We start from the raw sequence: 56,767 nt of genomic DNA, 5'->3' as shown, positions 1-56,767 counted from the left end.
CCCCGCCGGCCTTCCCGGGGCCGTTCAGGGCGAACCGGTGGTAGACGATGTACCAGTCGTCGGTGCCGGGGACGTTCACCACGGAGTGGTGTCCGGTGCCCTTGATGCCGTACTCCGGGCGCTTGGACAGGATCGTGCCCCGCTTGGTCCACGGACCGAGCGGGGACGGTCCGGTCGCGTAGGCGACGTGGTAGTTCTCGCTGCGGGTGTCGTCCTCGGACCACATGAAGTAGTACGTGCCCCGCCGCTTGACGACGAAGGATCCCTCACGGAAGTCGGGCTGCGTGATGTCCCGCACCTGCGAGGCGTCGAACGACACCATGTCGGCGTTCAGCGGCACCACGTATCCGTGGCCGTTGCCCCAGTACAGATACGACTGACCGTCGTCGTCCGTGAACACCGCCGGGTCGATCATCTGGCCCGTCAACAGGCCCTTGGCCACCAGGGGCTTGCCCAGCGCGTCCTTGAAGGGACCGGCCGGGGAGTCGGCCACCGCCACGCCGATCTGTTGCTCCGCACAGAAGTAGAAGTAGTACTTGCCATCGCGTTCGGCGATCGCCGGGGCCCAGGCGTTCTTGTCCGCCCAGGACACATCGGGTCCCAGGTCCAGGATCACACCGTGGTCCTTCCAGTGGACCAGGTCCTTCGAGGAGTACGCCTTGAAGCTCGTCCCGCTCCAGCCCGCGTAGCCGTCCGTCGTCGGATAGATCCAGTACTGGCCGTTCAGGTAATGGACGTCCGGGTCGGCGTTGAGGCCGGGCAGGACCGGGCTGCGGGTGGGTACCGCCTCCACCGTCCAGGTCCGGATCGTCCCGTCCGGGGCCGTCACGGTGTACGTGCGCGGGGTGCGGAAGTCCCGGTGTGTGCCCGAGGCCGGGCTGACCTTCGCGCCCGCGCCGACCGTGAGGGTGGGGGCCAGGTGCCTGAGGTCCGCGTCCGGCTTCATCGGCAGGACGACCTTCGAGGCCGACTCGGTGACGATCGCATACCCCTTCTGGCCCTTCGCGGTCGCGTCCACGACCGAGGTGCCGGTCACCGGGTAGGCGGCCAGCAGGCGGTCGTACTCCGCCTGGGTCACGGGCATCACCGTGCCGTGCCGGGGGCTCGCGGGCAGCTGGTAGTTCGTCGACATGGTCCACTTGCCCGAGTCGAGGTCGGTCGTCTCGAAGGGGACGTAACCGCGGCTGCCGTACTCGTCGATGAACAGGTACCACTTGTTCTCGGTGTTGGACTTGAAGACCGTCGGGCCCTCGCCGCGGTCGATCGAGCCGCTGCCGATGCAGTCGGAGACGAAGTCGTACTTGGTGTTCGTCAGGGAGGTCGACTTCTCGCCGGTGATGAACTTCGAGCAGGGGCTGGAGGAGCTGGGATCGCGCTCGTCCTTGGTGTAACGGTAGTAGCTGCCCTTGTTCTTGATGACCGTCGAGTCGATCACCGAGTAGCCCGGGTCGTCCCAGACCTTCGGCTCGCTGAAGGTGCGGAAGTCCTTCGTGGTGGCGTACAGCATCTTGTTGTACGTCGATCCGGTGTGGTCCGGGTCGTCGTCGGCGTACAGCTTGGACGCCCAGAAGACGACGTACTCACCGAGCGAGTCGTCCCAGTAGGCCTCCGGCGCCCAGGTGTTGCCCGCGTTGTCGGGGGCCACCTTCACCAGGCGCTGGTCGGTCCAGTGCACCAGGTCGGTGGACTCCCAGATCATGATGGACCTGCTGCCGTGCCGCTGCACGTAGTCCCAGCTGCCGCTGGAGTTCTGGTACATCTTCAGGTCGGTGGCGATGAGGAAGAACTTGTCACCCTTGGGGGAGCGGATCACGAAGGGATCGCGCAGCCCCTTCTCGCCGACGGTGGAGGTCAGAACGGGATTGCCCGCGTTCAACTCCCGCCAGTGCAGCGGGTCGTTACCGCGGCTCAGGGCGTAGCGGATCTGCTCGCCGTCGGCCGTGCCCTCGCCGGTGAAGTAGGCGAAGAGATAGCCGGCGTACTTCGGTTCGTTCACGTGCGATGCTCCCGATGGTGACGGTGACGCGGGGCTCGGTGGGGCGGCCAGCAGGCCCAGGAGGAGCGCGAGGACGGGGATCAGGAGCGCGCGGGCGGTGCGGCGTCGCATGACACATCCTGTCGGAGTCTGGTGGATTCTGTTGGGGAGGCGCTCTCGGAGTGTTGCCAGTGGGGGACAGCGCGTCAATTGATGAAGGCGGCATGACGGCCGGCGAAAGTTTCGACCTTTTTCGTGAGCCCCCGGCAACGTTTCCCGCCACCGCGGCGACCAGGGAGCAGAAGCGGGCCGGGGCGGCCCCTCCGGCCCGCTTCGTCTCCCGTCCCTTGAGGAAAGGAACGCCCCCGTGCTTCTGAGCACCGGACGCCACCGCAGGACCCGTACGCTCTCGATCGCCGCGGCGGTGGCCGTCGCCGCGGGGGCGGGTGGCGTCTACCTCGGCCTCGCGAGCAACGGCTCGGCGCAGGCCGCCGCCACCACGGTCACCGTCTCCACCACCGCGCAGCTCGAGACGGCCGTCGCCCAGGCCGCCGCGGGCACGACCATCCAGGTGCGCGGCGGCACGTACTACCCGACAGCCACGCTGAAGTCGACGGCGAACGGCACCGGTTCCACGCGGATCACGCTCACCGCGTACGGCAGCGAGAAGGTGAAGATCGACGGTTCCAAGCTGGCCGCCGGTTCCTGGCTGGCGGGGATCTACGGCGACTACTGGACCGTCCAGAACATCACCTGGCAGAACTCGCCCGCCCAGGGCTTGGTCGCCACCTCCTCCGTCGGCGGCGTCTTCAAGAACCTCGTCACCGCGAACAACGGAGACTCGGGCTTCACGCTGCGCGGCGACGGCACGACCGACAACCTCGTGCAGAACCTGGACAGTTACGGCAACTACGACGCCGCGAACCACGGCCAGAACGCCGACGGCATCGCCATCAAGTTCGGCTCCGGCACCGGCAACAAGGTCACCGGCGCGCGCCTCTACAACAACGCGGACGACGGCCTCGACCTCTGGCAGTTCTCCTCGCCGATCACCATCGAGCACTCGTGGTCGTACGGGAACGGCAAGAACCGCTGGAACGACTCCGCCTTCGAGGGCAACGGCAACGGCTTCAAGCTCGGCGGCGGCGGGGCCTCGGTCGCCCATGTCGTGAACAACGACGCCGCCTGGGACAACGCGGGCAACGGCTTCACCGAGAACTCCAACACAGGGGCCATCGTGCTCAACCGCAACACCGCCTACGCCAACACCGACGCGGGCTTCTACTTCGCGACGGGCAAGGCGCGGCTCGCCAGGAACCTCGCGGTGAGCAACAAGGGCGGCCTGGACAAGCTCGGTTCCGCCACGGTCTCCGCGGCCAACAACTGGGACAGCGGCACCTCGACGCCGTCCTTCAGGTCGACGGACGCGACCACGGCGTACGGTGCCCGCTCGTCGAGCGGTTCGCTGCCGACGACCACGTTCCTGACGACGGGCTCGACGACCATCGGCTCGACCATGAACTGACGTACTCGCGTACTGACGTACGAGGGAAAGAGAACGCCCCCGCCGGTCGTCACCGGCGGGGGCGTTCCTCTGACTGGCTCCGAGGGGGGCTCAGGCCAGCAGATCCCTTACTTGTACGTGATGTCAGATGACGAGAACTTGCAGAAGGTTCCGTCCGCGCCGGTGCCGAGCTCGGTGGGCTCCTTGCCGCTGCTGTTGCCCTTGAAGCGCACGCAGGTCTTGAGCTTCTTCTTGGTGTCGCCGGTGACACGGATCTTCGACAGCGTCGCCGTGTCGCCGAAGTTGGAGTTGATACCGACCAGCGCCTTGCCCGGGGCGGTCGCGTCGATGTCGCTGAGCACGATCGTGCGCTTGACTTGCGTCTTGCAGTTGCCGCAGGAGCGCGCCAGCTTGCCGAAGTTCTCCACGTGGAAGCCGGTGACGGAGAGCGTGCCGGCGCCGTTGAACTGGAACACCTTGTCGGAGGCCTTCTGCGCGCCACCGCCGACCACGTTGTACTTCGCGGACGATGCCTTGCCCTTGAAGGTGGCCGCGTCCTCGCCGACATCCAGCCACCACACGTTCTGCAACGTGCAGCTGCCCAGGCAGTGCACGCCGTCGGCGGCCGGGGTGCCGATGATGACGTTCTTGAGGACCGCGCCGTCCTTGAGCTCGAAGATCGGGCCCTGGTTCTCCGACTGGTCGGAGGTGCCGAGGGAACCGCTGCCGAAGAACTTCGTCAGCTTGCCGTCGTAGGTGCCCGAGACCGGGATCGTCTTCGAGACGGCCTTGCTGCCCTTGGCCGTCGGCCAGACGGAGCTCGCCCCCGCGGTGCTCAGCATCGACGTCGTGACGAGCGCGGCCCCGGTGATGCCGAGTGCGATGACCCCACCGATCACGGACCGCCGCCCGGTGAGACGGCGACGGTGCCGGACGCGCTGTTCAACTCGTGCAGTCATGAGGCGGATTTCCTTGCGGGGAGGGGACGTGTTCGTCTCCTGGTCGCCGCAGGTGAGGAAAGGGTTGCCGCCGTCCGCAGGTTTTTTCGAGGCGATTTTCTACGAGTCGCCGTCGGTGCCGCTCGCGGCGGCGAAGTCACCCGCCACCGAGAGCGTCCCGTCCGCGCTCCTCGCGACCGCCGAGTAGCGGTCGTCCTTGGCGTCCCGGCCGCCGCGGGTGTGGTTGTACTGGCCCGCGAACACCCACTGGCCGGCCGCGAGGGTGTGGCCGTCCTTGAGCACCCAGGTGTAGACGAGGAAGCCGTTCTTCTCGGTGACCGTCGTCGTGAAGTCGCTCTCGGGTGCCGAGCGCCAGGAGCCCGCGTCGCTGACCCCGCCGGTCTGCCTGATCTTCAACTCGACGGTGAGCGAGGTGAGTTCGCCGGCGTTCTTCAGGGTCACATCGCTCTGCGCCCAGAAGTCGTTGCTGTGCGGATCGACCGAGCCGTCGAACCACAGCGAGCCGTCCTGGTTGCCTGTGGCGGGCGCCTTGGGAGCGGCGGGCGAGGAGTGCGCGGCCGAGGGGGTGCCCGAGGGAGAGGCGCTCGCCTTCCCGGACGGCTTCGAGGCACCCGAGGTGTGCGAGGGGTGCGGCACGACGGGTGCGCGGCTCGTCGCGTCCGGGGAGACGACCGGGCTCGGCGAGACCGCGACCGTCTGCTGCGGCGGGTTGTTCTCCTGCACCGCCGCGGCCACCCAGTAACCGCCGACCGCGAGGACGCCCGCCACCGCGGCCGTGGCGCCGACGATCCGTCCCCAGCCGAGCACCGGCGGACGCGCCGCGCGCCGGGGACGACGCTCGGCGGCGCCGGACATCCCGCGCTCGACCCGGGCCAGGATGCGCGCGCGGTCGGGCTCGTGCGCCTCGGCCGCCTCGTGCAGCCCGGCGCGCAGCTCGTCGTGCACGTCCTGCGCCTTCCTCATCGGTCCCTTCCTCCGGCTCCACCCGTGGGCAGCACACTCGCGTGCACCCGCATCGGGGCCTCTTCGGTGCCGAGGAGCCGCTTCAGTTCGGCCATGCCCTTCGACGTCTGGGACTTAACCGTACCCACGGAAACACCGAGGGCGAGCGCCGTGTCCTTTTCCGAGAGGTCGAAAGCGTGCCGAAGCACGACACATGCGCGCTTACGGAACGGCAGCCGGCGCAGCGCCTCCTGGACGTCGATCTTCCCCGCTATGTCGGGGTTCTCGGTCTTGTCCTCGCGCTGCGACCAGAACAGTGTGATCCGTCTGCGCTCGCGCACCGCGCTGCGGATCCGGGTGCGGGCCAGGTTCGCGACGACACCGCGGGCGTACGCCACCGGGTGGTCGGCCGCGCGCACCCGGTCCCAGCGGTGCCACAGCGCGAGCAGCGCGTCGGCCGCCAGATCGTCGGCGGCGTCCGCCTCTCCGGTCAACAGATGGGCGAAGCGGGCGAGTTCGGCGTGGTGCCGCTCGAAGAAGGCGTGGAACTCCACGGAGGCTGCGTCGTCGACGACAGTGCCCACGGCTACCTCTCCTTGCTGCGGCTTGTGAGCAACCGGTGCGGGTGCGTGCGTATACGGCCCCCGTGCGCCACCCGTGAAGGAATGGTGCCCCTGTGGGGCGAGATGCGTGAGCGTACCAGCGATGCGTACAGGGCTTCGAACAGCGTATGGCTGGCCGAACTCGATTCCGTAACACGGCGAAAACCTGAAAGCGGTTCAACGCGGGAACAATCCAGCCAGCATCCGCACACCCAGCACGCAGGCCACAAGGAGTAGCAGTCATGTCCGAAACCCAGAAGGTGGCCGACCGGCCAAGTGCCGTGCCACCAGCGGCGAACAGCGTCGACCGGTTCTTCAGGATCTCCGAACGGGGCTCCACCTTCGGCCGGGAGATACGCGGCGGATTCGCCACGTTCTTCACCATGGCCTACATCCTTGTCCTGAACCCGATCATCCTCGGCAGCGCCAAGGACAAGTTCGGCCACCAGCTCGACAGCGGCCAACTCGTCACGGCCACCGCCCTGGTGGCCGCGGTGATGACCGTCATCATGGGTGTGGGTGGCAATCTGCCCCTCGCGATCGCCGCGGGCCTCGGTCTGAACGCCGTCGTCGCCTTCCAGATCGCCCCGTTGATGAGCTGGCCCGACGCGATGGGCCTGGTGGTCATCGAAGGCGTGATCATCTGCGTACTGGTCCTCACCGGACTGCGCGAAGCCGTCATGAACGCCATCCCGCAACCGCTGAAGCACGCCATCGGTGTGGGCATCGGACTCTTCATCGCCTTCATCGGCTTCGTGGACGCCGGTTTCGTCAGCCGCATCCCGGACGTCGCGAACACCACCGTGCCGGTGCAGTTGGGCGCGACCGGTTCGCTGACCGGCTGGCCCGTGCTGGTCTTCTGTCTCGGTGTGCTGCTCACCATCGGACTGATGGCACGCAAGGTCAAGGGCGCCATCCTGATCAGCATCGTGACGATGACCGTGATCGCCGTGATCATCAACTCGGCCGCCGACATCAAGAGTTGGGGCCTGACCACGCCGAAGATCCCCTCCGACGTGGTGGCCACCCCGGACTTCGGTCTCGTCGGACACTTCAGTCTGTTCGGTGGCTTCGGCGAGACCGGCGCCCTGACCGTCGTCCTGCTGATCTTCACCCTGATCCTGTCGGACTTCTTCGACGCCATGGGCACGATCGTCGGCATCAGCGCCGAGGCCGGACTGCTCGACGAGGAGGGCAAGGTGCCCGGCATCGGCCGGGTGCTGTTCATCGACGGCGCCGCGGCCGTCGCGGGCGGCGCGGCCTCCGCCTCCTCCAACACCGCCTACATCGAGTCCGCGGCCGGCGTCGGCGAGGGCTCGCGCACCGGCTTCTCGAACCTGATCACCGGCGGCATGTTCGCCCTCGCCCTGTTCCTGACCCCGCTGCTCACCATCGTCCCGCTCCAGGCGGCGGCCCCCGCTCTGGTCGCGGTCGGCTTCCTGATGATGACGCAGGTCAAGCACATCGAATGGGACAGCTACGAGATCGCGATCCCCGCGTTCCTGACCATCGCGGCGATGCCGTTCACCTACTCGATCACCAACGGCATCGGGGCCGGCTTCGTCGCCTACGTCGTGATCAAGGCGGTGCTCGGCAAGATCCGTGAGGTCCACTGGCTGCTGTGGGCCGTGTCGGCGCTGTTCCTGGTGTACTTCGCGATCGATCCGGTGAGGCAGCTGTTCGGCGTGAAGTGACCGTACGGCAGTGAAGCGACCGCACGAAGGAAGGGCCGCCCCCAGGGGTGCGGGGCGGCCCTCCGTCGTGCGCGGTACGTCAGTTCTTCAGCGCCGCCCGCATCATGGCCTTGGCCACGGGCGCCGCCAGGCCGTTGCCGCTGACCTCGGACCTCGCCGCGTCGGACTGCTCGACGATGACCGCCACGGCGACCTCCTTGCCGTTCGAGTCGGACTTCGCGTACGACGTGAACCAGGCGTACGGCGTCTTGCTGTTCTTCTCGCCGTGCTGGGCTGTACCCGTCTTGCCGCCCACGGTCGCGCCGGAGATCTTCGCGTTCGTGCCCGTGCCCTCGGTGACGACCGTCTGCATCGCGGACTGGAGCTGCTCCGCGGTGGTGGAGCTGACAATCTCCTTGGTCTGGGTACTGTCGTCGTAGCCCTTCACCACATTGCCGCTCGCGTCACTGGTCTGCGACACCATGTGCGGTGAGACCAGCTTGCCGCCGTTGGCGATGGCGGCCGACACCATGGCCATCTGCAGCGGGGTCGCCGTGACGTCGTACTGGCCGATGCCGGTCAGCGCGGTGGACGACTTGTCCATGTTCGAGGGGTAGACGCTCGAGTACGCCCGCACCGGCACGTCCTGCGCGCTGTCGTTGAAGCCGAACTTCTCCGCCATCGCCTTGACCTTGTCCTGCCCGAGGTCGACGGCCATCTTCGCGAAGACGTTGTTGCACGAGTACTGCAGCGCCACCCGGATCGGGGCGTTCTTGCAGGGCGCGGAGGCGCTCTCGTTCGACAGGTCGGTCCTCGTGTTCGGCAGTGTGTACGGGTTCGGGCTGTCCGTGCCGGCGTCCACGTTCTTGTACAGCCCGTCCTCCAGCGCCGCCGCCGCGACCACCAGTTTGAACGTCGATCCCGGGGGCAGCGGCTGGCGCAGCGCCCGGTTGGTCATCGGCTTGTCCGCGTCCTTCGTCAGCTTCGTCCAGGCGGCGGAGTCACCGGTGCTGAGCTGTGTGGGGTCGTACGACGGAGTGGAGACCACCGCGAGGATCTTGCCGTTCGTCGGGTCGATCGCGACGGCCCCGCCCTTCTTGCTGCCGAGCGCCGCGTACGCCGCCTTCTGCACGTCCGGGTCGATGGTCGTGACCACGTCACCAGGGCTGGCGCGCTTGTTGGTGACCGTGTCGAGGGGGTTCTTCAGCTGGTTGTCCGTACCGTCGAGCAGGCCCTGGTAGACGCCCTCCAGCTGGGTCGCCCCGAACACCTGGGAGCTGTAGCCCGTGACCGCCGCGTACAGGCTGCCGTCCGTGTACGTCCGCTTGTACTTGAGGTCGCTGCCCTTCGTCTGCGCGGAGCCGGTGATCGCCCGGCCGGCCACGATGATGTTCCCGAGCGGGTTCGCGTACTGCTCGATCGCGTTCCGTCGGTTGTTCTTGTTCTCCGCGAGTGCCTTGCCGTCGTAGAACTGCACCCAGGTCGCCCTGACCAGCAGGGAGAGCACGAGCAGCAGAGTGAAGACGGCGGCACGCCTGATCGTCTTGTTCATCCCGCTCAGAAGGACGAGCGGAAGGGAGCGAATCGTTCCCTTCCGCCCGCACTTCTCATGCGCCGTTCATGAAGTCCGGCTCAGATGAAGTCCGGCTCGGATGAAGTCCGGCTCAGCCCTCCAGGGTGAGCACGACCTCGTCCGTGTCCTCGCCGCGCGCGTGCGCGTACCCCCGGTCGCTCGCGGTGACCCGGAACCCGCACTTCTCCAGAACCCGCCGCGACCCCGCGTTGTCGGTCGCCGCCCGCGCGTGCATCGGGCGTTCGGGCACCTCGGCCAGCAGGTCCCGCAGCGCGGCCGTCGCGATGCCCCGGCCCCAGTACGCCCGGTCGATCCAGTAGGTGACCTCGCGCTCACCGGGCTCCCCGTACACCGCGGCGCTGCCCACGACATCGCCGTCCGCGAGGATCGTGCGCAGCACGGCGGACGAGGCGCGGATACGCTTCCAGTGGGCGTCGAAGGCGTCACGGTCGGCCGGATCCCTGGGAGTGAACGCGGCCATCCGGAGGGACTCGGGGTCGTTCATCTGCCGGTAGAAGACCGGCAGATCGCTGTCGTGGACCGGGCGGAGCGCGACTTCCATGGTTCAGAGCCTCCGGGTGGCGAGCGTCAGCCGGTCGCGGGCGTCGAACAGGGCGTCCTTGACCATCTGTTCGTGGGCGGGGGTGAGCCGGGCCACCGGGACCGAGCAACTGATCGCGTCCCGGGCGGGAGTGCGGTAGGGGATCGCGACGCCGAAACAGCGCAGCCCCAGCGTGTTCTCCTCACGGTCCACGGCGAAGCCCTGATCCCGGACCTGGTGCAGCTCCTCGATGAGCTTCTCCCGGTCGGTGATCGTGTGCTCGGTCAGAGCGGGGAGCGTCTCGGGCAGCATCTTGCGGACCTGCTCGTCGGTGTGGGTGGCGAGCAGCGCCTTGCCTAGCGAGGTCGAGTGCGCGGGGAGCCGTCGGCCCACCCGGGTGAAGGGGCGCAGGTAGTGCTGCGACTGGCGGGTGGCCAGATACACGACGTTCGTGCCGTCCAGACGCGCCAGGTGGATGGTCTCCGTGGTGTCGTCGGAGAGCCGGTCCAGGGTCGGGCGGGCCGCGGCGACCACCTCGTCGCCGTCGATGTACGAGGTGCCGACCAGCAGCGCCCGTACGCCGATGCCGTAGCGCGTGCCCGTCGCGTCCGTCTCGACCCAGCCGAGCTCCACGAGGGTGCGCAGCAGCATGTAGAGGCTGGATTTCGGATAACCGACGGCCTCCTGGACCGAGGCCAGGGAGTGCATACCGGGCCGGCCCGCGAAGTACTCGAGCAATTCCACGGTCCGTACCGCGGACTTGACCTGCGCTCCGCCGCCTGTCTCGCCTGCCGACATCGCCCTTGACCCCCTCGTTCGACGGGAAATAGTCTCCGCATCATATTCACCATCAGAGACAGCGTTCAGTATATCGAACACCGCTGGTGGGTGAGACAAGAACTGCGGCATTACATCTGGAGGGACCCGCGGTGGCAGCAGCACCAGTCTGGAGTGTCGACCCCCGTACCGGGAAGCAGCGCGAGCAGGTTGCGGTGGAGGCCACGGCCCAGGAGGTCGACGAGGCCGTCCGCGCCGCGCACGCCGCCCGGGGAGCCCTCGTCGACCGCACCGTGCGCGCGGCCTTCCTGAGGACCGCCGCGGACCTGCTCGAAGCGGCCAAGGAGCAGCTCGTCGAGGCCGCCGACGCGGAGACCGCGCTCGGCCCGGTACGGCTCACCGGCGAACTCGCCCGCACCTGCTACCAGCTGCGGGCCTTCGGCGGCATCGTCGACGAGGGCGCGTTCCTCGACATCGTCATCAACCACCCCGACGACACGGCGACCCCGCCGATCCCGGACCTGCGCCGCTACAAGGTGCCGCTGGGTGTCGTCGCCGTCTACTCCGCCTCCAACTTCCCCTTCGCCTTCTCCGTCGCGGGCGGTGACACCGCGAGCGCGCTGGCCGCCGGCTGCCCGGTCGTGGTCAAGGCCCACCCCGACCACCCGGCGCTCTCCGAGCTGGTCGCGGCCGTACTGCGCCGGGCCGCCGCCCGGCACGACATCCCGGGCGGGGTCGTCGGCCTCGTGCACGGCTTCGAGGCGGGCGTCGAACTCGTCAAGCACCCGCTGGTCGCGGCGGCCGGGTTCACCGGCTCCGTCCGCGGCGGCCGTGCCCTGTTCGACGCGGCGGCCGCGCGCCCCGCGCCGATCCCCTTCCACGGCGAACTGGGCTCCCTCAACCCCGTCGTGATCACCGAGGCCGCGGCGGCCGAGCGCGCCGAGGCGATCGGCGCCGGGCTCGCGGGCTCGATGACGTTGGGCGTCGGCCAGTTCTGCGTGAAGCCGGGCCTGGTCCTGGCGCCCGCGGGCGCGGCGGGCGACCGCCTGGTGAAGTCCCTGACCGACGCCGTCAGCGACACCGACGCGGGCGTCCTCCTGGACCACCGCATGCGCGACAACTTCATCGCGGGTGTCGCCGAGCGCGCCGGGCTCCCCGGCGTCGAGAGCCCGGTGACCCCGGGCTCGGGCGGCGAGCACACGGTGAGCCCCGGCTTCCTGACCGTGCCCGCGCAGAAGCTCGCCACCGAGGGCGAGCACGACCTGCTCCTGGAGGAGTGCTTCGGCCCGCTCACGGTCGTCGCCCGCTACGAGGACGAGTCCGAGGCCAGCGCGGTCCTCTCGCGCCTTCCCGGCAACCTCACCGCGACCGTGCAGTTGTCGGAGGAGGAGGCGGCGGGCGAAGGCCGCGGCGCGGAGATCCTCGCCGAACTGACGCCGCTCGCCGGGCGCGTCCTGGTCAACGGCTGGCCCACCGGTGTCGCCGTCGCCCCGGCCCAGCACCACGGCGGTCCCTACCCGGCGACGACGTCGACCTCGACGTCGGTCGGCGGTACGGCGATCGAGCGCTGGCTGCGGCCGGTGGCGTACCAGAACGCGCCGGAGGCGCTGCTGCCGCCGGAGCTGCGGGACGACAACCCGCTGGCGTTGCCGCGACGCTACGACGGTCACCTGGAGCGGTAGCGCTCCGCGCCTCTTTCGGGGCGGGGCGGTGGGCCTGAGAGGATGGGCGAATGGACGTCGAACTTCCCGAACTTCCTTTCCCCCTCCGTACCTACGGGCCTGATGGGCACTGGTCGCACGAGGACGGCATACTCACCGGCTGGGCGGGCCCCCGCCAGGACCGCTTCGTACCGCCCACCGACGAGGCACTGGACCCCGCCTCCGACGCGCCTCGTCTCCTCGGGGCGCCGGAGGGGGACTTCCAGCTGATCGCCCGCGTCACGGTCGGCTTCGGCGCGGCCTTCGACGCGGGGGTCCTCTACGTCCATGTGGGGGAGCGGGCCTGGGCGAAGCTCTGCCTGGAGTACTCCCCGGACGTGCCCACCGTCTGCACGGTGGTCACCCGGGGGCACTCCGACGACGCCAACTCCTTCACCGTGGACGGCAGTTCCGTCTGGCTGCGGATCAGCCGCACGGGTCGGGCCTTCGCCTTCCACGCCTCCCGCGACGGCAAGCGCTGGACGTTCATCCGGCTCTTCACCCTGGGCGAGGAGAAGGAGACGTCCGCCGCGCTCGTCGGCTTCATGACGCAGTCGCCGATGGGGGAGGGATGCGTGGTGACGTACGACGGCATCGAGTTCCGCCCGAACTGGCCCAAGGACCTGAGAGACGGCAGCTGACCGTGGGAGGGGGCCGGCCGCGCGGCGGGAACCGTGGCCCCCTCCCTCACGTCCTCCGCTGCATGATCAGCAAACCCCGCACCACCGGCCCCCTCGTCATCAGAACCGCGCTGCCCAGCGAGGCCGCCGCCATCGCCGATCTCCATGTCCGCGCCCGTGCGACCTACTACGCGGACGGCCTGCCGGAAGACGGCTTCGACTGGATCGCACGCTGGCGTAGTGCCATCGAGCGCCCCGACGGCCACGTCCTGTGCGCGGTGCGCGACGGACACCTCGTGGGCATCGCCTCCTTCCGCACCGCGGAGGACGCCCCCGCCGACACCGTGAAGCTCTTCCAGTTCCACGTCGCTCCCGACCGCTGGCGCGAAGGCATCGGCACCGCACTGCACACGGCCTGCCTCGAACAGTGGCGGGCCGACGGCAAGCCCACGGCCACCCTCGACGTGCACGTCGACAACGTCCGCGCCCAGGCCTTCTACGCCCGCCAGGGCTGGGTCCCGGACCCGGAGAACCCGCCCGCCGAAGGCGATCACCACCTCTTCCTGCGCTACGCCGTCACCGGGGAATGAAACCGGCCGTTTGAACGTTCACATACTCCAGCCCCGGAGGGGCCCCTATTCGTACGACCTGGAGAGAGCCGAAGACATGCGCGTCGAGATCTGGTCGGATATCGCCTGTCCCTGGTGCTACGTGGGCAAGGCCCGCTTCGAGAAGGCGCTGGACGCCTTCCCGCACCGTGACGAGGTCGAGGTCGTGCACCGCTCCTTCGAGCTGGACCCCGGTCGCGCCAAGGGCGACATCCAGCCCGTACTCAAGATGCTGACCAAGAAGTACGGCATGAATGAGGCACAGGCGCAGGCCGGCGAGGAGAACCTGGGCGCACAGGCCGCCGCCGAGGGCCTGGCGTACCGCACCCGGGACCGCGACCACGGCAACACCTTCGACATGCACCGCCTCCTCCACTTCGCCAAGGAGCGAGGCCGCCAGAACGAACTGATCGGTCTGCTGTACAAGGCGAACTTCGCCGAGGAGCGGACCGTCTTCGACGACGACGAGCGGCTCGTCGAGCTGGCCGTCGCCGCCGGGCTCGACGCCGACGCCTCCCGCGAGGTGCTGGCCGACCCCAAGGCGTACGCCGACGAGGTGCGCGCCGACGAGCGCGAGGCCGCCGAGCTCGGCGCGAACGGCGTGCCGTTCTTCGTCCTGGACCGCAAGTACGGCGTCTCCGGCGCCCAGCCCGCCGAGGTCTTCGCACAGGCCCTGACCCAGGCGTGGGGCGAGCGCCCGCCGCTGAAGCTGATCCAGGACGGTGCCGCCGACGCGGAGGCCTGCGGCCCGGACGGATGCGCCGTACCGCAGCCGTAAGCCGTCCGGCACGGCGGTGAAAGCGCAGGTCGGGGCGGACGTATAAGCGGTCCTTACCGGAACCACGTAAAACTCCGTAATGGACGAGAGGTGCTCAGGGCCGCACAGTGGTCCCATGGAGACCTTCGAGAGCCTCGTACGAGCCGAGTTCGCCCCGAAGAACACCTATCTGAACACCGCCAGCTGCGGACTCCTGCCGGCGCGCACGGTCGAGGCCATGCGCGCCGCCGTCGAGTCCGTCGCCGACGGACGGCCGTCCGACATGTTCGACGACGTGGAGGCCGCCCGCGCCGCGTTCGCCCGGCTGGCCGGGATCCCCGCGGCCCGGGTGGCGGCCGGGGCCTCGGTCGCCGTCTACAGCGGACTGATCGCCGCCTCGCTGCCGCCGGGCGCCGAAGTCCTCACCGCGGAGGACGACTTCAGCTCCGTCGTGAACCCCTTCCACGTCCGTGGCGACCTCAAGCTGCGCGCCGTACCGCTGGAGCGGATCGCCGAGTCCGTACGTCCGGGTACCGCGCTCGTCGCGGTCAGCGCCGCGCAGTCCGCGGACGGGCGGATCGCCGATCTGGCGGGCATCGCCCGGGCCGCGCGCGAGCACGGGGCGCGGACGTACGTCGACGTCTCCCAGGCCGCCGGCTGGCTGCCGATGGAGGCCGACGCGTACGACTTCGTCTCCTCGGTCGCCTTCAAGTGGCTTGTCTGCCCTCGGGGCGTGGCCTTCCTGGTCGTTCCGGAGGATCTCGGCGGGCTCACTCCGGTGTTCGCCGGCTGGGTCGCGGGTGAGGCGCCCTGGGACAGCTGCTACGGCCCGGTGGCGGAACTCGCCCACTCGGCGCGGCGGTTCGACGAGAGCCCCAGCCTCTTCTCGTACGCGGGCGCCCGGCACTCGCTGGAGCTCGTCGAGGAACTGGGCGTGGCGAACGTACGCGCCCATGACCTCGCCCTCGCCGACCGTTTCCGCGCCGGGCTCCAGGGGCTCGGCCACGCGCCGGTGACCGCCCCCGGCTCGCCGATCGTGTCCGTGCCCGGACTCGGCCGACGGCAGCGGGTGCTGAGCGAGGCCGGGGTCGAGGTCTCCGACCGGGCGGGCAACCTGCGCGCGGCCTTCCACCTGTACAACACCCCCGCCGACGTCGACCGACTGCTGGACGTCCTGTCCGGCTGACCCCGACGGGGGCTCCTTCACCCGCGCGGCTGCGACACGCTCGCGGTCACTTCACGGGCGTGAAGTCACGGGCTCCGATGAACTCGGGCCTGCGGACCGGCGCCGCGAACGGCTCCACCGCCGCGTTCTCCACGCTGTTGAACACGATGAAGACGTTGCTGCGCGGGAACGGGGTGATGTTGTCCCCGGAGCCGTGCATGGAGTTGCAGTCGAACCAGGTCGCCGAACCGGGTCGGCCCGTGAAGAGCTTGATGCCGTGCCGGCCGGCGAAGCGGGTCAGCGCCTCGTCGGACGGGGTGCCCGCGTCCTGCATCTGGAGCGACTTCTTGTAGTTGTCCCGCGGGGTGGCTCCCGCACAGCCGAGGAACGTCTTGTGCGACCCCGGCATGATCATGAGGCCGCCGTTGGTGTCGTGGTTCTCGGTCAGCGCGATCGACACGGACACGGTCCGCATGTTCGGCAGTCCGTCCTCGGCGTGCCAGGTCTCGAAGTCCGAGTGCCAGTAGAACCCGCTGGCCCCGAAGCCCGGTTTGACGTTGATCCGCGACTGGTGGACGTAGACGTCCGAGCCGAGGATCTGCCGGGCCCGCCCGACGACCCGCTCGTCGCGTACGAGCGCGGCGAAGACCTCGCTGATCCGGTGCACCTCGAAGACGGACCGGATCTCCTGCGTGGCGGGCTCGACGATCGAGCGCTCGTCCGCGCGGATCGCCGGATCGGTGACCAGCCGCTCCAACTCGGCCCGGTAGAGGGCGACGTCGTCCTCGCCGATCAGCTCCTCGATCGCGAGGAAGCCGTCACGCTCGTACGCCTGGAGGTCGGGCACGGAGAAGGGCCCCGGCGTGCCGGGCGCGCCCCAGACGACCGGGTCCTGGCGGGGGACGGACACCTCGGCGGCGCCGCGGCTGGGGTAGAGATCGGTGACGGTGGTGGGGCTGGTCGTGGTGGTCGTGGTCATGGGGCTTCAGACCTCCTCGGGTTCGGTCAGCAGGGGGTAGACGCCGTTCTCGTCGTGGTCCTCCCGTCCGGTGACGGGCGGATTGAAGACGCAGACGCACCGGAAGTCGGTCTTGGGGCGCATGGTGTGGCGCTCGTGGCCGTCGAGGAGGTACATCGTGCCCGGCGTGATCCAGTGCGTCTCACCGGTCTCGTCGTTGGTCAGCTCGGCCTCGCCCGCCACGCAGAGCACGGCCTCGATGTGGTTCGCGTACCACATCGACGTCTCCGTACCCGCGTACAGGACCGTCTCGTGGAGGGAGAAGCCCACCTTCTCCTTGGCCAGGACGATGCGCTTGCTCTCCCAGGTACCCGTCGCGGCCTTCACATGCCGGTCGGTGCCTTCGATGTCCTTGAGCGAACGGACTATCACGGTGGTGCCGTGCCTTTCTGTCAGACGGTTTCGCGTACGGCGCGGGCGAGGGTGCGCAGGCCCTCGTCGAGCTCGTCGGGGGTGATGGTGAGCGCGGGGAGGAGTTTCACGACCTCGCTCTCCGGGCCGGAGGTCTCGATGAGCAGCCCGAGTTCGAAGGCGCGCTGCGCGACGCGCCCCGCACGCTCCTTCTCGTGGAACTCGAGGCCCCAGACGAGACCGCGACCCCGGTACTCCTTCACGTCGGCGAGGTTCTCCTCGGTGAGGGAGATCAGGGCCTGCTCGATCTGCTCGCCGCGGGCACGGGTCTGCTTCTCCATGGCGGACCCGTCGGACCAGTACGTCTCCAGGGCCGCGGCGGCGGTGACGAACGCGGGGTTGTTGCCGCGGAACGTGCCGTTGTGCTCGCCCGGCTCCCAGATGTCCAGCTCGGGCTTGAACAGGCACAGCGACATGGGCAGCCCGTACCCGCTGATGGACTTGGACACGGTCACGATGTCGGGCACGATCCCCGCCTCCTCGAAGGAGAAGAACGCTCCCGTCCGCCCGCAGCCCATCTGGATGTCGTCGACGATGAGCAGCATGTCGCGCCGCCGGCACAGGTCGGCGAGGGCGCGCAGCCACTCGGGCCGGGCGACGTTGATGCCGCCCTCGCCCTGCACGGTCTCGACGATGACCGCGGCGGGCTGGTTGAGCCCCGACCCCTGGTCCTCGAGCAGCCGCTCGAACCAGAGGAAGTCCGGCACCTGGCCGTCGAAGTAGTTGTCGAACGGCATCGGGGTCCCGTGCACGAGGGGAATCCCGGCGCCGGCCCGCTTGAAGGCGTTCCCGGTCACGGCCAGCGAGCCCAGCGACATCCCGTGGAAGGCGTTGGTGAAGGACACGATCGACTCGCGTCCCTTCACCTTCCGCGCCAGCTTCAGCGCGGACTCGACGGCGTTGGTGCCCGTCGGCCCCGGGAACATGACCTTGTACGGCAGATCGCGCGGTCGTAGGACGAGGTTCTGGAAGGTGTCCAGGAAGGCGCGCTTGGCGGTCGTCGACATGTCGAGACCGTGGGTGACGCCGTCGCGCTCCAGGTAGTCGATGAGGGCCCGTTTGAGTACGGGGTTGTTGTGCCCGTAGTTCAGGGACCCCGCGCCGGCGAAGAAGTCGAGGTATTCGTGCCCGTCCTCGTCGAACATCCGGCTGCCCCGGGCCCGGTCGAAGACGGTGGGCCAGCTGCGGCAGTAGCTGCGCACCTCCGACTCCAGGGTCTCGAAGACGCTCAGGTCGGGCTGGATGATGCTCACGGCGAATCGCTCCTCGGTGCGTGGGGGAGGGGGAGAAGGCAGGGGGAAGCCAGAGGGGGAAGCCAGGCGGATGTCCGGGTCGGCCGGGACCCGCCCGGGGTCAGCCGGGGAGCGGACCGATCCGGTAGAGCACCTCGGGGTCGTGCGGTCCGTCCGGGAACTGCCCTGCCTCGAACAGCACTTCGTGCTCGACGCGCGCTCCGTGGCGTCGCGCGTACGAGGTGAACAGGCGCTCGGAGGCGGTGTTGCCGGGCGTGATCGTGGTCTCGACGGCGGTGATCGTCCGCTGCTCCGCGACCCGCGCGGTCAGCCCGTCGAGCAGGGCAGCGGCCAGTCCGCGTCCGCGGTGGGCGGCGTCGACGGCCACCTGCCACACGAGCAGGGTGCCCGGGCGCTCGGGCCGGACGTACCCGGTGACGAAGCCGACGGGCACGCCGTCCGCGTCGCGCGCCACCGCCGACGTACCGGCGAAATCACGGCACCACAGCAGATAGCTGTACGAGGAGTTCAGGTCGAGGGTTCCGGAGTCCTTGGCGATATGCCAGAGCGCGGCTCCGTCCGTCACCTTCGGACGGTCGATCCGAAGGCCCTCCGGCATTTCCGGGAATTCCGCTTGCAGGTCTGCTTGTGCGGCGGTCATGCGGATTGAATTTACCGAGGGAAATCTTAAATTGCATCGTCGTCCGAGGTTACGTACGACGCGCCGTTGTGTTATCACGCGCCCGTGAGAACCTGGTGCCGCGCGTGGTGTAAAGGGATGGTTTGCCCGGAAAATAGGGGAGGAAGTGGACGCGTTGTGGAGTGCGTCACAGACACATAATCGCCATGAGGCGTGCCCGAATTACGTCGGTTGGCGTTCGCGAAATCTTTGCGTTTAGGGACCGGGAAAGCGGGCAGAAGAATACGGGAAGCTAATCTTCGAGTTAATGCAGGAATAAGCATGGCGAGCGCCTCGTCAATTGATGCACGATTAAGCCCGTCACGGGAGAAAATGCCGGGGTTCCAGCCCGCACTCAGGGACGCGGGGAACTGTGCGGCCAGCCCCCGCCCATCCGCGGCCGAAGAACCCACCCGGGGTCCGGGGCGGAGTCCCGAGTTCGGGTCAGGACCACGCCTTCGTCGTCGCGCGGCGTGCGGCTTCCAGGTCGGTCGTGAGGCCGGACTCGGCCATCGCCGCCCCCAGCGCCGCGAGGCAGGAATGCACGATTCCCGGCGTCGCATCGGGGCCGTAGTGGTTCACCCGGATCATTTCCTTCGCCAGCGCACCCCCACCCGCGACCAGCGGCAACACCGGATCCGCGGCCAGCGCCTTCGCGACCAGCACCCCCGCGTCGACCCCGGACGGCGCCCGCAAGGTCGTGGCGACCGGCGCCGCGTCCCCCGCCTCGTACACATACGGCTCCAGCCCGCCACCGAGAGCGACCGCCCCTGCCCGCGTGGCCGCAGCCGCCAGGGCGTGGCGGCGCATCACCGCGTCGAGCCCCTCCGCCTCGATCCGCTCGACACACGCCTCCAGTGCCAGCATCTCCAGCTGCGCCGGCGCGTGCAGCAGTGCCTTGCGCCCGCCGTCGACCCACCGCTCCTTCCAGTCCAGCAGGGAGAGGTAGGACCGACGCGGCGCCCCGGGATTGGCGGCCATCCTCGCCCACGCCCGCTCGCTCACGGACACGGCCGACACCCCGGCAGGCCCGCCCATGGCCTTCTGCGCCCCGATCACGCACAGGTCGACTCCCCACGCGTCCGGCAGCACCGGCTCCGCGCCGATCGAGGCGACGGCGTCCAGATAGAACAGCGCGCCGTGCGCACGCGCCACCTCGCCGATCTCCGCGACGGGGTTCGTGTTGCCCGTCGCCGCCTCCGCGTGCACCAGCGAGACGAAGTCGATCGCCGGATGCTCGGCAAAGGCGTCACGCACCTGCGCGGCCGTCACCGCCGTGTGGAACGGCACCGCGAGATCGATCACCGTCGCCCCGCAGTCCCGCAGCCAGTCCCCGAAGGTCTGCCCGTACGGCCCGGTGATCACGTTGAGCGCGGTGGTGCCGGGCCCGGCCGTGGCGCGAATGGCACCCTCCAGGGGCAGCAGCGCCTCGCCCTGCATGATCACGACGTCCTGCTCGGTGGAGAGCAGCCGCGCCACGCGGTCCTCGATCGCCGCGAAGTGTGCGGCGCTCAGCGGGGCGAGGTCCAGGAAGGGGTGGGTCACGGCGGTGCTCTCTTCGCTCACGGGTTCCAATGCGCAGCCCCGAGCGTATCCGGCGCCCTTGTCACGCCCGCGGCGATCCTCGGTCGTACGGGCGGACACCCCCAGGTCATACGGCGGGACGGCCCCGCGAGGCATGACTTCCGAGGCCGAACGGCGCAACAGCCATCGGATTGGTTTGAGTGAGTCAAACCTTTCCTTATAATCGGAATCCCTCATTCCCCCCCACAGGAGGTCTCCGTGAACTCGGTCCTCGGACGCCGGACGCGCATTCTGGCCGCCACCACCGCCACGGCCGGGCTGCTGCTCGTGGCCGGCTGTTCCTCGGGCGGCGGAGGCGGCCAGAGCAGTGCCAAGGGCGTTCCCCTGGTCAAGGCGGGCCAGATCACGACCTGCACCCACCTCCCGTACCCGCCGTTCCAGTCGGAGATCAACGGCAAGGTGGAGGGCTTCGACGTCGCGTTGATCGACCTGGTCGCGGGGGACCTCGGCGTGAAGCAGGCCATCGTCGACACGCCCTTCGAGAACTTCAAGACGGGCGCGTTCCTCAACTCCGGCCAGTGCGACCTCGCCGCGGCCGGCATGACGATCACCCCGGAGCGCAAGAAGAACGTCGACTTCTCCGACCCGTACTTCGACGCCACCCAGGCCGTCCTGGTCGACAAGAAGAGCGGCGTCGACTCCCTCGCCGACGTCAAGGCCAAGGGCAAGAAGCTCGGCGCCCAGGCGCAGACCACGGGGGAGGAGTACGCGGCGAAGCAGGGCTTCGACTCGGTCTCCTTCGAGTCCTCCGACGCGGTCCTCAACGGTCTGCGCACCGGCCAGGTCCAGGCCGTCATCATCGACTACCCGGTTGTCCAGGGCTGGCTGAAGGACAAGGCCAACGCCAAGGCCTTCAAGGTGGTCGACAACCTCAACACCGGTGAGCAGTACGGCTTCACGGTCAAGAAGGGCAACACCAAGCTCCTCGCCGAGATCAACAAGACGATCAAGCAGGCCAAGGCCGACGGCACGTACAAGAAGCTCTACGAGAAGTGGATCGGCCCGTACCCCGCGTCCGCGGCCACCGCCTCCCCGTCCGCCTCATGACTGATGCCGACGCACGACTCCAGCCCCGGAAGTCCGGCCTGACCCGGCGCCAGAAGCGCGCCCTCTCGCGCGGCGCGCAGTACGTCGTCTTCGTCGCCGCCGTGATCGCCTTCGCGGTCGCGGCGGACTGGGGGCGTCTGAAGAACCAGTTCGCGCAGTGGGACCTGGTCAAGCAGATGTTCCCGGACGTCATCACGCTGGCGCTGAAGAACACCGTGCTCTACACGATGTCCGGCTTCGTCGTCGGTCTCGTGCTCGGCCTGGTCATCGCCCTGATGCGGCTGTCCCCGGTGGGCCCCTACCGCTGGCTCGCCGGCATCTACATCGAGATCTTCCGCGGCCTGCCCGCCCTGCTGATCTTCGTCTTCGTGGGTGTCGCCGTGCCCTTGGCGTTCCCGGGTACGGAGATCCCCGGCGGCACGTACGGCAAGGTGGCGCTCGCGCTCGGCCTGGTCTCGGCCGCGTACATGGCCGAGACGATCCGGGCGGGCATCCAGGCAGTGCCCAAGGGGCAGATGGAGGCGGCCCGTTCGCTGGGCTTCTCGCACGCCCGGGCCATGGTCTCGATCATCATCCCGCAGGCGTTCCGCATCGTGATCCCGCCGCTCACCAACGAGCTCGTCCTCCTCTTCAAGGACTCCTCGCTGGTGCTGTTCCTCGGGGTCACCCTGGAGGAGCGCGAGCTCACCAAGTTCGGGCGTGACCTGGCGAGCCAGACCGCCAACTCCACACCGATCCTGGTCGCGGGCCTGTGCTACCTGCTCGTCACCGTGCCGCTCGGATTCGTCGTACGCCGCCTGGAGGCCAAGGCCGGGGAGGCCACCAAGTGACCAGCACCAGCAGTAGTTCCAGCACCAGCACTCCGGAGATCCAGGTCCGGGACCTCCACAAGTCCTTCGGCGACAACGACGTCCTGCGCGGTATCGACCTGGAGATCGGACAGGGCGAGGTCGTCTGCGTCATCGGACCCTCCGGCTCCGGCAAGTCCACCCTGCTGCGCTGCGTGAACCTCCTGGAGGAACCCACCAAGGGGCAGGTCTTCGTCGGCGGCAGCGAGGTCACGCACCCCGACGTCGACATCGACGCCGTACGCCGCCGGATCGGTATGGTCTTCCAGCAGTTCAACCTCTTCCCGCACCTGTCGGTGACCGAGAACCTCACGCTCCCGCAGCGTCGGGTGCTGAAGCGGGACAAGGAGGAGGCGGCCAGGGTCGCCGCCGAGAACCTGGCGCGGGTGGGCCTGTCCGAGAAGGCCGACGCCTACCCCTCCTCCCTCTCCGGTGGCCAGCAGCAGCGCGTCGCGATCGCCCGCGCGCTCGCCATGGGGCCCGAGGTGATGCTCTTCGACGAACCGACCTCGGCGCTCGACCCGGAGCTCGTCGGCGACGTGCTCGCCGTCATGCGCAGACTCGCCCACGAGGGCATGACGATGATGGTCGTCACCCACGAGATGAGCTTCGCGCGCGAGGTCGCCGACCGGGTCGTCTTCATGGACGGCGGCGTGATCGTCGAGGACGGTGCCCCCGCGCAGGTCATCGGCAACCCGAGCCACGAGCGCACCCGCCACTTCCTGTCCCGGCTGCTGGACCCGGCGATGGCGGACGTCGAGGAAGACGTCGAAAAGGGGCTGTAGCACCTCGCCGTCCGGTACGAATTAAGGTGCGGTGCATGAGCGATCGCGCGGTGCTGCACGTGAAGGGGCGGGTGCTCGTCGGGCCCGACGACGTCCGGGACGAACTGTGGGTCGTCGGCGGGAGGATCTCCTACGAGCGTCCCCCCGGCGCCCGTGACATCCGTACCGTCGAGGGCTGGGCCCTGCCCGGTCTCGTCGACGCGCACTGCCACGTCGGCCTCGACGCGCACGGGCCCGTCCCCGACGACGTCTCCGAGAAGCAGGCGCTCACCGACCGCGAGGCGGGCACCCTGCTCGTCCGGGACGCGGGCTCGCCCTCCGACACCCGCTGGATCGACGACCGCGCCGACCTCCCGAAGATCATCCGCGCGGGCCGGCACATCGCCCGCACCCGCCGCTACATCCGTAACTACGCCCACGAGATCGAGCCGGAGGACCTGGTCGCGTACGTCGCCCAGGAGGCCCGGCGCGGCGACGGCTGGGTGAAACTGGTCGGCGACTGGATCGACCGCGAGACGGGCGACCTCAGTGCCTGCTGGCCGCGCGAGGCCGCTGCGGCGGCGATCGCCGAGGCGCACCGCCTCGGCGCACGGGTGACCGCGCACTGCTTCGCGGAGGACTCGCTCAGGGACCTGGTCGAGGCGGGCATCGACTGCGTCGAGCACGCGACCGGCCTGACCGAGGAGACGATCCCCCTCTTCGCCTCCCGAGGGGTCGCGATCGTCCCCACGCTCGTCAACATCGCGACCTTCCCGCAGCTCGCCGCCGGAGGAGAGACGAAGTTCCCGCGCTGGTCGGCGCACATGCGGGCACTGCACGAACGCCGCTACGACACCGTGCGCGCCGCCTACGACGCCGGAGTCCCGGTCTATGTCGGCACCGACGCGGGCGGTTCACTGGCCCACGGTCTGGTGGCCGGCGAGGTCGCCGAACTCGTCACCGCGGGTATCCCGCCGGTCGAGGCGCTGTCCGCGACGACCTGGGGCGCCCGGCGGTGGCTCGGGCGGCCGGGGCTCGACGAGGGCGCGCCCGCCGACCTCGTGGTGTACGAGGGGGATCCGCGCGCGGACGTCAGGGTGCTGGCGGCTCCGCGCCGGGTCGTGCTGAACGGGCGGGTTGTCGGCTAGGTCCTGTCGTCGGAGAGGTCGTCGGAGAGTTCGTCGGCCGTCCGGTTGACGGAGCGTTACGCGTCCGCCGGTCGCCTCGTTACACACCACCGTGCGCGCTCTGGAGCGTCGACCGGCGTGTTCGGGGCGGTGCTGTTGAGTGGGTGACAGCGGGGAACATCCGTGCCCAGCGGCGTCGGAAGATTCGAACGAACTCCCGGAAACCCCACGTTGGAGTGAAGTCACGCCAGGTTGCTGACCGTTCACTCGCGGTGCGTAATTCTTGCCGGGTCCCGAGCTGTTCTCTCCTGGGGGTCCCACCCTTGAACGCCAACACCAACTTCCGCCTGCCCGCACGCCGTTTCGCCGCCACCGCGGCGGCCACCGTCCTCGCCGCCGGTCCGGTGGTGCTGGCCGGTGCGGGTTCCGCGCACGCGAGCGCCGACCACGGTCGCGCGAGCGCCGTCGTGCTGCGTACCGGGCTCGACGTGTCCCTGCTCAACAAGACCGTGAACGTCCCGCTCGCGGTCTCCCTCAATGAGGTGCGGGCGCCGCGGAGCGCCGAACGGACCGCGCTGACGGCGAGGCTGGACGGGGTCGACGGCGGTCAGCCGTTCAGTGTGCTGCGGGCGGATGTCGCCTCCGCGAAGGCGACGGTGTCCGCGTCGGGGGCCGAGGCGTCCACGAACCTCACTCATGCGCGGATCCACGTCCCCGGGCTGCCGTTGCTGTCCCTCATCGAGGTCGGGCAGGTGACCTCGAAGGCGACCTGTGAGGCGGGGCGCAAGCCCGTGGCTTCCGCCACCCTCCTGGGCGGGGTGACCGTCCTCGGTAAGAAGGTGACATTGACGGTGGGCGGTCCGACGGAGGTGAAGGTGCCGGGGGTCGGTGAGGTCCGGATCGACTTCTCCAAGACGCGGACCACGTCCCGTACGGCGGCCGCGTCCGCGCTCGAACTCAAGGTCTCCGTCAACCCGTTGAAGCTGAACGTGGCGGATGTGGAAGGCACCCTGACCCTCGGGTCCGTCACCTGTGAGTCCCCGTCCGTGCCCGCCGTCTCCGTGTCGGCCCCTCCCCCCGACATCAAGCCCCAGGGGGCACCGGCGGAGTCGGGCCTCGCCGAGACCGGTGGCGCGTCGACGACTCCGTACGTGGTGGGTGGGGCGGTCGTGCTCCTTGCCGCGGGCGGAGGGGCCGTCGCCCTGGGCCGCCGCCGCCACTCCTGACCCCGGCCTGTTCTCGCCCCCGCCGCCCCTACCCGTCCCATCCCCCCTGGGGGCTCCGCCCCCCCCGGACCCCCGGGTGTGTTCTTCGACTGCGGGTGAGTGGGGGCTGATCGCGCGGTTCCCCGCGCCCCTGAAGGTCTCGGCCCGCCCGGCGTTCGAGGACGAGGCCGTTCAGGCCGATGCGGGGGTCTGGGGGCGGAGCCCCCTGGGATGGGACGGGGAGGGGCGGCGGGGGCGAGAAATCCCCGTGCCGCACCCGCCCTCATCCCCCGGCCACGACCATCGCCCGATCCAGCGCCTGGAGGAATCCATTGACGGTGGCCCGGTTTCGTACGGCCAGGCGGAGCCAGTCGTCCCCCAGTCCCGGAAACGTGTCCCCGCGTCGCACCGCGAACCCCAGCCCCCGCAAGTGACGCCGCACCACCATCGCCCGAGGCAGCCGAATCAGCACGAACGGACCCTCGGCGGGCTCGACGACCCGCAACCCGTCGGGCTCGAACTCCCGGAGCCCCGCGACGAGATGGGCCCGGTCGGAGGCGACCCGCCGAGCCGCGTGGGCGGCCTCGGCGAGCGCCCGGGGCGACACGCACACCTCGGCCGCCGCGAGGGCGGGCGTGGAGACGGGCCAGAGCGGCTGCGCACGGGACAGCTCGCGGACCGTGTCGGGCGCGGCCAGGACGTACCCGATCCGCAACCCCGCCAGCCCCCACGTCTTCGTGAGGCTGCGCAGCACGACAAGACCGGGAATGTCCGTCCGCCCGGCCAGCGCCTCCCGCTCACCCGGCACCGCGTCCATGAACGCCTCGTCGACCACCAACGTCCGCCCGGGCCGCGCGATCGCGGCGATCGCGGCCGCCGGGTGCAGCACGGACGTCGGATTGGTCGGGTTGCCGATCACGACGAGGTCCGCGTCCTCGGGTACGGCCGCGGGGTCCAGCCGAAACCCGTCCGCCTCGCGCAACAACACCCGGTCGACCGTGTGGCCGGCATCCCGCAGCGCCGCCTCCGGTTCGGTGAACTGCGGGTGGATCACGACCGGCTGACGGACCTTCAGGGCACGGGCCAGCAGTACGAACGCCTCCGCCGCGCCCGCCGTCAGGAGCACCCGCTCCACCGGCACCCCGTGCCGCGCCGCCACCGCGGCCCGCGCGGCCCGCCCGTCCGGATAGGCCGCGAGGCCGTCCAGCGACGCGGCGACGTGCTCACGCAACCACGCCGGCGGCGTGTCCGCACGGACGTTCACGGCGAGATCGGTGAGCGCCGAGCCGTCGTCGCGCACCTCGGCGTCCCCGTGGTGCCGCAGATCGTGCGCGTCGTCCGCGCGCGAGCCGCCGCCGTGCGCGTCGGCTCCCTGCGCGCCCTCAGTGTGCATGCGCGTGCCCGCCGTGGTGGTGCCCGTGGTGATGTCCTTCGTGCTGGTGCCCGTCGTCGTCCGGGTGGAAGTGCGGCTGCTGGGGCAGGCCCACCTTGTCCTCGAAGCCGGGCAGCGCGATGCGGTAGACGCAGGAGTCGCAGTTCATCCGCAGGTCGCCCTTGACCGCCTCCCGGTACCGCTCCATGACCAGGTCGAGCAGCTCCGGCTCGGGGCCGATGACCTCGGCCGACCGCACCTCGACGTCCTGGTGCGCCGCCGCCCAGCCCTCGGTCTGCTGCCGCACCCGGTCCGGGAGGATGCCCGTGAACAGGAAGTAGGGAAGGACCACGATCCGCCGCGCGCCCAGCTTCACACAGCGGTCCAGGCCCGACGGGACGTCCGGCGCCGCCAGCGACACGAACGCCGTCTCGACGCCCGCGTACCCGCGTCCCTCCCACAGCAGCCGCGCCGCCTTGTGCACCTCGGCGTTGGCGTCCGGGTCGGTGGAGCCGCGCCCGACGAGCAGCACGGTGACGTCGGACCGGTCCTGCGGCGTACGGACCGCGGAGCCGAGCGCCTCGTCCAGCCGCCGTTCGAGCACCGCAAGGAGCGACGGGTGCGGGCCCAGCGGGCGCCCGTAGGTGTACGAGATCCCGGGGTGCCGCTCCTTCTCACGGGCCAGCGCCGCCGGGATGTCCCCCTTGGCGTGCCCGGCGGACACCAGCATCAGCGGGACGGCGGCGAACCGGCGTACCCCCTGCTCGACCAGTTCGGTCACGGCGTCACCCAGCGGCGGCGGCGACAGTTCGATGAACCCACCGGCGACGGGCAGTTCGGGGTGACGGTGCCCCAACTGCCGTACGAAGTCGCGGAAGGCCTCGGCTCCGGCCGCGTCCCGGGTGCCGTGACCGGCGATGAGCAGGGCGGGGGGCGGGGTGGTCACGAGAACTCCTTGGTTGCGGGGTGGTACAGCAGGGCGTTGAGCGCGGCGGCGGCGACCGCCGAGCCGCCCTTCTCGGACACGTTGCTGACGGCGGGCAGCCCGCTGTCGCGCAGCGCGGCCTTGGACTCGGCGGCGCCGACGAAGCCGACGGGCAGACCGATGACGAGCGCCGGGTCGGCGTCGAGGGTCAGCAGCTCCTCCAGGGCGGTCGGCGCGCAGCCGATCACCCAGAGCGCGCCGGGCCCGACGTCCTCGTACGCGAGCCGGATCGCGTGGGCCGAACGGGTCAGCCCCGGGCCGGACTTGGCGTCCCTGAGGCGGCAGACGGTGTCGCGGCGCGTGATGCCCGCCGCGACCATCTCCACGTCCACCACGACCGGCGCCCCGGCGTGCAGCGCCGTGTGCGCCTTCGCCAGGGCGCTCTCGTCGGTGACGAGGTCGTCCGCGTAGTCGAGGTCGGCCGCGGAGTGGATGACCCGCTCCACGACCGCCCGCGTCAGCGGCGGGAAGTGCGAGGTGTCCAGGCGGGCACGCAGCCGCCGGAAGGACTCCTGCTCGATGGGGTGCACGACCCGGTTCTCCGGGAACACCTGGCTCACTCGGCTCATTTGGGCTCCTCCTGCCAGCGGTAGCCGCGCGGTGTCACCATGCGCCCGGCGATCTCACGCGTCGCCGTGTTGCCCACGGTCACCACGGTCATCATGTCGACGATCGCCGGATCCAGGGACCCCAGCGACGTCACCCGGCTCGACTCGTCCGGCCGGGAGGCGTTGCGCACGACTCCGACCGGCGTCGTCGGCTCCCGGTGCTCGGCGAGGATCGCGAGCGCCTTCGGGAGCTGCCAGTCGCGGCCCCGGCTGCGCGGGTTGTAGAAGGTCACGACGATGTCGGCCTCAGCGGCGGCCCGCACCCGGCGTTCGATGACCTCCCACGGTGTGTGCAGGTCGGAGAGGCTGATCGACACGTGGTCGTGGCCCAGCGGCGCGCCCAGGATCGCTCCGGCCGCGAGCGCGGCGGTCACGCCCGGCACCCCGACCACGTCGATGTCGTCGGACGCCTCGGCCAGTGCCGGTGACGCCATCGCGTACACGCCCGCGTCCCCGCTGCCGATCAGCGCGACGGCCTGCCCGCGCCGTGCCTCGGCGACCGCCGTGCGCGCCCGCTCCTCCTCGGCGCCGAGCCCGGACTCCAGGATCCGGGTGCCGGGGCGCAGCAGATCGCGGATCTGGTCGACGTACTGGTCGAGCCCGACGAGCACGGACGCCCGCCGCAGCTCCTCCTTCGCCCGCGGGGTGAGCAGGTCACGGGCGCCGGGGCCGAGCCCGACCACCGCGAGCCGCCCGCGCGCCACGCGGCGCACGACGGCACAGGTGGCCATCGCGGGCCGCCCGTCCGCACGCGTCGACTTCCGCTTGGGTACGAGGAGTTCACCGCCGCCTGCGAGGGCGGCGGCCTCCGCCACGGACGGGGTGCCGACGGCGGTGAGCGGCGCGTCCGAGGGGTTCGGCACGTCCACCGTCGCCAACTCCTCGGCGGTGTACGTCACCACGGGCACCCCGAGCCGTCCGGCGGCCTCGACGATGCCGGGCTCCTCGGCCTTGGCGTCGACGGTGGCCAGCTCCGCGACGGACCTCGCGGACAGCCCGGCGTCACGGAGCACGTCCTCGACGAGGCCGAGGATCTCCGCCACCGGGGCGCCCTTGGACGCGCCGACCCCCACCACGAGGGAGGGCGGCCGCAGCAGCACCTCGCGCTCGCCGGGCGCCACGGCCCGGTCGGTGACACGAATGCCGTACGCGCCCTCCGTCGCGACCGGCAGGGGCGGCAACGGCCACGCCAAGTCGGCCCGCAGAGCGACGGGTTCGCCGTCCAGCAGCGCCCGGGTGACCGCGGCGACATCCCCCTCCACGGGGAAGCCGAGCGTGTCGAGACCCGGCACTGCGACCGCGTCCGTCGCCGTCGTCACCACCGGCTCGGCCCCGAGCAACTCGCCCACCTCGCGGGCGAGTTCATTGGCGCCGCCGCCATGACCGCCGACGAGCGACACGGCGAACCGGCCGCCCTCGTCCACGCACACGACCCCCGGGTCGGACGTCTTGTCGCCCAGCAGCGGCGCGATCAGCCGCACCACCGCACCCGTGGCGAGGAAGCACACCAACTGGTCGCACTCCGCGAAGGCCCGCCGCACGGCGTCCCCGACGGACCCGTCGTACACCCGCGTACGGGTGGGCCAGGCCGCGGCCAGCCGGTCACGGGCCGCCGCGCCCGCCGCCGTGGCGGAAATCAGGCCGATCACTGGAGGACTCCTTCGGTACGTGCCGGAGGCCGGACGCCCCACAGCAGAAAAACGGGGTTGGTGGCCGCGAGCCGGGTGACGTTCCCCGGCAGCGGCGCGAGCCGGGAGGACTGCAGCAGTACGCCGTCGCAGTCGAACCCGGCGGCGGTCAGCGCCTCCCGGGCCGCCGGCACCCGATCGAGCGCGGCCATGGCGACGACGACGGCCCGCCGGGCCCGCCGCGCGCAGACGGTCACGATGGCGGGCAGCTCGCGCCCCCCGCCGCCGATGAACACGGCGTCCGGATCGTCCAGGTCGGACAGCACGGTCGGCGCGGCCCCGTGCACCACCCGGACGTCGACGCCGTGCGCCTCGGCGTTGGCGAGGATCCGGTCGCAGCCGTCCCGTGTCTTCTCGATCGCGGTGACGGCGGCCCCGAACCGCGCGCACTCCACGGCGACGGAGCCGGAGCCCGCGCCGACGTCCCAGACCTGCTCGCCGAGACGCGGCCCGAGCCGGGCCAGCGCCAGCGCCCGCACCTCGAACTTGCTGATCATCGAGTCGCGGTGGGTGAACTCGCGCTCGTCCAGAGCCCACCGGTCGGGTCCGGCCGGGGGACCGGCGACCGTCCGCACGGGGGCGAGGGCCCGCGACTCGTCGAGACACAGGACGACACTCACCGCCGTGCCCCAGTCGCGGCCCGCGGCCTGAGCCGGGGTGACCCGCTCGACCCGCTCGTGTGCGGGGTCGCCGAGTGCACTCGCCACCACGAGGACGCGCCCGGCGCGGGGGTGGGCGAGGGCGGCGCCCAGCTCGGCGGGCCCGGAGCCGGGGCCGGTCAGCACCGCCACCTTCGGGTGGGAGCGGCAGACCTGGACGGCCGTGCGCAGCGCGCGCCCGTGGGCGCTCACCACCACCGCGTCGTCCCAGGGCAGCCCGAGCCGCGCGAAGGCGGTCGCGACGGACGAGACACCGGGGCGCACGTCCAGCCGCTCGGCCCCGAACCGCTCGGCCAGCGCGCGCACGATCCCGAAGAACCCGGGGTCACCGGAGGCGAGCACGACGACGCGCCGCTCCTTTTCCAGGCATCCCTCGATCGCGTCAAGGGCGGGCGCGAGCGGCCCGAGGACGATCCGCTCCACCGCGTCCGGCAGCCGCGCGGCCGTCAGATGGCGTCGGGCGCCCACGACGAGCCCGGCCTCGGCCAGCGCGTCCGTGGCGTCCGTGGGAAGCGGTGCCCCCGTCCCCGTACCGAAGACGGTGATCACGAAGGACTGCCCTTGCGGGCCGCGCGCAGCTCCGCGCGCGCCTGCGGATCGGCCCTGCGGAAGCCGTGGAAGTGGCCGGGGTGGTAGAGGTGCGAGCGGGTGCCTGTCGCGTCGAGGGCGGGGCCGACTAGGAAGAGGGTGTGCTTCCAGAGCTTGTGCTCCTTGACGGTCTCCTCCAGCGTCTCGATCGTGCACTTCACGATCAGCTCCTCCGGCCAGGTCGCCTGGTAGGCGACCACGACCGGCGTGGACGTCGGATAGCCACCCTCCAGCAGCTCCCGTACGAGCTGTCCGCTGCGGGCGGCCGACAGGAACAGCGCCATGGTCGTGCCGTGCCGCGCGAACTCCCGCACCTCCTCGCCGGGCGGCATGGGCGTCTTGCCGCCGCCGAGCCGGGTGAGGATCACGGACTGCGCGACCTCGGGGATCGTCAGCTCGCGCCGGGCGAGCGCGGCCACGGCGGAGAAGGCGGAGACGCCGGGAATGATCTCGGTCTCGACGCCGAGGTCCGCACACCGGTCCAGCTGCTCCTGCGTACCGCCCCACAGGGCCGGGTCGCCGGAGTGGATGCGGGCCACCTTCAGCCCGTCGGCCGCCGCCCGCTCGTACACGGCCACGACGTCCTCCAGGGACATCGTCGCCGAATCCAGGATCTCCGCCCCCTCGCGCGCGTGCTCGAGGACCTCGGCCTGCACCAGGCTGGCCGCCCAGATCACGACGTCGGCCTCGGCGATGGCGCGCGCGGCGCGGAACGTCAGCAGGTCGGCGGCGCCGGGCCCTGCCCCGACGATGGTCACCTTGCCGGTGGGGGCATCGGCCATGGGAATCGGTCCTCTCCTACGGATGAATCGGGTGCTGCGTGAAGTCGGTGGGCGCGTCAGTGGGCGCGAGGTTGTCGCCGGATGTGCGCGAACGGGGTGCGATCGGATACGAAGGGTTCATGGCGGTCTTCGTCGCGCTCGGCGCGTTCCTGATGACGCTGGCCGGCGGCTGGACGGCACAGCGGGTCACCGACCGCCGCCACCTGGTGCTGGGCCTGGCGGGCGGGCTGATGCTCGGCGTGGTCGGCCTGGATCTGCTCCCGGAGGCGCTGAAAGCGGCGGGTGAGGAGGTGTTCGGTGTACCGGCGGCCCTGCTGCTGTTCGTCGCCGGGTTCCTGCTGGCCCATTTGGTGGAACGCCTGCTGGCCGCCCGGCAGGCCGCGCACGGCGGCGAGGAGCACGACGGACGCGCGCCCGAGGTGGGCCTGACGGCCGCCGCGGCGATGGTCGGGCACAGCGCCATGGACGGCGTCGCGATCGGCGCCGCCTTCCAGGTCGGCGGCGGCATGGGCCTCGCGGTCGCGCTCGCGGTGATCGCCCACGACTTCGCGGACGGCTTCAACACGTACACGATCACGAGCCTGTACGGGAACGCGCGCCGCAAGGCGATCACGATGCTGTTCGCGGACGCGGTGGCCCCGGTGATCGGCGCCGCCTCGACCCTGTTCTTCACCATCCCGGAGAAGGCGCTCGGCGGCTATCTCGGCCTCTTCGGCGGCGTACTGCTGTACCTGGCCGCCGCCGAGATCCTCCCCGAGGCGCACCACGAGCACCCGGCCCGCTCGACCCTGCTGTGCACGATCGCGGGCGCGGGGTTCATCTGGCTGGTGGTGGGGCTTGCCGGAACCGGGTGATCTTCCCGGGCTCACAGTTTCCCGCCGCGTGTGCCGTCGCGCCGGGCGGGCGCGATGAGGGTGGAGAGGTACGGCAGCGGTTCGCCGTCGAGGTCGGCGGCGGGCCGGATGGACTCGCCCTCCAGCCCGAGCGCGGACCCCCACACGGCGTCGTCGAGCCGCCCCGTCACCCGCAGCGCCTCCGCGACCTCCTGCGCCTGCCGCCCGAACTTGTACGCGACGACGGTCCCGGGCCCGTTGAGGGCGTCCTTGAGCACGGCGGCCCCGGCGGTCACCGGAACGAGGGTGAGCGGCTCGGTCCCTTCCGTGAGCACGGCCCCGGACCGCGCCGCCAGATCCTGCATGGCGGTGATACCGGGCACGGTCTCGACGACCGTGCCGGGCACCAGTTCCCCGATGGTCTGCGCGAGATAGGTGAAGGTCGAGTACACGTTCGGATCGCCGATGGTCGCGAAGGCGACGGACGCGTGCCGCCGGAGCAGCTCCGCGACCCGTGTGCCCGCGGCGTCCCAGGCGGCCTCGCGCCGCCCCCGGTCGGTCCGCTCGTTGAGCGCGAACACGACGCGGACGACCTTCGCCTCGGGCACGTAGTGCAGGACGGTGGCCTCCGCCCGCCCCGGCTCTCCGCCGTCCTTTCCATCGGGCGCGGCCATCACCGGTACGACCACGACCTCGGCGGCACGCAGCGCGTTGACGCCCTTGACGGTCACCAGCTCCGGGTCACCGGGGCCGACCCCGATTCCGATCAGCTTGCTGCTCATGACGTCCGGCACCTCTCCACGAACCGACGGGCGACACCGGGCTGCGCCGCCCAGTGCGTGTGCAGATAACTCGCGTGCACACCTTGTTGTACGAAACCTTCGACGCGCCGCTCAGGGGCGCGCACCCCCCAGGCGGGAGCCGCCCCGGCGCCCGGCTCGACGACGGTCCGGTGGAACTCGTGCCCCCGCATCCGCGTCCCGGCGACGGCGAGCGCGCTGTCACTCACGGCCACGGCGTCCCGGTAGCCCAGGGTGAGCCGCTCACTCATCCGGGCCGAGACGTCGAGCACGCCGCACATGGGCTGCCCGTCGAGCTCGCGCGAGAGATACAGCAGCCCGGCACACTCGGCGGCGACGGGCGCCCCGCCGAACGCCAGCTCGGCCACGGCCTTGCGCAACGGCTCGTTGGCGGACAGCTCGGGCGCGTACACCTCGGGAAACCCCCCACCGATGACCAACCCGCCAACGCCGTCCGGCAGTTGCTCGTCCCGCAGCGGGTCGAAGGAGACGACTTCGGCTCCCGCGGCGGCCAGCAACTCGGCATGCTCGGCGTAGGAGAAGGTGAAGGCGGCCCCACCGGCAACGGCCACCCTCTTCACCCCGGTGGCAGCTTGGTCCTTCAGCCCGTCCGGCGTTAGAGCGGCGACCACCTCAGCCGCATCCCACGCCGCACCCGCCGGCTCACCCGCACCACGCGCCAACGCGAACAACGCGTCCAGATCACACCCGCGCCGCACCTGCTCGGCCATCGCCCCCACGGCGTCCACGGCATCCGCGCGCCGCTCGGCCACCGGCACCAACCCCAGGTGCCGAGAAGGCGTGTCCACCTGGGGAGCGCGCCGCAGGACACCGAGCACCGGCACCCCGGACGCGTCGAGAGCCTCCCGCAGCATCGACTCGTGCCGCTCGGACCCCACCTTGTTGAGGATCACCCCCGCGACCCGCACCTCGGGATCCCAGGAAGCGAACCCGTGCACCAGCGCGGCCACCGACCGGGACTGCGACGACGCGTCGACGACCAGCACCACCGGCGCCCGCAGCAACTTCGCCACCTGCGCCGTGGAGGCGAGCTCACCCTCACCGGCGGCCCCGTCGTACAGCCCCATCACACCTTCGACGACCGCGAGATCGCAGCCGCGCGCCCCGTGCGCGAACAACGGCGCGATCAACTCCGTACCGCACAGATACGCGTCGAGATTCCGCCCCACGCGCCCGGTGGCGAGCGCGTGGTACCCGGGGTCGATGTAGTCGGGCCCCACCTTGTGCGGGGACACGGCGAGCCCCCGTGAGGCGAAGGCCGCCATCAGCCCCGTGGCAACGGTGGTCTTGCCGCTCCCGGACGAGGGCGCGGCGATGACCAGCCGAGGGACGGACATCACCACTCGATGCCCCTCTGGCCCTTCTGGCCGGCGTCCATCGGGTGCTTGACCTTGGACATGTCCGTCACGAGATCCGCGAACTCGACGAGCTTCTCGGGAGCGTTGCGCCCGGTGATCACGACATGCTGGCTCCCGGGCCGGTCCCGCAGCACGGCGACGACCTCGTCGACGTCCACCCAGCCCCAGTGCATGGGGTAGGCGAACTCGTCCAGCACGTACAGCTTGTACGTCTCGGCGGCGAGGTCCCGCTTGACCTGCTCCCAGCCCTCGCGGGCCTTCTCCTCGTTGTCCATCTGGGAGTCGCGCTGCACCCACGACCACCCTTCGCCCATCTTGTGCCAGTCGACGGACCCGCCCTCGCCGGAGGCGCCGAGCACGCGCAGCGCGTTCTCCTCCCCGACCTTCCACTTCGCCGACTTGACGAACTGGAACACCCCGATGGGCCACCCCTGGTTCCAGGCGCGCAGCGCCAGCCCGAAGGCGGCGGTGGACTTGCCCTTCCCGATCCCCGTGTGCACCACGACCAGCGGCCGGTTGCGGCGCTGACGCGTCGTCAGCCCGTCCTCCGGTACGACACTCGGCTGCCCCTGCGGCATTACGCGGCCCTCCTCGAAGTCCCCTGCACATCGCGTACGAGCCCGGCGATCGCGTCGGCCCGCAACTCGTCCAGCGTCACCGCCGTGCCGCCCAGTTCACCCGCGAGCCGCCCCGCGAGTCCGAGCCGCACGGGCCCCGCCTCGCAGTCGACGACCACGGAAGCGACCCCGTCGGCCGCGAACAGCCGCGCCGCCCGTTCGGCGAGCGCGACGGGCTCAGGGCCGCCGGTGGCCCGCCCGTCGGTCACCACGACGACCAGCGGCCTTCGGGCGGCGTCCCGCAGCCGCTCGACCCGCAGCACGTCGTGCGCGCGCAGCAGCCCGGCCGCGAGCGGCGTCCGCCCGCCCGTGGGCAGCGACTCGAGGCGGGCGGCGGCCGCGTCGACGGACGAGGTGGGCGGCAACGCCACGTCGGCCGAGGACCCCCGGAAGGTCACGAGCCCCACCTTGTCCCGCCGCTGGTACGCGTCGAGCAGCAGCGACAGCACCGCGCCCTTGACGGCACTCATCCGCTGCCGCGCCGCCATCGACCCGGAGGCGTCCACCACGAACAGCACGAGGTTGCCCTCACGCCCCTCCCGGGTGGCCTGGCGCAGATCGTCCCGCCGTAGGACGAGACCGCGCCCCGACCGCCCCCGCGCCCGCTGATGGGGTGCCGCCGCCTGCACGGTCGCCGCCAGGTGCAGCTTGGTGAGCGCCCCCTGGGGCCGCCGCGATCCGGTGGTCCGCCCGTGCTCGGTCCGCGCCCGCGAACGCCGCCCGGCCGCGCCCTCGCCGAGCCCCGGCACGCTCAGCACCTTCGTGCGAAAGGGTTCGGCGGCCCGTACGGGGGACTGCTCACCGGCGCCCTGTGCGGCCGGCGCCTGCCCGTCGTCCGAGGGCTCGCCCCGCGCCGGGACGTCACCGGCGGGGGAGTCGCCGTCCGGCCCGTCCTGAGGCGGCTGCCCACCCCCACCGGGCCCGTCCGGATCCGGGTCCCCGTCCGGATCGTCGTCGGAGGAACCCTCCTCGGACGAACCCTCGTCCGATCCCCCGAACTCCTCCAGCGTCTCGTCGAGCTTGTCCTCGTCGAGCCCCGGCGCGTCGAAGGGGTTGCGCCGCCGCCGGTGCGGCAGCGCGAGCAGCGCGGCCTGACGTACGTCCTCCGCCAGCACGTCGGTCCGTCCCGCCCACGCGGCGAGCGCGGTCGCGGTCCGTGCCATGACGATGTCGGCCCGCATGCCGTCCACCTCGAAGGCCGCGCAGGTCGCCGCGATCTGCCGCAGCGCCGGGTCCCCGAGCCGCACGGACGGCAACAGCTGCCGCGCCGCCACGATCCGGGCCCGTACGGCGGACTCCTCGTCGGCCCAGCGCGCCGCGAAGCCCGCCGGGTCGTCGTCGTAGGCGAGCCTGCGCCGTACGACCTCGACCCGTTGATCGGGTTCCCGCGAGGCGGCCACCTCGACGGTCAGCCCGAACCGGTCGAGCAACTGCGGCCGCAGCTCGCCCTCTTCGGGGTTCATGGTCCCGACGAGCAGGAAGCGTGCCGCGTGCCGTACGGAGACACCCTCGCGCTCGACGTACGAGGCGCCCATGGCGGCGGCGTCAAGGAGCAGGTCGACCAGGTGGTCGTGGAGGAGGTTGACCTCGTCGACGTACAGGATCCCGCGGTGCGCGTCGGCCAGCAGCCCCGGCTCGAAGGCCTTCACGCCCTCCGCGAGCGCCCGCTCGATGTCGAGCGCGCCCACGAGCCGGTCCTCGGAGGCACCGACGGGCAGCTCGACCATGCGGGCCGGCCGGGTCTCGAAGGCGCCCGGCTCGTGCGGACCGTCGGGGCAGGCCGGGTCGGGCCCGGCCGGATCGCACGAGAACCGGCACCCGGCGACGACGTCCACCCCCGGCATGAGCGCCGACAGGGCGCGTACGGCCGTCGACTTGGCCGTGCCCTTCTCACCGCGGACGAGCACACCGCCCACGGCGGGCGACACGGCGTTCAGCAGCAGCGCGAGCCGCAGGTCGTCCTGGCCGACCACGGCCGTGAACGGGAACGGGGTACTCACTGGTCGTCGCCCTCCAAGTCGCCTTCGAGCTCCAGATAGGTGGCACGCAGCCGCTCCAGCGTGTCCGCGTCCGGCTCGGCCCACAGCCCCCGGTCGGCGGCCTCGAGGAGCCGTTCCGTGATGCCGCGCAGCGCCCACGGGTTGGACTTCTTCATGAAGTCCCGGTTCTCCGCGTCGAAGACGTACTCCGCGCTGAGCTTCTCGTACATCCAGTCGTCCACGACCCCGGCGGTGGCGTCGTACCCGAAGAGGTAGTCGACGGTCGCCGCCATCTCGAAGGCGCCCTTGTAGCCGTGCCGTCGCATGGCGGCCATCCAGCGCGGGTTGACGACCCGGGCGCGGAAGACGCGGTGGGTCTCCTCGCCCAGCGTGCGGGTCTTCACCTGGTCCGGTACGGCCGAGTCACCGACGTACGCCTCCGGGCTCGCGCCCGTCAGGTGCCGGACCATCGCGACCATGCCGCCGTGGTACTGGAAGTAGTCGTCGGCGTCGACGAGGTCGTGCTCACGGGTGTCGACGTTCTTCGCGGCGACGGCGATGCGCCGGAACGCGATCTCCATGTCCCCGCGCGCCGCCCGCCCGTCCAGCCCGCGCCCGTACGCGTAGCCGCCCCACACCGCGTACACCTCGGCGAGGTCCGCGTCGGAGCGCCAGTTGCGGGCGTCGATCAGGGGGAGGAGCCCGGCACCGTACGCGCCCGGCTTGGAGCCGAAGATGCGGGAGGTGGCGCGGCGCCGGTCGCCGTGCTCGGCGGTGTCCTCGTCGGCGTGCGCGCGGACGTAGTTGCGGTCGGCGGGCTCGTCCAGCTCGGCCACCGCGCGCACCGCGTCGTCGATCAGGCCCACGACGTGCGGGAACGCGTCCCGGAAGAAGCCGGAGATGCGGACCGTGACGTCGATGCGCGGCCGGCCCAGCTCCGCCAGGCCCACCACGTCGAAACCGGTCACGCGGCGCGAGGCGTCGTCCCAGACCGGGCGGCAGCCGAGCAGCGCGAGGATCTCGGCGATGTCGTCGCCCTGGGTGCGCATCGCGGACGTGCCCCAGACCGTCAGACCGACGGACTTCGGGTACTCGCCCGTGTCCTGCAGGTACCGCTGCACCAGGGAGTCGGCGAGCGACTGCCCGACCTCCCAGCTCAGCCTGGAGGGGATCGCCTTGGGGTCGACGGAGTAGAAGTTGCGGCCGGTCGGCAGGACGTTCACCAGCCCGCGGGTCGGTGAGCCCGACGGGCCCGCGGGGACGTACCCGCCGTCCAGGGCGCGCAGGATGTGGGTGATCTCGTCCGTCGTCCGGGCCAGGCGCGGCACGACCTCACGGCAGGCGAACTCCAGCACTGCGACGGCGTCGGGCAGTTCGACGCCCAGCACCTCCCGTACGAGAGCGGTGCTCTCGGACGTCACCCAGCCGCGCTCCTCCATGCCCTCGGCCATCCGGCGGCACAGCTGCTCCAGCAGGTCGATCGCGTCGGCTCCGGTCCGCGCGGGCCCCTCGACGAGATCCGACAGCTCGACCGGCACCTTCACCGGCGCGCCCGGCTCGGCGAGCAGTTCCTTCTCGACCAGGCCGAAGTACTCGGCGAGGCACGCCCGCAGCCCCGGCAGCGCGTTCGCGGTGCCGCCCCACACCTGGGAAGCGCGCAGCACGGCCAGCACGAGGTTGACGCGCGGCTCGGCCTCCGGGCCGCCGCCGAGGATGTGCAGACCGTCGCGGATCTGCACGTCCTTGATCTCGCACAGATAGCCGTCGATGTGCATCACGAACTCGTCGAACGCCGCGTCGTCCGGCTGGTCCTCCACATGCAGGTCGTGGTGGAGTTCGGCCGCCTTGACCAGCGTCCAGATCTGCGCGCGGACGGCCGGGGCCTTCGTCGGGTCCAGGTCGGACACCAGCGCGTACTCGTCGAGGAGCTGCTCCAGCTTGGCCAGGTCGCCATAGGTGTCGGCGCGGGCCATCGGCGGCACGAGGTGGTCGACGACCGTGGCGTGGCCGCGCCGCTTGGCCTGGGTGCCCTCGCCGGGGTCGTTGACGATGAAGGGGTAGATGAGCGGGAGTTCACCGAGGACGGCGTCCGGCGCGCAGCCGCCGCTGAGCCCGAGTCCCTTGCCCGGCAGCCACTCCATCGTGCCGTGCTTGCCCATGTGCACGACGGCGTCCGCGCCGAAGGAGTTGTCCAGCCACCGGTAGGCCGCCATGTAGTGGTGGGACGGCGGCATGTCCGGGTCGTGGTAGATCGCGATCGGGTTCTCGCCGAAGCCGCGCGGCGGCTGGATCATCACGACGACGTTCCCGAACTGCAGGGACGCGAGCACGATGTCGTCGCCGTCGACGTAGAGGGAACCGGGCGGCTCGCCCCACGCGTCCAGCATGCCGCGCCTGAGATCCGGGTCCAGCCTGTCGAACCAGGCGCGGTAGTCGGCCAGCGGCACCCGTGCGGGCGCGGCGGCCAGTTGCTCCTCCGTGAGCCACTCGACGTCGTGGCCACCGGCGTTGATGAGCCGGTGGATCAACTCGTCGCCGTTGTCGGGGTGCCCTTCGACGACGTACCCGGCGTCCCGCAGCGCGTCGAGCACCCGTACCGCCGAGGCGGGCGTGTCGAGGCCGACCGCGTTGCCGACGCGGGAGTGCTTGGTCGGATAGGCGGTGAAGACGAGAGCCAGTTTCTTGTCGGCGTTCGGCTTGTGCTTCAGCCGGGCGTGCCGTACGGCGATTCCGGCGACGCGCGCGGCCCGCTCGGGGTCGGCGACGTAGACCGGCACCTCGTCGGGCCCCTGCTCCTTGAAGGAGAAGGGGACGGTGATCAGACGGCCGTCGAACTCGGGGATCGCGACCTGCATCGCCGCGTCCATGGGGGAGAGGGCGGCGTCCGACGCGTCCCAGGCACTCCTGGACGAGGTCAGGCAGAGTCCTTGCAGCACGGGGACGTTCAGGTCGGCGAGCGCGCCGATGTCCCAGGCCTCCTCGTCGCCGCCCGCGGACGCCTCCGAGGCGTGCGTGCCGCCCGCCGCGAGCACGGTGGCGACCAGCGCGTCCGCCGCGCCGAGGATCTCGTACAGGCCCGCGTCCGCGCCGCGCAGCGAACCGCAGTACACGGCCAGCGCGTTGGCGCCGCGCGCCTCGATCGCGTCGCACAGCGTGTCCACGAACGCGGTGTTGCCGGACAGCTGGTGGGCCCGGTAGAAGAGCACGCCGACGGTCGGCCGGCCCTCGACGAACGCGCGCTCGCCGTGGACGCCGTACTCCGGCATCTTCCGCGGCTCCTCGAAGCCCTCACCCGTCAGCAGCACGGTGTCGGACAGGAACCGGGCCAGCTCGGTGAGGTTGTCCGGACCGCCCTCGACCAGGTAGCGCAGCGCCTCGGCGACGACACCGGCGGGCACCGACGACTCCGCCATCAGTTCGGCGTCGGGTACGGACTCCCCGCCGAGCAGCACGGTGGGGATGCCCGAGGCCTTCAGCTTCCGCAGGCCCTCCTCCCAGGCACGCTTGCCGCCCAGGAGTCGTACGACGGCGATGTCCGCGCCCTCGACGAGGGACGGCAGTTCGCCCTCGACGTCCACCCGGGTGGGGTTGCCGATCCGGTACGGGGCACCGGAGGCACGCGCCGCCAGCAGATCGGTGTCGGCGGTCGACAACAACAACACTGTGCTCATGCGGGCGCTCCCGGTGGAATGAAAGGCAGTCCTTGCGGCGCGCCCGACTCGATGAGCCGCCACAGCGCGTCCGTGTCCGCGTGTTCCTCGATCAGATCGCCGAGCCGGTCGAGCTGCTCCTCGCGCAGCGCCGCGAACGACGTGTCGGCGGCCGGCACGAAACGACGGCCCGCGGCGGCCGCCACCTCGCGCAGGAAGGCGCGCCGGAAGCCGTCCGACTCCAGCGAGCCGTGCCAGTGCGTGCCCCAGACGGCGCCGACCCGGCACCCGTCCAGGAACGGTTCACCGCCCGTCACATCGGCGACGCCGTGATGGATCTCGTAGCCCTCGACGTGCTCGCCGAGCGCTTCCCCGACGGGCCGGGTCAGGGTCTTCTCGCGTGCGAACCGCACGCGGACCGGCAGGAGTCCGAGCCCGTCGACATGACCGGCGCGCGACTCGACCTCGTCCTCGATGTGCTCGCCGAGGACCTGGAATCCGCCGCAGATGCCCAGCACGGGCCGCCCCTCGGCGGCTCTGCGCAGGAGGGCGTCCGCGAGTCCGCGCTCGCGCAGCCACTCCAGCGCCTTCACCGTCCCCCGGGTCCCGGGGACGACGACGAGGTCGGCGTCGGCCAGCTCCTCGGCCCGGTCCACGAACCGCACGACGACACCCGGCTCGGCGGCCAGCGCGTCCAGGTCCGTGAAGTTGGACATCAGCGGGATCGCGCAGACGGCGACGCGCAGTACGTCCTCGCCGACGGGGGAGGTCACCTGGGACTCCCGGACCGCTCCCCGCAACGACACCCGCAGCCCGTCCTCCTCGTCGATGCCGAGGCCGTGCCGGAACGGCAGGACGCCGTACGTACGCCGTCCGGTGAGGCCGTGGAGCATGTCGAGCCCCGGCTCCAGCAGGGAGACGTCCCCCCTGAACTTGTTGACGAGGAACCCGGCGACGAACTCCTGGTCCTCGCGCGACAGCAGCGCGACCGTCCCGAAGAACGAGGCGAACACACCCCCGCGGTCGATGTCGCCGACGACGAGCACGGGCAGCCGCGCATTGCGCGCGATCCCCATGTTCACGATGTCGGTCCGCCGCAGATTGATCTCGGCAGGACTGCCGGCCCCCTCACAGATCACCGCGTCATACGTGCCCCGCAACTCGGCGAGACAGTCCAGCACGGTGGTGAGGAGGGCTTCCTGGCGCCCGCCGTGGTAGCCACGGGCCGTCATCTCACCCACGGGCCTGCCCATGAGGACGACCTGACTGCTCCGGTCGCTGCCCGGCTTGAGCAGCACGGGGTTCATGAGCGCGGTCGGCTCCACCCGGGCGGCCTGTGCCTGCATGGCCTGCGCGCGCCCGATCTCGGCGCCCTCGCGCGTCACGAACGAGTTGAGGGACATGTTCTGTGCCTTGAAGGGCGCGACCTTGACGTCCTGTCGCACCAGCCACCGGCAGATCCCGGCGGTCACGACGCTCTTGCCCGCGTCGGAGGTGGTCCCGGCGACGAGCAGCCCGCCGCTCATGACGTACGCCCCTTCCTGAGAAGCCTCTGTACGAGCAGCCGCCCGCCGGCGCTCACGCCGAGGGCGAGCCAGCCGACACGGCGTGACAGCCGTACGGCCCGCTCGATGTCGTCGACGTGCACGGCGCGCCCGGCGCCGTTGAGTTCGGGCCGGTGCTCGACGCGCCCGCCGTAGGAGAGGGTGCCGCCCAGGCGCACCCCGAGCGCCCCCGCGAACGAGGCCTCCACGGGCCCGGCGTTGGGGCTCGGATGCTTGACGGCGTCGGCGCGCCAGGCTCGCAGGGCCCCTCGTGGACTGTCACCCGCGAGAGCGGCGAGCACGGCGGTGAGACGAGCCCCCGGCCACCCGGCGACGTCGTCGAGCCGAGCCGAGGCCCACCCGTACCGCCGGTACCTGGTCGACCTGTGACCGACCATGGCGTCAAGGGTGTTGACGGCCCGAAAGCCCACGAGCCCCGGGACTCCGGCCACGGCACCCCACACCAGGGCGCCCACCACGGCGTCGGAGGTGTTCTCGGCGACGGACTCCACGACGGCGCGCGCGATGCCGTCGGCGTCGAGGGCCTGGGGATCCCGTCCGCACAGATGCGGCAGCCGCTCCCTGGCGATCTCGATCTCCCCGTCCGCGAGGGCGTCACCGATCGCCCGGGCCTCCCGCCCGAGTGTGGTGCCCCCGACGACGGCCCAGGTGGCGGCGGCCGTCAGCGCGAGGGACGCGGCACGTGAGGGGCGTACGGCGCGGGAAGCGACGGCGGCGAGTCCGGCGGCACCGCCCACACATACGGCGGTGTGCAGGGCGCCCCACCCGCGGTGGTCCCGCCACAGCACCCGCTCCAGGGCGCCCGCGGTCCGCCCGAACAGGGCGACCGGATGCCCCCGGCGGGGATCGCCGAGCAGCAGATCGCCGAGGAGGCCGGCGGCGGCGCCGTACGCGTAGACGCGATCGGCACGCACGGGGTCAGCCGACCGTCAGGTCGGGTGGAACCGTCGCTCGGGGGGCACTTGGGCAGCCGCGCATGGCGTTATGTCCTCACTCAGGGTGTCCACGCCCTGGTTCGACGAGACCGGCGGGGAGAGTTCCTGGCTCCCGGGGAGTTCCTTCCCCGGTCACAGTGGCGGGACCGCGCCGGATTCACACCGGCTTCCTCTTCTGTCGCCGTACTTGGCTCCGGCAGTCCACCACGGGTTGGAAGACCCGTCAACTTGCTGTTGACCTGCGCGGGGAGAGTGTGCGAAGGCCCACATACAGGTGGGGTGCGGGACGGTGATCCGTCCCGCACCCCACGCGAAGTGACGCCCGTTTTGGGTTACTTGCCGACGATCAGGAAGATGCCGTACGCCACCGCCGCGGCGCACGCCGCGAAGCAGACGTACGCGCCGGTGACCGCGAGGGTCGCGGAGCCGCCCTGGGCGGACGCGGACTCGCGCTTGGAGAGTCCGACGATGCCGAGGGTGAAGAGGCCGACGAGGCCGACGGTGGTCACGAGGCTGACTCCGAAGACGGAGCCGAGGGCTGCCCAGTCGATGTGCATGCTGTTCTGTCCTTACACCGTGGCCGGGCGGGTGGGCTCCGCGTCCGGGGACGGGATGGTGGTCTTCAGGTCGCCGGACAGGCCGCCGGTGACGGGGCCCGCGGGCGGCGGGGTGACGGCGGCGACCGCGGCGGTGACGACGCCCGCGGGTTCGGCGTCGACGTCGTCGACGTCGTTGACGTTGTCGACGGTGACCGGCTGGCGGCGGGAGAGCTTCCAGATAGTGCCGGCGCCGGCGACGAGCAGCGCGCCGGTGAGGACGATGCCCCAGGTGCCCTGCTTGGTGAGGAACTCGGCGGAGGCACCGGCCAGACCGGCGGCCGGCAGGGTCAGGCCCCAGGCGACGAACATCCGGGTCGCGGTCGACCAGCGGACCACGCCGCCCTTGCGGCCGAGGCCCGAGCCCATCACGGCGCCGGAGCAGACCTGGGTGGTGGAGAGGGAGAAGCCGATGTGGGAGGAGGCCAGGATGGCCGTCGCGGCGCTGGTCTGGGCGGCGAAGCCCTGCGGCGGCGCGAGGTCCGTGAGGCCCTTGCCCAGGGTGCGGATGATGCGCCAGCCGCCCAGGTAGGTGCCGAGCGCGATGGCCGTACCGGCCGAGACGATGACCCACAGCGGGGGGTTCGAGCCCGGGGCGATGACGCCGCCGGTGACCAGGGCGAGGGTGATGATGCCCATCGTCTTCTGGGCGTCGTTCGTGCCGTGCGCCAGGGAGACCAGGCCGGCGGAGGCGATCTGGCCGGCGCGGTACCCCTTGGCGGTCGCCTTCTCGTCGGCGCGGTTGCCGATCCGGTACGTCAGCCGGGTGGCCAGCGTCGCGGCGAGTCCGGCCACGATGGGCGCGGCGACCGCGGGGATCAGCACCTTGGTGACGACGGTCGAACCGTTCACCGACGACCAGCCGGCCGACATGACCGCGGCGCCGATCAGGCCGCCGAACAGTGCGTGGGAGGAACTGGAGGGCAGACCCAGAAGCCAGGTCAGCAGATTCCAGAGGATGGCGCCGACGAGCGCCGCGAAGATCACCTGGACGCGTATGCCCTCTTCGTTGATGATCCCGCCGGAGATCGTCTTGGCGACCTCCACGGAGAGGAACGCGCCGACGAGGTTCAGCACGGCGGACATGGCCACCGCCGTCTTGGGCTTCAGAGCGCCGGTCGAGATGGTGGTCGCCATCGCGTTGGCAGTGTCGTGGAAACCGTTCGTGAAATCGAACACGAGAGCGGTGACGATCACGATTCCGAGGAGGAGCGTGATGTGTTCCATTTACCCAGGCTTCTGTTTGACGTCAGTGGCAGGTGGACCGTAGGCAACCTGAGTGAACGGAAGATGAACTGGGGCGGGCGTTGGGGTGTACCAAACGGTGGACCGCCCCTCCGCTTGTGATGACCAGTGTGCGGGAGGGGCGGTCCGACGGTTTACCAGATGTTCGAACGGAGGCGGAATATCGGGTTCCGCCGGAGGTTGTTCGAGGGCTTCTAGCCCGCGGCGAACTGCTTGAGCCGGCTCATGGATCCGTTGAAGAGATTCTGGTCACCCGGGAGCGTGCCGTTGTTGTCGTACTGCCAGAACGTCCACGTCGACCAGCCGGCCGGCAACGCGCCCGTGTCCGCCGAGTCGTAGCGGGCGAGCCAGAGGGCGTGGTTCGCGGCGAAGGCGCCGCTGCCGCCGGTGCAGGTGTTCCACCAGTGGGTGGTCGTGTAGATGACGGGACGGCGGCCGGTCTCCCGTTCGAGTTCGTCACTGAACGCCTGGATCCAGCTCACGATCCTGGCCTTGCTCAGGCCGTAGCACTTGTGCTTCTTGTCGTACGGGTTGTACTCCATGTCGAGCGCGGGCGGCAGCGTCCAGCCGTCCGCGCGCCAGGCGCCGCCGTTGCGCACGAAGTACGCGGCCTGGGTGGCGCCGGACGACTTGTCCGGCACCGCGAAGTGGTAGGCGCCGCGCAGGATCCCCGCGTCGCGCGCTCCGTCGTACTGCCGGCCGAAGTACGGATTGCGATACGTGTGGGACTCGGTCGCCTTCACATAGACGAACCGGGCGCCCTTCGCTTTCGCGCTCTGCCAGTCGACGTTCTTCTGGTGCGAGGAGACGTCGTGGCCCTTGGGGTTGGCCGCCGCGGCGACCGGGGTCCCGGTGAGGACGGTCCCCGCGGCGGTGAGCGCCGCCACGGCGGCCGCCGCCGCGAGGACGCGGGCACGGCGAAGAAGTGGTTTGTGGTCACGAGCCATGTTTCCCCCCGGAATGGCGACGTGCGTGACAAATCCCCCAGAGGCTATTGGAAGATCGTTGAAAGCCCGTCGATCGCCAGCCAATCACCCGTGGAGGGCGATATGCGCTGCTATGTGCCCTTACGGACGCTTGTCTTCCGCCCTAAAGTGCCCTCACCGGCAGGGGGTTGACGTCCCTGCCTGGCAGGATCGCCACATGGCTGAGCAGCGGCGGGACGCACGGGAAGCGCGGGACGTGGGGGAGAGCGCGCGCGAGCGGGAGGTGGCGGCCGCGTGGGGCGAGCTCGTCGCGACGGCCCGCCGGACGGTGGCCGACGGGCTTGTCGTCGGTACGTCGGGCAACGTCTCCGTCCGGGTCGGCGACACGGTCCTGGTCACACCGACCGGAGTGCCCTACGACCGGCTCGGGCCCGAAGACGCCGTCGGAGTGGACCTCGAGGGCCGGCAAGTCCTCGGTTCGCTCGTTCCGACGAGCGAACTGCCGATGCACCTCGCGATCCACCGCGCCACCGACGCGCGGGCCGTCGTCCACACCCACGCCGCGCACGCGACGGCCGTCTCGACCCTCGTCCCCGAACTCCCCCTGATCCACTACATGGCGGGCGCCCTCGGCGGACCGGTCCGAGTTGCCCCCTATGCGACCTACGGCACCCCGGAGTTGGCCGAGAACATGCTCCAGGCCCTCACCGGCCGCACGGCCTGCCTTCTCCAGAACCACGGCACCATCGCCTACGGAGCCTCGCTGTCCCAGGCGTTCGACAGCACCGCCCAACTGGAGTGGATGTCCCGCGTCTGGCTCCTGGCGTCGTCCGTGCCCGGCCTGTCCCCGACGCTGCTCTCACCGGAACAGGTGGGCGAGGCGGGGGAGCGGCTGGGGCGCTACGGACAGGGCGACGGGGCCGGGCCCCGCTGATCCGGCTCGGCGTACCGACCTGGCGGTGCGGCGTACCGACCTGGCGGTGCGGCGTATCGACCAGGTGGTGCGGCGTATCGACCCGGTGGTGCGGTGGCAGCGGACCCGGCGGTGCGGTGGCACCGGATCTGGTGGTGCGGTGGCAGCGGACCTGGTGGTGTGGGTTGTGCCGACCTGGCAGTGCTGTGGCACCGGACCCGGTGGTGCGGTGGCAGCGGACCCGGCGGTGCGGGTGCGTGCCGACCCGGCGGTGCCGGTGCGGGCGCGGTGCCGGAGAACGAGCCCGCGCACCCCGAGGCGGCAGTCCACCGCCCGCTCCGGCTGGCCGACCGGGGGCCGCGCCGGGAGACTGAATCCGTGCGTACTGTCAAAGCGACGGCCGCGGCCGTCTCCGTAGCCCTGGCCGCGGGCGCAGCCTCCGTGGCGGCGGGCCGGTTCGCCAGCGACGCCGCACTGAAGGCGCCGCCCGGCAGGCCACTGCCCACCGAGCCCCGGCTCACCGTGCACTCCACGGCCGCGGGCCGGATCACGCTCACCCGCGACCTGGCCTCCCTGCGCCCGGGACGGTACGGCCTCACGGGCGACGGCTCCCACGCGGTCGTCGGCCCCGTCCTGGACGACGCACGCCACACCGCCGACACGGTCGTACGCCGCCTCGAACGCGTCACCCACGGCACCCTGGAGTCCGGCGACAAGGCATGGCTCACGCCGAACCTGCACATCGGCAACCCCAGCAGCGCCCTCGGTCTCGACCACGCCGACGTGGACGTCCCCGGCGAGCTCGGCCCGCTGCCCGCCTGGTTCGTGCCCGGCACCCGCGACACCTGGGTGATCACGGCGCACGGGCTCGGCACCACCCGCGAGCACCCCATGAACGTGATGGAGTTCCTGCACCGCAACCAGCTGCCCGTGCTCGACCTCGCCTACCGCGGCGACCTCGGCGCACCCCGCTCCCCGGACGGCCTCAGCCACCTCGGCGAGACCGAGTGGCGCGACCTGGACGCCGCCGTGCGCTACGCCGTGCGCTACGGCGCCGACCAGGTCGTCCTGTACGGCTGGTCCATCGGCGCCACCATGGCCCTGCGCACCGCGGCGCACTCCGCCCTGCGCGAGCGGATCTCCGGGCTGATCCTGGACTCGCCCGTCCTCGACTGGGGAGCCACGCTGCGCGCCCTCGCCTCGGCCCGCCACACGCCCAGCGTCCTGCTGCCCCTCGCGGTCCGTGCCGCGCAGGGCCGCACCGGTCTTTACGGCGACCGCATCCAGGAGGCCGCCGACCCCGGCCAGCTCAAGGTCCCGACCCTGATCGTGCACGGCCCGGACGACACCATCGCCCCCTGGGGCCCCTCGCGCCGCCTCGCCGAGAGCCGCCCGGACCTGGTCACCCTGCACACGGTCCCGAACGCCTCCCACGGCGCCATGTGGAACGCCGCCCCCCACTACGAAGAGGCCCTACGCCGCTTCCTCACCCCTCTGATGTAGCCACCCCTGCCTACGACCGCATGCCCCGGCGGAGCCACCCCGCACAGCCCTCCGGCGGAGCCGCCCACCAAAGCTTCCGGTTGGGCCCCGGTCAACTCGTGCGAGGCCTCGCTCACACGTGTCGAGCCCCCTCGGAACCCTGTCCATTGGCCACCCCTGTCGCCTGCTGTGACATTCCGTTTGGGTTTTCGGACCGTCAACCGGAAGACTGCACCCGTGACGTCCCGTAACCCGCGCGACTCCAGGCTCCGAATCGTCCGCTCGCGCCCCCTGGCTTCCGCCCCTCGAGCGGTGACCCAGCGCAGCTCGCGCCGACCCGCACCCCGGCCCCCCGAGGGCACCCCGCCCCCCGCTGAACTGGCCCGCATGGCCCGCACCGGCCTCGCCGCCGCGGCCCGTGTCGCCCGCTGGGCCGACGCCTCGCTCGGCCCGGGGAGCGACGGCGCGACCCCCGACGGCAAGGGCACCCTCGCCGACGCGACCGCGGAACGGGCCGCCGAGGAGTTGGGCCTGACCCCGGCTCAGGTCCGCGCGGACTGGGACACCGCACGCCTCGCCGGCCTCGTCGAGGTGCACGGCGACATCGCCCGCCCCGGCTGGCGACTGCGCGCCTGGAACCGTGACGACAGCGCCGTCCTGCGCGGCTGGGTCGCCCTCTTCGACGCCTGGTCGCTCGCCCACCCCGAGCCGGCCGAGCGCGAGGCGTCCGCCGTCGCCGAGGTCGTCTCCGCGATGCCCCAGGTGCTCTCCTTCCTTCAGCTCTCCGCCGGGCCCGTCCCCATGGAGCAGCTCCTCGACCTCCTCGAACAGCGCGTCACCGAACTGCGCACCGAGCGCTGCGAAATCCCCTACGGCCCCCAGCCGGAGCCCGTCCCGGAGGCCGCCGAGATCGCGGACGCCCCCCTCGATCCCCTCCTCGACTGGGCCCTGCACGCGCTCGCCTCCGTCGGCGCGCTCACCTGCGCCGACGGGCAGGCCACGCTCACCCCGCTCGGCAGCTGGGCGGTCTGGGTCAAGCTGGAGCAGATCTGCGTCGCCGCGCAGAGCCCCGCAGGGAACATCGAGCAGCCCGCCTCGGACATGCTCCGCGGCTGCGCCCAGCTGCGCCCGAACGCGGCCCGCGCCGAGTACCGCGCCTGGCTCGCCGCCCGCCCCGTCGGCAGCGCCGTCACCGAACTCCTCGAAGCCGCCCGCGGCGAGGACGCCCTCACCCGCGGCCTCGCCTTCGAGGCGCTGCGCGTGGTCGGCGCCCCCGCCGAGCCCGACGTACGCGCCGTGGCCGACGAGTCCTGGCTGCGCCCGTACGCCCTGCTGTGGCTCGCCGAGCACGACGGCCACGACCCGGAGGACGCCCACGAGGTCCTCACCCGCGAAGAGTCCACCTGGCTCTGGGTCGACACCGCCGCCGCCGTCGCCGACCACGGTGAGGCGCCGCTTCTCGTGCGCCATCTGGAGTCCGCCGTACAGCCCACCGTGCCCGTGCTCCTCGACGAGGTGCGCGCCGTCGGCCATCCCCGCACCGTCCAGGTCCTGGTCGCGCTCGCCGCCGCCCACCCGGACCCGGCCCTCGCCAAGGCCGTACGCCGCGCCGCCTTCCAGGTCCACACCGGAGGCAGCTAGGGCCTGTCGTGTGGATCAGGCCTGGGCCGCGGGGTCAGCCCCGTATCTCCGGGGCGTACGTGCCGAAGCTCCAGATGTTGCCCTCGGCGTCCCGGGCCAGGTAGTCCCGCGAGCCGTAGTCCTGGTCGGTCGGGGGCATGAGAATCTCCGCGCCGTGGTCCACGGCGCGCTGGTGGTGTGCGTCGACGTCGTCCACGACCACGTACACCCCCGCGGGGCCCGCGTCCTTCATCGCGCCGTCGAAGACGCCACCGCGGCCCTTGGAGCCGAGCATCACCGCGCCGTTGCCCTGGACCAACTCGGCGTGCATCACCGTGCCGTCCTCACTCTCGTACACCGAGGCCTCCGAAAAACCGAAGGTCTCCGTCAGCTGCCTGATCGCCGCTTTCGCGTCCGCGTACAGCAGCGTCGGGTAGATGCTCGGGCGCCCGCCGTCCGTACCTGCCATGCCGATCACTCCCACCGGAACTCGTCCTGCTGGGCCGGAATGTCACCCGCTGCCCAGTCTTGCACCGGCCACTGACAACGCCCCGGAGAGCCGACGCCGCCCGGAACGCGCCGCATCCGCGGGCTTCTCCTCGCCCGTCCGACCACTCAGCGGAAGGTGTTGCACTGCGCCATGTCGCCGGTGCGATAGCCCTGGTAGAACCACTGCTGCCGCTGCGCGGACGAACCGTGCGTCCACGTCTCCGGGGTCACCCGGCCCTGGAACTCCCGCTGGACCCGGTCGTCGCCGACGGCGGCCGCCGCGTCCAGCGCGTCCCGGATGTCGACCGGAGCGAGCCTCTTGAGCAACGGCCCGCCCGTCGACGGGTCCTTCGTCGTCGTCGCGTGGTGCGCCCACACCCCGGCGTAGCAGTCCGCCTGCAGCTCCACTTTCACCGAGTTGCTGCTAGCGCCCGTGACACCGCTCTGGGCCCTGCCCAGCGTCCCCATCAGGTCCTGCACATGGTGCCCGTACTCGTGCGCCACCACGTACGCCTGCGCGAACGGCCCGCTGCTGGAGCCGAACTTGGTCTGCAGGTCGTCGAAGAATCCCAGGTCCAGATAGACCTTGCGGTCAGCGGGACAGTAGAAGGGCCCGACCGCCGAGGTCGCGGTGCCGCACGCGGTGTTCACCCGCCCGCTGAAGAGGACGGTCTGCGAGCGCGTGTACGTACCGCCGCGTCGTGCGAACTCCTGCGCCCAGAAGTCCTGCACGCTGTTGACCACCGCCACTGTTCGACAGTCCTCCCTGGCGTTCGCATCCCGCCCCTTCCGGCAGGTCTGCTTGAGCTGGTCGAGCGAGGAAGTGGTCACCGCGGGCTGGTCGTTGCCGGAGGACAGCCCGAGCTGCTCGGGCCCGACTCCGAAGAACAGCCCGAGGATCAGGGCGATCAGACCCGCGATGCCACCCCCGACGGTCGCCCTGCCACCAGGGATCCGACTGCCGCGCACATCCTGCACGTCGGAGGTGTCCAGGTCGGCGTCGTCGTCGAACTGCATGGGGCACACCACCCTCTGCGTACGGCTTCGCACCTCGGCGTACGTCGTTCCGTGGCGCCATCCTCGTACGCACTCACGGGTCCGGCGCCGGGCGGAGGGCCGAACGGGCGACGCGCCCCCGCCGCCCGCCGTGTCCCGACGGGCGTTCCGACCGCCCACGCCTACGCTCTGCGCCTGATCCGTGCGCCTGGACGGCCGGACAGGTCCTAGGAGCGGCGAGCGGTGCCGATGGGGGCGAGGTGATGGCTGTGCCGGTCGCGGCGGCGGAGGCGGAACAGACCGCCCCGGCGACCACGGACCCCCCGGCCCCCCGGCTCCGTTCCCCAGGCGCCCGCCGCCGCGCCGCCCGCGCCCTGCTCCCCGTCGCCGTCGCCCTGCTGCTCACCGCCGCCCACGAAGCGCGCCCCGCGCCCTACGGAGACCGCCTCATCGCCCACACACGCGTGGCGCACGGGCACGGGACACGACAGCCCCCGCTGCGCGCCACGAAGGCGGCCGTCGAGGCCTACGACGGGGCGACCGGCCACCCCCGCTGGACCTACGCGCGCGAGGGCCGCCGTCCGGTGGCCGTGCTTCCCGCGCGCGGGCACGCGATCGCGCTGTGGGACGACGGACTGGTCACCGACACCGCGCGCGGCGACGGCAGCGCCGTGCGCTGGCACCGGGCCCTTCCCGGGGCCGCCGGGTGGCTCGCGGACCACGGGGCGAGTGGGGTGCTGCGGCCCCTGGGCACCCGCATCCTCGCCGTGATCACCCCGCGGCGCGTCGCCGCCTACCGCATCGCCGACGGCGACCTGCGCTGGACGCTGCCCGCCCGGTACGGCTGCTCCTTCGCCCCCGAACGTGCGTTGCGTCACGGCGAGGCGCTCCTGATCGCGCAGCCCTGCGCCACCGGCGACAGCTGGACCACCGAGCTCGTCGCCGTCGACGACCTGGGCAGAATCACCCCGCACCGCACGCCGCTGGGCAACGCGTGGCAGGGCGAGCGTCACAGTGCCGGACTCGCTCACCCACGGAAAGTGGTTGCACGGCCCCGTTAGACTGGGGCCCATGGCCATTCTCCTCGCGCATTAGACGGCGGGAACGTCCTCAGCCGTCCACCCCGCCAACCACCCTGCCCTGGAGTCTGTCCGTGATCTCCGCCTCCGGTATCGAGCTGCGCGCCGGCGCCCGCATCCTCATCGAGTCCGCCACCTTCCGCATCACCAAGGGCGACCGTATCGGCCTGGTCGGCCGCAACGGCGCGGGCAAGACGACCCTGACGAAGGTCCTGGCCGGCGAGGGCATCCCGGCCTCCGGCACCGTCGCCCGCTCCGGCGAGGTCGGCTATCTGCCCCAGGACCCCCGCACCGGTGACCTCGACGTCCTCGCCACCGACCGCATCCTCTCCGCGCGCGGCCTGGACACGCTGATCCGCAAGATGCGGGAGAACGAACAGCGCATCGCCAACGGCTCGGGCGCCACCCGCGAGAAGGCCATGCGGCAGTACGAGCGCCAGGAGACCGAGTTCCTCACCAAGGGCGGTTACTCCGCCGAGGCCGAGGCCGCCACCATCGCCGCCGCGCTCAACCTGCCCGACCGCGTGCTCGGCCAGCCCCTGCACACGCTCTCCGGCGGTCAGCGCCGCCGTGTCGAGCTGGCCCGCATCCTGTTCTCGGACGCCGACACGCTCCTGCTCGACGAGCCGACCAACCACCTCGACGCCGACTCGATCGTCTGGCTGCGCGACTACCTGAAGACCTACCGCGGCGGCTTCATCGTGATCTCCCACGACGTCGACCTCGTCGAGACGGTCGTCAACAAGGTCTTCTACCTGGACGCCAACCGCGCCCAGATCGATGTCTACAACATGGGCTGGAAGCTCTACCAGCAGCAGCGCGAGGCCGACGAGAAGCGCCGCAAGCGCGAGCGGCAGAACGCCGAGAAGAAGGCCGCCGCGCTGAACTCGCAGGCGGACAAGATGCGCGCCAAGGCCACCAAGACGGTGGCCGCGCAGAACATGGCCAAGCGTGCCGACAAGCTGCTGGCCGGCCTCGAGGCGGTCCGCGTCTCCGACAAGGTCGCCAAGCTGCGCTTCCCGGAGCCCGCGCCCTGCGGCAAGACCCCGCTGATGGCCGAGGGACTGTCGAAGTCCTACGGCTCGCTGGAGATCTTCACCGATGTCGACCTGGCCATCGACAAGGGCTCGCGCGTGGTCATCCTGGGCCTCAACGGCGCCGGCAAGACGACCCTGCTGAAGCTGCTCGGTGGCGCCGAGCAGCCCGACACCGGCGAGATCATCGAGGGCCACGGCCTCAAGCTCGGGTACTACGCGCAGGAGCACGAGACCCTCGACCCCGAGCGCACGGTCCTGGAGAACATGCGCTCCGCCGCCCCCGACCTGGACCTGGTCGAGGTCCGCAAGACGCTCGGCTCGTTCCTGTTCTCCGGCGACGACGTCGACAAGCCGGCCGGCGTTCTCTCCGGCGGCGAGAAGACCCGGCTCGCGCTCGCGACCCTCGTGGTCTCCTCGGCGAACGTCCTTCTCCTCGACGAGCCGACGAACAACCTGGACCCGGCCAGCCGCGAGGAGATCCTCGGCGCGCTGCGCACCTATAAGGGCGCCGTCGTCCTCGTCACCCACGACGAGGGCGCCGTCGAGGCGCTCCAGCCCGAGCGGATCATTCTGCTGCCGGACGGTGTCGAGGACCTGTGGGGCTCCGACTACGCGGACCTCGTTGCCCTCGCCTGAGCCCTCGTACGGACTCCGGGACCGCCCCGGGGCTGCCGTCAGCACGACGTGATCGAATGACTGATCCACTGCGTATGGATCATTCGGCCGATCCGTGATCCATCATCTGTGTGAGATCTCCTCGTACCGAGGTGTGTCCTACATTCATTTCGCGGCCGAGTCCTTTGTTCCCAAGGGCTCGGCCGTCTTGCGTCGCTGACCTGGTACTTCACGGAAGAACCCGTTCGGTCGTACGGACAGCGCAGTGCGGACCCTGTGATTCCACTTGTGAGGACGGGCTCCTGTCGTCAAAACCGTGTCTCACGGACCTTGCCGAATGGGTGGCCATGAAGGCCTTGAGGGGTGATCATGAGAAGTCCAGAGCGCACTTCCCATGAGGAGGCACGGGTGGCCGAGACTCTGAAGAAGGGCAGCCGGGTAACCGGCGCCGCGCGCGACAAGCTCGCGGCAGACCTGAAGAAGAAGTACGACTCCGGTGCGAGCATTCGAGCGCTGGCCGAAGAAACCGGCCGTTCGTATGGCTTCGTGCACCGGATGCTCAGCGAGTCGGGCGTCACGCTGCGAGGGCGTGGCGGAGCGACGCGGGGCAAGAAGGCCGCCTCGGCCTGAGGCCGGGCGTCCCCATCGGCTTCGGTGGTGGCCACCCGGTCGGTCGGGTGATCGACCGGGTGGTTACTGTGCAGTCACTTAGGTGTGTTCCTCGTGCCCTTCACGAGGTACGCGTCTGATCCGACCGCACCCATCGGAGGCAGCTCATGGCTTCGCTCGACAAGGATCTTGACCCCGTACTCGACAAGGACGGCGTACGGCTCACCGTCGACGACGCGATCGCCACGGTGACGCTGACCAATCCGGCCAAGCGCAACGCCCAAAGTCCTGCTCTGTGGCGGGCGTTGACGGAGGCCGGGCGGTCGCTGCCGGGCACTGTCCGTGTGGTGGTGTTGCGTGCCGAGGGCCAGTCGTTCTCGGCCGGGCTCGACCGGCAGGCGTTCACGCCCGAGGGGTTCGACGGCGAGCCGTCGTTCATCGACCTCGCGCGCGGGGCCGACGCCGAGCTCGACGCGACCATCGCCGAGTACCAGGAGGCGTTCACCTGGTGGCGGCGCAGCGACGTCGTGTCCATCGCCGCCGTGCAGGGGCACGCCATCGGTGCGGGTTTCCAGCTGGCGCTCGCCTGTGACCTGCGCGTCGTCGCGGACGACGTGCAGTTCGCCATGCGCGAGACCAGCCTCGGGCTCGTTCCCGACCTGACGGGGACGCATCCGCTGGTGAGCCTGGTCGGATACGCCCGTGCGCTGGAGATCTGCGCCACGGGCCGCTTCGTGTCGGCCGAGGAGGCCGAGCGCATGGGGCTCGCCAATCTCGCGGTGCCTGCCGACCAGATCGAGGATGCCGTGCGGGACCTCGCCGGTGCGGTGCTGGCCGCGCCTCGGGACGCGGTCGTCGAGACCAAGGCGTTGCTGCGGGGGGCGCAGGAGCGGACGTACGAGGAGCAGCGGGTCGCCGAGCGCGCGGCTCAGGCCCGGCGGCTGCGGGATCTCGCCGGTCTGGGGGAGTGAGGTCGTCCTTCCTGGGCGACGGACGTCACCAGTGCCGTCACTGACGGAGTGTCGGGGAGGGCGTCCGCGACCGCCGCTCTGACGGCTCTTGCCACGTCCACCGTTCGCTCCGTCGCCGCGACCGCCAGTTCGACGCGGACGTGGCGGCGGGCGAGGGCGGGATCCTCGCCGGGGACGTTCTCGATGTGCACCGGCCGGCCCAGGACGTCCGTCAGGTGGAGTACCCCCGGCACGGACAAAGCGGCGGTGGCCGCCCGGGCCTCGTCGGGCGCCGTCGGTACGGCGGCCGGAGACGGGGCGGCGTGAGGTACGGCGGTCGGCGGCGCGGAGACGTCCCCCAGCTCCGTCACCTTCAGGTCGATCTCCGTGACCGTCAGGCCGAGGGGTTCGGCCGCCTCGGCCAGGGTCACGCGCAGACGGGCCGCGGTCGCGGGCAGC

At 71.2% G+C, this 56,767-nt stretch carries 51 protein-coding genes and 1 riboswitch (2 of these 52 running past the window's edge); of the genes, 20 read left to right on the top strand and 31 right to left on the bottom strand.

Annotated features, from left to right (window positions below):
* On the bottom strand, nucleotides 1-2,107 hold the 5' portion of the coding sequence (locus tag ACZ7M2_RS00535) for a glycoside hydrolase family 43 protein (protein WP_471593568.1). It extends 113 nt beyond the left edge of the window; the window shows 2,107 of its 2,220 coding nt (coding positions 1-2,107); its start codon is at nucleotides 2,105-2,107; its stop codon lies beyond the left edge, outside the window.
* Between the two features lie 235 nt (nucleotides 2,108-2,342).
* Between ACZ7M2_RS00535 and ACZ7M2_RS00530 the strand changes: the two genes are divergently transcribed.
* Nucleotides 2,343-3,500, top strand: coding sequence for a right-handed parallel beta-helix repeat-containing protein (locus tag ACZ7M2_RS00530; protein ID WP_471593567.1), 1,158 nt, complete (start codon nucleotides 2,343-2,345; stop codon nucleotides 3,498-3,500).
* Between the two features lie 107 nt (nucleotides 3,501-3,607).
* Here ACZ7M2_RS00530 and ACZ7M2_RS00525 read toward each other — a convergent pair whose 3' ends face one another.
* From ACZ7M2_RS00525 to ACZ7M2_RS00515, 3 genes are all read right to left on the bottom strand, one after another.
* Nucleotides 3,608-4,438, bottom strand: a complete 831-nt coding sequence (locus ACZ7M2_RS00525; protein ID WP_471593566.1) for a pectate lyase — start codon at nucleotides 4,436-4,438, stop codon at nucleotides 3,608-3,610.
* 99 nt (nucleotides 4,439-4,537) lie between these two features.
* Entirely contained in the window at nucleotides 4,538-5,401 is an 864-nt protein-coding gene (locus ACZ7M2_RS00520) for a hypothetical protein (RefSeq protein ID WP_471593565.1), read from the bottom strand.
* A complete protein-coding gene (locus tag ACZ7M2_RS00515; RefSeq protein WP_470054819.1) occupies nucleotides 5,398-5,964 on the bottom strand; it encodes a SigE family RNA polymerase sigma factor in 567 nt (188 codons plus the stop codon). The genes ACZ7M2_RS00520 and ACZ7M2_RS00515 overlap by 4 nt, the downstream gene beginning before the upstream one ends.
* 260 nt (nucleotides 5,965-6,224) lie before the next feature.
* On the opposite strand from ACZ7M2_RS00515, the gene ACZ7M2_RS00510 reads away from it, so the two are divergent.
* Entirely contained in the window at nucleotides 6,225-7,676 is a 1,452-nt protein-coding gene (locus tag ACZ7M2_RS00510) for an NCS2 family permease (protein WP_471593564.1), read from the top strand.
* A 79-nt stretch (nucleotides 7,677-7,755) separates the two neighbouring features.
* Here ACZ7M2_RS00510 and ACZ7M2_RS00505 read toward each other — a convergent pair whose 3' ends face one another.
* The 3 genes from ACZ7M2_RS00505 to ACZ7M2_RS00495 all read right to left on the bottom strand — a co-directional run bounded on the left by ACZ7M2_RS00505 (nucleotide 7,756) and on the right by ACZ7M2_RS00495 (nucleotide 10,567).
* On the bottom strand, nucleotides 7,756-9,207 hold the full coding sequence (locus ACZ7M2_RS00505) for a peptidoglycan D,D-transpeptidase FtsI family protein (RefSeq protein ID WP_471593563.1): 1,452 nt from the start codon (nucleotides 9,205-9,207) through the stop codon (nucleotides 7,756-7,758).
* 112 nt (nucleotides 9,208-9,319) lie between these two features.
* A complete protein-coding gene (locus ACZ7M2_RS00500) occupies nucleotides 9,320-9,790 on the bottom strand; it encodes a GNAT family N-acetyltransferase (RefSeq protein ID WP_471593562.1) in 471 nt (156 codons plus the stop codon).
* Nucleotides 9,791-9,793: 3 nt separating this feature from the next.
* On the bottom strand, nucleotides 9,794-10,567 hold the full coding sequence (locus ACZ7M2_RS00495; protein WP_471593561.1) for an IclR family transcriptional regulator: 774 nt from the start codon (nucleotides 10,565-10,567) through the stop codon (nucleotides 9,794-9,796).
* A 131-nt stretch (nucleotides 10,568-10,698) separates the two neighbouring features.
* On the opposite strand from ACZ7M2_RS00495, the gene ACZ7M2_RS00490 reads away from it, so the two are divergent.
* From ACZ7M2_RS00490 to ACZ7M2_RS00470, 5 genes are all read left to right on the top strand, one after another.
* Nucleotides 10,699-12,228 (top strand): aldehyde dehydrogenase (NADP(+)), encoded by a 1,530-nt coding sequence (locus tag ACZ7M2_RS00490; RefSeq protein ID WP_471593560.1) that lies wholly within the window; start codon nucleotides 10,699-10,701, stop codon nucleotides 12,226-12,228.
* A 50-nt stretch (nucleotides 12,229-12,278) separates the two neighbouring features.
* Nucleotides 12,279-12,887 (top strand): DUF1349 domain-containing protein, encoded by a 609-nt coding sequence (locus ACZ7M2_RS00485; protein ID WP_054232288.1) that lies wholly within the window; start codon nucleotides 12,279-12,281, stop codon nucleotides 12,885-12,887.
* 62 nt (nucleotides 12,888-12,949) lie between these two features.
* Entirely contained in the window at nucleotides 12,950-13,456 is a 507-nt protein-coding gene (locus tag ACZ7M2_RS00480; protein ID WP_471593559.1) for a GNAT family N-acetyltransferase, read from the top strand.
* 76 nt (nucleotides 13,457-13,532) lie between these two features.
* Nucleotides 13,533-14,252, top strand: a complete 720-nt coding sequence (locus ACZ7M2_RS00475) for a DsbA family oxidoreductase (RefSeq protein WP_471593558.1) — start codon at nucleotides 13,533-13,535, stop codon at nucleotides 14,250-14,252.
* 115 nt (nucleotides 14,253-14,367) lie between these two features.
* Nucleotides 14,368-15,417, top strand: a complete 1,050-nt coding sequence (locus ACZ7M2_RS00470) for an aminotransferase class V-fold PLP-dependent enzyme (RefSeq protein ID WP_471593557.1) — start codon at nucleotides 14,368-14,370, stop codon at nucleotides 15,415-15,417.
* 46 nt (nucleotides 15,418-15,463) lie between these two features.
* On the opposite strand, the gene thpD is transcribed toward ACZ7M2_RS00470, so the two are convergent.
* From thpD to ACZ7M2_RS00445, 5 genes are all read right to left on the bottom strand, one after another.
* A complete protein-coding gene (gene thpD, locus ACZ7M2_RS00465; protein WP_471593556.1) occupies nucleotides 15,464-16,375 on the bottom strand; it encodes an ectoine hydroxylase in 912 nt (303 codons plus the stop codon).
* A 6-nt stretch (nucleotides 16,376-16,381) separates the two neighbouring features.
* Nucleotides 16,382-16,786 carry an ectoine synthase gene (locus tag ACZ7M2_RS00460; protein WP_352048511.1) on the bottom strand — a complete coding sequence of 135 codons (405 nt, stop codon included), beginning with the start codon at nucleotides 16,784-16,786 and terminating at the stop codon, nucleotides 16,382-16,384.
* A 20-nt stretch (nucleotides 16,787-16,806) separates the two neighbouring features.
* On the bottom strand, nucleotides 16,807-18,078 hold the full coding sequence (ectB, locus tag ACZ7M2_RS00455; protein ID WP_471593555.1) for a diaminobutyrate--2-oxoglutarate transaminase: 1,272 nt from the start codon (nucleotides 18,076-18,078) through the stop codon (nucleotides 16,807-16,809).
* Nucleotides 18,079-18,178: 100 nt separating this feature from the next.
* Entirely contained in the window at nucleotides 18,179-18,718 is a 540-nt protein-coding gene (gene ectA / locus ACZ7M2_RS00450) for a diaminobutyrate acetyltransferase (protein WP_471593554.1), read from the bottom strand.
* A 462-nt stretch (nucleotides 18,719-19,180) separates the two neighbouring features.
* Nucleotides 19,181-20,281 carry a pyridoxal-phosphate-dependent aminotransferase family protein gene (locus tag ACZ7M2_RS00445; protein WP_471594492.1) on the bottom strand — a complete coding sequence of 367 codons (1,101 nt, stop codon included), beginning with the start codon at nucleotides 20,279-20,281 and terminating at the stop codon, nucleotides 19,181-19,183.
* Between the two features lie 237 nt (nucleotides 20,282-20,518).
* Between ACZ7M2_RS00445 and ACZ7M2_RS00440 the strand changes: the two genes are divergently transcribed.
* The 5 genes from ACZ7M2_RS00440 to ACZ7M2_RS00420 all read left to right on the top strand — a co-directional run bounded on the left by ACZ7M2_RS00440 (nucleotide 20,519) and on the right by ACZ7M2_RS00420 (nucleotide 25,332).
* Entirely contained in the window at nucleotides 20,519-21,367 is an 849-nt protein-coding gene (locus ACZ7M2_RS00440) for a transporter substrate-binding domain-containing protein (protein WP_471593553.1), read from the top strand.
* The gene (locus ACZ7M2_RS00435) at nucleotides 21,364-22,197 is read left to right on the top strand and encodes an amino acid ABC transporter permease (protein WP_352048508.1); all 834 of its coding nucleotides are present in this window, start codon (nucleotides 21,364-21,366) and stop codon (nucleotides 22,195-22,197) included. Before ACZ7M2_RS00440 ends, ACZ7M2_RS00435 begins: the two co-directional genes overlap by 4 nt.
* Nucleotides 22,194-23,000 (top strand): amino acid ABC transporter ATP-binding protein, encoded by an 807-nt coding sequence (locus ACZ7M2_RS00430; RefSeq protein ID WP_471593552.1) that lies wholly within the window; start codon nucleotides 22,194-22,196, stop codon nucleotides 22,998-23,000. The genes ACZ7M2_RS00435 and ACZ7M2_RS00430 overlap by 4 nt, the downstream gene beginning before the upstream one ends.
* A gap of 35 nt (nucleotides 23,001-23,035) precedes the next feature.
* Nucleotides 23,036-24,127: an amidohydrolase family protein gene (locus ACZ7M2_RS00425; protein WP_471593551.1), complete on the top strand. Its 1,092-nt coding sequence runs from the start codon at nucleotides 23,036-23,038 to the stop codon at nucleotides 24,125-24,127.
* A 302-nt stretch (nucleotides 24,128-24,429) separates the two neighbouring features.
* Nucleotides 24,430-25,332 (top strand): SCO1860 family LAETG-anchored protein, encoded by a 903-nt coding sequence (locus ACZ7M2_RS00420; RefSeq protein ID WP_471593550.1) that lies wholly within the window; start codon nucleotides 24,430-24,432, stop codon nucleotides 25,330-25,332.
* A 262-nt stretch (nucleotides 25,333-25,594) separates the two neighbouring features.
* Here the strand turns inward: ACZ7M2_RS00420 and cobC are convergent, their stop codons facing one another.
* From cobC to cobM, 6 genes are read right to left on the bottom strand one after another with little or no spacing between them, the layout of a single operon-like run.
* The gene (cobC, locus tag ACZ7M2_RS00415) at nucleotides 25,595-26,704 is read right to left on the bottom strand and encodes an Rv2231c family pyridoxal phosphate-dependent protein CobC (RefSeq protein WP_471593549.1); all 1,110 of its coding nucleotides are present in this window, start codon (nucleotides 26,702-26,704) and stop codon (nucleotides 25,595-25,597) included.
* Nucleotides 26,694-27,629 (bottom strand): sirohydrochlorin chelatase, encoded by a 936-nt coding sequence (locus ACZ7M2_RS00410; protein WP_471593548.1) that lies wholly within the window; start codon nucleotides 27,627-27,629, stop codon nucleotides 26,694-26,696. Before ACZ7M2_RS00410 ends, cobC begins: the two co-directional genes overlap by 11 nt.
* Entirely contained in the window at nucleotides 27,626-28,237 is a 612-nt protein-coding gene (locus ACZ7M2_RS00405) for a precorrin-8X methylmutase (RefSeq protein ID WP_471593547.1), read from the bottom strand. Before ACZ7M2_RS00405 ends, ACZ7M2_RS00410 begins: the two co-directional genes overlap by 4 nt.
* The gene (gene cobJ, locus ACZ7M2_RS00400; protein ID WP_471593546.1) at nucleotides 28,234-29,925 is read right to left on the bottom strand and encodes a precorrin-3B C(17)-methyltransferase; all 1,692 of its coding nucleotides are present in this window, start codon (nucleotides 29,923-29,925) and stop codon (nucleotides 28,234-28,236) included. Before cobJ ends, ACZ7M2_RS00405 begins: the two co-directional genes overlap by 4 nt.
* Nucleotides 29,922-31,172, bottom strand: coding sequence for a precorrin-6y C5,15-methyltransferase (decarboxylating) subunit CbiE (gene cbiE, locus ACZ7M2_RS00395; RefSeq protein WP_471593545.1), 1,251 nt, complete (start codon nucleotides 31,170-31,172; stop codon nucleotides 29,922-29,924). The genes cobJ and cbiE overlap by 4 nt, the downstream gene beginning before the upstream one ends.
* The gene (gene cobM / locus ACZ7M2_RS00390; protein WP_471593544.1) at nucleotides 31,169-31,993 is read right to left on the bottom strand and encodes a precorrin-4 C(11)-methyltransferase; all 825 of its coding nucleotides are present in this window, start codon (nucleotides 31,991-31,993) and stop codon (nucleotides 31,169-31,171) included. Before cobM ends, cbiE begins: the two co-directional genes overlap by 4 nt.
* Nucleotides 31,994-32,112: 119 nt before the next feature.
* On the opposite strand from cobM, the gene ACZ7M2_RS00385 reads away from it, so the two are divergent.
* Nucleotides 32,113-32,847, top strand: coding sequence for a ZIP family metal transporter (locus ACZ7M2_RS00385; protein ID WP_471593543.1), 735 nt, complete (start codon nucleotides 32,113-32,115; stop codon nucleotides 32,845-32,847).
* 11 nt (nucleotides 32,848-32,858) lie between these two features.
* Here the strand turns inward: ACZ7M2_RS00385 and cobI are convergent, their stop codons facing one another.
* The 10 genes from cobI to ACZ7M2_RS00335 form a co-directional block, all read right to left on the bottom strand.
* Nucleotides 32,859-33,608, bottom strand: coding sequence for a precorrin-2 C(20)-methyltransferase (gene cobI, locus ACZ7M2_RS00380; RefSeq protein WP_471593542.1), 750 nt, complete (start codon nucleotides 33,606-33,608; stop codon nucleotides 32,859-32,861).
* Nucleotides 33,605-34,984 carry a cobyrinate a,c-diamide synthase gene (locus ACZ7M2_RS00375; RefSeq protein WP_471593541.1) on the bottom strand — a complete coding sequence of 460 codons (1,380 nt, stop codon included), beginning with the start codon at nucleotides 34,982-34,984 and terminating at the stop codon, nucleotides 33,605-33,607. The genes cobI and ACZ7M2_RS00375 overlap by 4 nt, the downstream gene beginning before the upstream one ends.
* Nucleotides 34,984-35,583, bottom strand: a complete 600-nt coding sequence (gene cobO / locus ACZ7M2_RS00370) for a cob(I)yrinic acid a,c-diamide adenosyltransferase (protein ID WP_471593540.1) — start codon at nucleotides 35,581-35,583, stop codon at nucleotides 34,984-34,986. Before cobO ends, ACZ7M2_RS00375 begins: the two co-directional genes overlap by 1 nt.
* Nucleotides 35,583-37,622, bottom strand: a complete 2,040-nt coding sequence (locus tag ACZ7M2_RS00365) for a putative cobaltochelatase (RefSeq protein ID WP_471593539.1) — start codon at nucleotides 37,620-37,622, stop codon at nucleotides 35,583-35,585. The genes cobO and ACZ7M2_RS00365 overlap by 1 nt, the downstream gene beginning before the upstream one ends.
* The gene (gene cobN, locus ACZ7M2_RS00360) at nucleotides 37,619-41,272 is read right to left on the bottom strand and encodes a cobaltochelatase subunit CobN (protein WP_471593538.1); all 3,654 of its coding nucleotides are present in this window, start codon (nucleotides 41,270-41,272) and stop codon (nucleotides 37,619-37,621) included. Before cobN ends, ACZ7M2_RS00365 begins: the two co-directional genes overlap by 4 nt.
* Entirely contained in the window at nucleotides 41,269-42,777 is a 1,509-nt protein-coding gene (locus tag ACZ7M2_RS00355; protein ID WP_471593537.1) for a cobyric acid synthase, read from the bottom strand. Before ACZ7M2_RS00355 ends, cobN begins: the two co-directional genes overlap by 4 nt.
* Nucleotides 42,774-43,730, bottom strand: a complete 957-nt coding sequence (locus ACZ7M2_RS00350) for a cobalamin biosynthesis protein (protein WP_471593536.1) — start codon at nucleotides 43,728-43,730, stop codon at nucleotides 42,774-42,776. Before ACZ7M2_RS00350 ends, ACZ7M2_RS00355 begins: the two co-directional genes overlap by 4 nt.
* 101 nt (nucleotides 43,731-43,831) lie before the next feature.
* Nucleotides 43,832-43,972: riboswitch (cobalamin riboswitch) on the bottom strand.
* 111 nt (nucleotides 43,973-44,083) lie between these two features.
* Entirely contained in the window at nucleotides 44,084-44,308 is a 225-nt protein-coding gene (locus tag ACZ7M2_RS00345) for a hypothetical protein (RefSeq protein WP_054232266.1), read from the bottom strand.
* A 12-nt stretch (nucleotides 44,309-44,320) separates the two neighbouring features.
* Entirely contained in the window at nucleotides 44,321-45,574 is a 1,254-nt protein-coding gene (locus tag ACZ7M2_RS00340; protein ID WP_471593535.1) for an inorganic phosphate transporter, read from the bottom strand.
* Nucleotides 45,575-45,786: 212 nt separating this feature from the next.
* On the bottom strand, nucleotides 45,787-46,539 hold the full coding sequence (locus ACZ7M2_RS00335) for a lysozyme (RefSeq protein ID WP_471593534.1): 753 nt from the start codon (nucleotides 46,537-46,539) through the stop codon (nucleotides 45,787-45,789).
* A gap of 196 nt (nucleotides 46,540-46,735) precedes the next feature.
* On the opposite strand from ACZ7M2_RS00335, the gene ACZ7M2_RS00330 reads away from it, so the two are divergent.
* From ACZ7M2_RS00330 to ACZ7M2_RS00320, 3 genes are all read left to right on the top strand, one after another.
* Complete coding sequence (locus ACZ7M2_RS00330; protein WP_471593533.1) at nucleotides 46,736-47,452, top strand: class II aldolase/adducin family protein; 717 nt, start codon at nucleotides 46,736-46,738, stop codon at nucleotides 47,450-47,452.
* A 357-nt stretch (nucleotides 47,453-47,809) separates the two neighbouring features.
* Entirely contained in the window at nucleotides 47,810-48,934 is a 1,125-nt protein-coding gene (locus tag ACZ7M2_RS00325; protein ID WP_471593532.1) for an alpha/beta hydrolase family protein, read from the top strand.
* 216 nt (nucleotides 48,935-49,150) lie between these two features.
* Complete coding sequence (locus tag ACZ7M2_RS00320) at nucleotides 49,151-50,554, top strand: hypothetical protein (protein WP_471593531.1); 1,404 nt, start codon at nucleotides 49,151-49,153, stop codon at nucleotides 50,552-50,554.
* A 34-nt stretch (nucleotides 50,555-50,588) separates the two neighbouring features.
* On the opposite strand, the gene ACZ7M2_RS00315 is transcribed toward ACZ7M2_RS00320, so the two are convergent.
* Nucleotides 50,589-51,002, bottom strand: coding sequence for a VOC family protein (locus ACZ7M2_RS00315; protein WP_471593530.1), 414 nt, complete (start codon nucleotides 51,000-51,002; stop codon nucleotides 50,589-50,591).
* A gap of 146 nt (nucleotides 51,003-51,148) precedes the next feature.
* Nucleotides 51,149-52,039 carry a KPN_02809 family neutral zinc metallopeptidase gene (gene ypfJ / locus ACZ7M2_RS00310; protein ID WP_471593529.1) on the bottom strand — a complete coding sequence of 297 codons (891 nt, stop codon included), beginning with the start codon at nucleotides 52,037-52,039 and terminating at the stop codon, nucleotides 51,149-51,151.
* A 242-nt stretch (nucleotides 52,040-52,281) separates the two neighbouring features.
* On the opposite strand from ypfJ, the gene ACZ7M2_RS00305 reads away from it, so the two are divergent.
* The 4 genes from ACZ7M2_RS00305 (at nucleotide 52,282) to ACZ7M2_RS00290 (ending at nucleotide 56,329) form a co-directional block, all read left to right on the top strand.
* Nucleotides 52,282-53,079 (top strand): PQQ-binding-like beta-propeller repeat protein, encoded by a 798-nt coding sequence (locus ACZ7M2_RS00305; protein ID WP_471593528.1) that lies wholly within the window; start codon nucleotides 52,282-52,284, stop codon nucleotides 53,077-53,079.
* A 92-nt stretch (nucleotides 53,080-53,171) separates the two neighbouring features.
* Nucleotides 53,172-54,770, top strand: coding sequence for an ABC-F family ATP-binding cassette domain-containing protein (locus ACZ7M2_RS00300; RefSeq protein ID WP_352051702.1), 1,599 nt, complete (start codon nucleotides 53,172-53,174; stop codon nucleotides 54,768-54,770).
* Nucleotides 54,771-55,157: 387 nt separating this feature from the next.
* Nucleotides 55,158-55,379, top strand: coding sequence for a helix-turn-helix domain-containing protein (locus ACZ7M2_RS00295; RefSeq protein WP_006123601.1), 222 nt, complete (start codon nucleotides 55,158-55,160; stop codon nucleotides 55,377-55,379).
* Nucleotides 55,380-55,525: 146 nt separating this feature from the next.
* Complete coding sequence (locus ACZ7M2_RS00290) at nucleotides 55,526-56,329, top strand: enoyl-CoA hydratase/isomerase family protein (protein WP_471593527.1); 804 nt, start codon at nucleotides 55,526-55,528, stop codon at nucleotides 56,327-56,329.
* Here ACZ7M2_RS00290 and ACZ7M2_RS00285 read toward each other — a convergent pair.
* A protein-coding gene (locus tag ACZ7M2_RS00285) for a nucleopolyhedrovirus P10 family protein (protein ID WP_471593526.1) crosses the window boundary here: on the bottom strand, nucleotides 56,287-56,767 show its 3' portion. It continues 302 nt past the right edge of the window; only the last 481 of its 783 coding nucleotides appear in the window; its start codon lies beyond the right edge, outside the window; it ends in the stop codon at nucleotides 56,287-56,289. The two genes, ACZ7M2_RS00290 and ACZ7M2_RS00285, sit on opposite strands and share 43 nt — an antisense overlap.

It is taken from the genome of Streptomyces sp. NPDC111507, from assembly GCF_055638955.1.
This window is presented reverse-complemented; position numbering and strand designations above follow the sequence as displayed.

Coding starts and splice junctions, on each gene's coding strand:
- ACZ7M2_RS00335 (WP_471593534.1), bottom strand. CDS start 46,539: ATGGCTCGTGACCACAAACCACTTCTTCGCCGTGCCCGCGTCCTCGCG.
- ACZ7M2_RS00330 (WP_471593533.1), top strand. CDS start 46,736: ATGGCTGAGCAGCGGCGGGACGCACGGGAAGCGCGGGACGTGGGGGAG.
- cobC (WP_471593549.1), bottom strand. CDS start 26,704: ATGCACACTGAGGGCGCGCAGGGAGCCGACGCGCACGGCGGCGGCTCG.
- ACZ7M2_RS00480 (WP_471593559.1), top strand. CDS start 12,950: ATGATCAGCAAACCCCGCACCACCGGCCCCCTCGTCATCAGAACCGCG.
- ACZ7M2_RS00500 (WP_471593562.1), bottom strand. CDS start 9,790: ATGGAAGTCGCGCTCCGCCCGGTCCACGACAGCGATCTGCCGGTCTTC.
- ACZ7M2_RS00470 (WP_471593557.1), top strand. CDS start 14,368: ATGGAGACCTTCGAGAGCCTCGTACGAGCCGAGTTCGCCCCGAAGAAC.
- ACZ7M2_RS00485 (WP_054232288.1), top strand. CDS start 12,279: ATGGACGTCGAACTTCCCGAACTTCCTTTCCCCCTCCGTACCTACGGG.
- ACZ7M2_RS00340 (WP_471593535.1), bottom strand. CDS start 45,574: ATGGAACACATCACGCTCCTCCTCGGAATCGTGATCGTCACCGCTCTC.
- ACZ7M2_RS00405 (WP_471593547.1), bottom strand. CDS start 28,237: ATGAGCCGAGTGAGCCAGGTGTTCCCGGAGAACCGGGTCGTGCACCCC.
- ACZ7M2_RS00375 (WP_471593541.1), bottom strand. CDS start 34,984: ATGTCCGTCCCTCGGCTGGTCATCGCCGCGCCCTCGTCCGGGAGCGGC.
- ACZ7M2_RS00355 (WP_471593537.1), bottom strand. CDS start 42,777: ATGAGCGGCGGGCTGCTCGTCGCCGGGACCACCTCCGACGCGGGCAAG.
- ACZ7M2_RS00525 (WP_471593566.1), bottom strand. CDS start 4,438: ATGACTGCACGAGTTGAACAGCGCGTCCGGCACCGTCGCCGTCTCACC.
- ACZ7M2_RS00505 (WP_471593563.1), bottom strand. CDS start 9,207: ATGAACAAGACGATCAGGCGTGCCGCCGTCTTCACTCTGCTGCTCGTG.
- ACZ7M2_RS00510 (WP_471593564.1), top strand. CDS start 6,225: ATGTCCGAAACCCAGAAGGTGGCCGACCGGCCAAGTGCCGTGCCACCA.
- cobO (WP_471593540.1), bottom strand. CDS start 35,583: ATGCCGCAGGGGCAGCCGAGTGTCGTACCGGAGGACGGGCTGACGACG.
- cobM (WP_471593544.1), bottom strand. CDS start 31,993: ATGGCCGATGCCCCCACCGGCAAGGTGACCATCGTCGGGGCAGGGCCC.
- cobN (WP_471593538.1), bottom strand. CDS start 41,272: ATGAGCACAGTGTTGTTGTTGTCGACCGCCGACACCGATCTGCTGGCG.
- ACZ7M2_RS00435 (WP_352048508.1), top strand. CDS start 21,364: ATGACTGATGCCGACGCACGACTCCAGCCCCGGAAGTCCGGCCTGACC.
- ACZ7M2_RS00475 (WP_471593558.1), top strand. CDS start 13,533: ATGCGCGTCGAGATCTGGTCGGATATCGCCTGTCCCTGGTGCTACGTG.
- ACZ7M2_RS00345 (WP_054232266.1), bottom strand. CDS start 44,308: ATGCACATCGACTGGGCAGCCCTCGGCTCCGTCTTCGGAGTCAGCCTC.
- ACZ7M2_RS00305 (WP_471593528.1), top strand. CDS start 52,282: ATGGCTGTGCCGGTCGCGGCGGCGGAGGCGGAACAGACCGCCCCGGCG.
- thpD (WP_471593556.1), bottom strand. CDS start 16,375: ATGACCACGACCACCACGACCAGCCCCACCACCGTCACCGATCTCTAC.
- ACZ7M2_RS00495 (WP_471593561.1), bottom strand. CDS start 10,567: ATGTCGGCAGGCGAGACAGGCGGCGGAGCGCAGGTCAAGTCCGCGGTA.
- ACZ7M2_RS00520 (WP_471593565.1), bottom strand. CDS start 5,401: ATGAGGAAGGCGCAGGACGTGCACGACGAGCTGCGCGCCGGGCTGCAC.
- ACZ7M2_RS00315 (WP_471593530.1), bottom strand. CDS start 51,002: ATGGCAGGTACGGACGGCGGGCGCCCGAGCATCTACCCGACGCTGCTG.
- ACZ7M2_RS00385 (WP_471593543.1), top strand. CDS start 32,113: ATGGCGGTCTTCGTCGCGCTCGGCGCGTTCCTGATGACGCTGGCCGGC.
- ACZ7M2_RS00290 (WP_471593527.1), top strand. CDS start 55,526: ATGGCTTCGCTCGACAAGGATCTTGACCCCGTACTCGACAAGGACGGC.
- cobI (WP_471593542.1), bottom strand. CDS start 33,608: ATGAGCAGCAAGCTGATCGGAATCGGGGTCGGCCCCGGTGACCCGGAG.
- ectA (WP_471593554.1), bottom strand. CDS start 18,718: ATGACCGCCGCACAAGCAGACCTGCAAGCGGAATTCCCGGAAATGCCG.
- ACZ7M2_RS00425 (WP_471593551.1), top strand. CDS start 23,036: ATGAGCGATCGCGCGGTGCTGCACGTGAAGGGGCGGGTGCTCGTCGGG.
- ypfJ (WP_471593529.1), bottom strand. CDS start 52,039: ATGCAGTTCGACGACGACGCCGACCTGGACACCTCCGACGTGCAGGAT.